Annotated in this window: 60 protein-coding genes, 1 tRNA gene and 2 pseudogenes (2 of these 63 cut by a window edge); 33 read left to right on the forward strand and 30 right to left on the reverse strand. The window is 47.8% G+C overall.

Going from position 1 to position 56,179, the window contains the following annotated elements; all coding sequences use genetic code 11:
* The 6 genes and pseudogenes from tcyL to M977_RS02945 all read right to left on the reverse strand — a co-directional run.
* Positions 1-371, reverse strand: the 5' portion of a protein-coding gene (gene tcyL / locus M977_RS02920; protein WP_064512043.1) for a cystine ABC transporter permease. It extends 298 nt beyond the left edge of the window; the window shows 371 of its 669 coding nt (coding positions 1-371); its start codon is at positions 369-371; its stop codon lies beyond the left edge, outside the window.
* 15 nt (positions 372-386) lie between these two features.
* Complete coding sequence (gene dcyD / locus M977_RS02925) at positions 387-1,373, reverse strand: D-cysteine desulfhydrase (RefSeq protein WP_064512044.1); 987 nt, start codon at positions 1,371-1,373, stop codon at positions 387-389.
* A 123-nt stretch (positions 1,374-1,496) separates the two neighbouring features.
* On the reverse strand, positions 1,497-2,297 hold the full coding sequence (tcyJ, locus tag M977_RS02930) for a cystine ABC transporter substrate-binding protein (RefSeq protein ID WP_064512045.1): 801 nt from the start codon (positions 2,295-2,297) through the stop codon (positions 1,497-1,499).
* Between the two features lie 211 nt (positions 2,298-2,508).
* Positions 2,509-3,057: pseudogene (fliZ, locus tag M977_RS02935) on the reverse strand (flagella biosynthesis regulatory protein FliZ); the annotation flags it as partial.
* A 149-nt stretch (positions 3,058-3,206) separates the two neighbouring features.
* Positions 3,207-3,926 (reverse strand): RNA polymerase sigma factor FliA, encoded by a 720-nt coding sequence (locus M977_RS02940; protein WP_064512046.1) that lies wholly within the window; start codon positions 3,924-3,926, stop codon positions 3,207-3,209.
* Between the two features lie 164 nt (positions 3,927-4,090).
* Entirely contained in the window at positions 4,091-5,677 is a 1,587-nt protein-coding gene (locus M977_RS02945) for a flagellin N-terminal helical domain-containing protein (protein WP_064512047.1), read from the reverse strand.
* Between the two features lie 243 nt (positions 5,678-5,920).
* Between M977_RS02945 and fliD the strand changes: the two genes are divergently transcribed.
* The 4 genes from fliD to amyA all read left to right on the forward strand — a co-directional run bounded on the left by fliD (position 5,921) and on the right by amyA (position 9,696).
* Positions 5,921-7,321 (forward strand): flagellar filament capping protein FliD, encoded by a 1,401-nt coding sequence (gene fliD, locus M977_RS02950; protein ID WP_064512048.1) that lies wholly within the window; start codon positions 5,921-5,923, stop codon positions 7,319-7,321.
* Between the two features lie 15 nt (positions 7,322-7,336).
* On the forward strand, positions 7,337-7,744 hold the full coding sequence (fliS, locus tag M977_RS02955) for a flagellar export chaperone FliS (protein ID WP_064512049.1): 408 nt from the start codon (positions 7,337-7,339) through the stop codon (positions 7,742-7,744).
* Complete coding sequence (gene fliT / locus M977_RS02960; RefSeq protein ID WP_064512050.1) at positions 7,744-8,106, forward strand: flagella biosynthesis regulatory protein FliT; 363 nt, start codon at positions 7,744-7,746, stop codon at positions 8,104-8,106. Before fliS ends, fliT begins: the two co-directional genes overlap by 1 nt.
* 102 nt (positions 8,107-8,208) lie before the next feature.
* A complete protein-coding gene (amyA, locus tag M977_RS02965; protein WP_064512051.1) occupies positions 8,209-9,696 on the forward strand; it encodes an alpha-amylase in 1,488 nt (495 codons plus the stop codon).
* 46 nt (positions 9,697-9,742) lie between these two features.
* On the opposite strand, the gene yedD is transcribed toward amyA, so the two are convergent.
* Positions 9,743-10,156, reverse strand: a complete 414-nt coding sequence (yedD, locus tag M977_RS02970; protein WP_064512139.1) for a lipoprotein YedD — start codon at positions 10,154-10,156, stop codon at positions 9,743-9,745.
* 200 nt (positions 10,157-10,356) lie between these two features.
* Between yedD and M977_RS02975 the strand changes: the two genes are divergently transcribed.
* Entirely contained in the window at positions 10,357-10,869 is a 513-nt protein-coding gene (locus tag M977_RS02975) for an LbetaH domain-containing protein (RefSeq protein WP_064512052.1), read from the forward strand.
* A 509-nt stretch (positions 10,870-11,378) separates the two neighbouring features.
* On the opposite strand, the gene fliE is transcribed toward M977_RS02975, so the two are convergent.
* Entirely contained in the window at positions 11,379-11,690 is a 312-nt protein-coding gene (fliE, locus tag M977_RS02980; RefSeq protein WP_064512053.1) for a flagellar hook-basal body complex protein FliE, read from the reverse strand.
* 217 nt (positions 11,691-11,907) lie between these two features.
* Between fliE and fliF the strand changes: the two genes are divergently transcribed.
* From fliF to fliI, 4 genes are read left to right on the forward strand one after another with little or no spacing between them, the layout of a single operon-like run.
* Positions 11,908-13,593 (forward strand): flagellar basal-body MS-ring/collar protein FliF, encoded by a 1,686-nt coding sequence (gene fliF / locus M977_RS02985; RefSeq protein WP_064512054.1) that lies wholly within the window; start codon positions 11,908-11,910, stop codon positions 13,591-13,593.
* The gene (gene fliG, locus M977_RS02990) at positions 13,590-14,582 is read left to right on the forward strand and encodes a flagellar motor switch protein FliG (protein ID WP_064512055.1); all 993 of its coding nucleotides are present in this window, start codon (positions 13,590-13,592) and stop codon (positions 14,580-14,582) included. Before fliF ends, fliG begins: the two co-directional genes overlap by 4 nt.
* The gene (gene fliH / locus M977_RS02995; protein WP_064512056.1) at positions 14,575-15,276 is read left to right on the forward strand and encodes a flagellar assembly protein FliH; all 702 of its coding nucleotides are present in this window, start codon (positions 14,575-14,577) and stop codon (positions 15,274-15,276) included. Before fliG ends, fliH begins: the two co-directional genes overlap by 8 nt.
* The gene (fliI, locus tag M977_RS03000) at positions 15,276-16,634 is read left to right on the forward strand and encodes a flagellar protein export ATPase FliI (protein WP_064512057.1); all 1,359 of its coding nucleotides are present in this window, start codon (positions 15,276-15,278) and stop codon (positions 16,632-16,634) included. The genes fliH and fliI overlap by 1 nt, the downstream gene beginning before the upstream one ends.
* A 179-nt stretch (positions 16,635-16,813) precedes the next feature.
* Here fliI and M977_RS03005 read toward each other — a convergent pair whose 3' ends face one another.
* Genes M977_RS03005 through M977_RS25470 form a run of 3 tightly spaced genes read right to left on the reverse strand, consistent with a single transcriptional unit; the run spans position 16,814 to position 18,201 of the window.
* Positions 16,814-17,002 carry a DUF2645 family protein gene (locus M977_RS03005; RefSeq protein WP_064512058.1) on the reverse strand — a complete coding sequence of 63 codons (189 nt, stop codon included), beginning with the start codon at positions 17,000-17,002 and terminating at the stop codon, positions 16,814-16,816.
* Between the two features lies 1 nt (position 17,003).
* Positions 17,004-17,720, reverse strand: coding sequence for a hypothetical protein (locus tag M977_RS25465; protein ID WP_064512059.1), 717 nt, complete (start codon positions 17,718-17,720; stop codon positions 17,004-17,006).
* A 1-nt stretch (position 17,721) separates the two neighbouring features.
* A complete protein-coding gene (locus M977_RS25470) occupies positions 17,722-18,201 on the reverse strand; it encodes an Hcp family type VI secretion system effector (RefSeq protein WP_064512060.1) in 480 nt (159 codons plus the stop codon).
* A gap of 246 nt (positions 18,202-18,447) precedes the next feature.
* Here M977_RS25470 and fliJ point away from each other — a divergent pair, with 246 nt between their 5' ends.
* The 10 genes from fliJ (at position 18,448) to rcsA (ending at position 25,393) form a co-directional block, all read left to right on the forward strand.
* The gene (gene fliJ, locus M977_RS03020; RefSeq protein WP_064512061.1) at positions 18,448-18,891 is read left to right on the forward strand and encodes a flagellar export protein FliJ; all 444 of its coding nucleotides are present in this window, start codon (positions 18,448-18,450) and stop codon (positions 18,889-18,891) included.
* Positions 18,888-20,102 (forward strand): flagellar hook-length control protein FliK, encoded by a 1,215-nt coding sequence (locus tag M977_RS03025; RefSeq protein WP_245163477.1) that lies wholly within the window; start codon positions 18,888-18,890, stop codon positions 20,100-20,102. The genes fliJ and M977_RS03025 overlap by 4 nt, the downstream gene beginning before the upstream one ends.
* A gap of 249 nt (positions 20,103-20,351) precedes the next feature.
* Positions 20,352-20,819 carry a flagellar basal body-associated protein FliL gene (gene fliL, locus M977_RS03030; RefSeq protein WP_064512062.1) on the forward strand — a complete coding sequence of 156 codons (468 nt, stop codon included), beginning with the start codon at positions 20,352-20,354 and terminating at the stop codon, positions 20,817-20,819.
* A gap of 4 nt (positions 20,820-20,823) precedes the next feature.
* A complete protein-coding gene (gene fliM / locus M977_RS03035) occupies positions 20,824-21,828 on the forward strand; it encodes a flagellar motor switch protein FliM (RefSeq protein ID WP_034458217.1) in 1,005 nt (334 codons plus the stop codon).
* Positions 21,825-22,238 carry a flagellar motor switch protein FliN gene (fliN, locus tag M977_RS03040; protein WP_064512063.1) on the forward strand — a complete coding sequence of 138 codons (414 nt, stop codon included), beginning with the start codon at positions 21,825-21,827 and terminating at the stop codon, positions 22,236-22,238. Before fliM ends, fliN begins: the two co-directional genes overlap by 4 nt.
* 4 nt (positions 22,239-22,242) lie before the next feature.
* Positions 22,243-22,635 carry a flagellar biosynthetic protein FliO gene (fliO, locus tag M977_RS03045; RefSeq protein ID WP_064512064.1) on the forward strand — a complete coding sequence of 131 codons (393 nt, stop codon included), beginning with the start codon at positions 22,243-22,245 and terminating at the stop codon, positions 22,633-22,635.
* The gene (gene fliP, locus M977_RS03050; RefSeq protein WP_064512065.1) at positions 22,635-23,372 is read left to right on the forward strand and encodes a flagellar type III secretion system pore protein FliP; all 738 of its coding nucleotides are present in this window, start codon (positions 22,635-22,637) and stop codon (positions 23,370-23,372) included. Before fliO ends, fliP begins: the two co-directional genes overlap by 1 nt.
* An 11-nt stretch (positions 23,373-23,383) precedes the next feature.
* Entirely contained in the window at positions 23,384-23,653 is a 270-nt protein-coding gene (gene fliQ / locus M977_RS03055) for a flagellar biosynthesis protein FliQ (protein ID WP_034458225.1), read from the forward strand.
* Positions 23,650-24,435 (forward strand): flagellar biosynthetic protein FliR, encoded by a 786-nt coding sequence (gene fliR, locus M977_RS03060; RefSeq protein ID WP_064512066.1) that lies wholly within the window; start codon positions 23,650-23,652, stop codon positions 24,433-24,435. Before fliQ ends, fliR begins: the two co-directional genes overlap by 4 nt.
* A gap of 334 nt (positions 24,436-24,769) precedes the next feature.
* A complete protein-coding gene (gene rcsA, locus M977_RS03065) occupies positions 24,770-25,393 on the forward strand; it encodes a transcriptional regulator RcsA (protein ID WP_064512067.1) in 624 nt (207 codons plus the stop codon).
* 56 nt (positions 25,394-25,449) lie between these two features.
* On the opposite strand, the gene dsrB is transcribed toward rcsA, so the two are convergent.
* Positions 25,450-25,638: a protein DsrB gene (gene dsrB, locus M977_RS03070; protein WP_064512068.1), complete on the reverse strand. Its 189-nt coding sequence runs from the start codon at positions 25,636-25,638 to the stop codon at positions 25,450-25,452.
* Positions 25,639-25,769: 131 nt separating this feature from the next.
* Between dsrB and yodD the strand changes: the two genes are divergently transcribed.
* Both yodD and M977_RS03080 read left to right on the forward strand, forming a co-directional pair.
* Entirely contained in the window at positions 25,770-25,985 is a 216-nt protein-coding gene (gene yodD, locus M977_RS03075; RefSeq protein ID WP_064512069.1) for a YodD family peroxide/acid resistance protein, read from the forward strand.
* 443 nt (positions 25,986-26,428) lie between these two features.
* Positions 26,429-27,244 carry a mannosyl-3-phosphoglycerate phosphatase-related protein gene (locus tag M977_RS03080; RefSeq protein WP_064512070.1) on the forward strand — a complete coding sequence of 272 codons (816 nt, stop codon included), beginning with the start codon at positions 26,429-26,431 and terminating at the stop codon, positions 27,242-27,244.
* 5 nt (positions 27,245-27,249) lie between these two features.
* Here the strand turns inward: M977_RS03080 and dgcQ are convergent, their stop codons facing one another.
* The 3 genes from dgcQ to M977_RS03095 form a co-directional block, all read right to left on the reverse strand.
* Positions 27,250-28,926 carry a cellulose biosynthesis regulator diguanylate cyclase DgcQ gene (dgcQ, locus tag M977_RS03085; RefSeq protein WP_245163478.1) on the reverse strand — a complete coding sequence of 559 codons (1,677 nt, stop codon included), beginning with the start codon at positions 28,924-28,926 and terminating at the stop codon, positions 27,250-27,252.
* A 212-nt stretch (positions 28,927-29,138) separates the two neighbouring features.
* Positions 29,139-29,318 (reverse strand): YodC family protein, encoded by a 180-nt coding sequence (locus M977_RS03090; RefSeq protein WP_064512072.1) that lies wholly within the window; start codon positions 29,316-29,318, stop codon positions 29,139-29,141.
* Between the two features lie 92 nt (positions 29,319-29,410).
* Positions 29,411-30,325 (reverse strand): DUF808 family protein, encoded by a 915-nt coding sequence (locus tag M977_RS03095; RefSeq protein ID WP_064512073.1) that lies wholly within the window; start codon positions 30,323-30,325, stop codon positions 29,411-29,413.
* A gap of 205 nt (positions 30,326-30,530) precedes the next feature.
* Here M977_RS03095 and yedA point away from each other — a divergent pair, with 205 nt between their 5' ends.
* Complete coding sequence (yedA, locus tag M977_RS03100) at positions 30,531-31,448, forward strand: drug/metabolite exporter YedA (protein ID WP_064512074.1); 918 nt, start codon at positions 30,531-30,533, stop codon at positions 31,446-31,448.
* Between the two features lie 4 nt (positions 31,449-31,452).
* On the opposite strand, the gene M977_RS03105 is transcribed toward yedA, so the two are convergent.
* On the reverse strand, positions 31,453-31,950 hold the full coding sequence (locus M977_RS03105) for a very short patch repair endonuclease (protein ID WP_064512075.1): 498 nt from the start codon (positions 31,948-31,950) through the stop codon (positions 31,453-31,455).
* A 445-nt stretch (positions 31,951-32,395) separates the two neighbouring features.
* Between M977_RS03105 and M977_RS03110 the strand changes: the two genes are divergently transcribed.
* Positions 32,396-32,914: a hypothetical protein gene (locus tag M977_RS03110; protein WP_064512076.1), complete on the forward strand. Its 519-nt coding sequence runs from the start codon at positions 32,396-32,398 to the stop codon at positions 32,912-32,914.
* A 56-nt stretch (positions 32,915-32,970) separates the two neighbouring features.
* Here M977_RS03110 and M977_RS03115 read toward each other — a convergent pair whose 3' ends face one another.
* The 3 genes from M977_RS03115 to drpB all read right to left on the reverse strand — a co-directional run bounded on the left by M977_RS03115 (position 32,971) and on the right by drpB (position 35,535).
* Positions 32,971-34,392 (reverse strand): DNA cytosine methyltransferase, encoded by a 1,422-nt coding sequence (locus tag M977_RS03115; RefSeq protein WP_064512077.1) that lies wholly within the window; start codon positions 34,390-34,392, stop codon positions 32,971-32,973.
* A 97-nt stretch (positions 34,393-34,489) separates the two neighbouring features.
* On the reverse strand, positions 34,490-35,194 hold the full coding sequence (locus M977_RS03120; RefSeq protein ID WP_064512078.1) for a phosphohydrolase: 705 nt from the start codon (positions 35,192-35,194) through the stop codon (positions 34,490-34,492).
* A 104-nt stretch (positions 35,195-35,298) separates the two neighbouring features.
* Positions 35,299-35,535 carry a cell division protein DrpB gene (gene drpB, locus M977_RS03125; RefSeq protein ID WP_064512143.1) on the reverse strand — a complete coding sequence of 79 codons (237 nt, stop codon included), beginning with the start codon at positions 35,533-35,535 and terminating at the stop codon, positions 35,299-35,301.
* 801 nt (positions 35,536-36,336) lie between these two features.
* Here drpB and mtfA point away from each other — a divergent pair.
* From mtfA to M977_RS03140, 3 genes are all read left to right on the forward strand, one after another.
* Positions 36,337-37,134, forward strand: coding sequence for a DgsA anti-repressor MtfA (gene mtfA, locus M977_RS03130; RefSeq protein ID WP_064512079.1), 798 nt, complete (start codon positions 36,337-36,339; stop codon positions 37,132-37,134).
* A gap of 100 nt (positions 37,135-37,234) precedes the next feature.
* Positions 37,235-37,310: transfer RNA gene (locus tag M977_RS03135), tRNA-Asn, on the forward strand.
* A gap of 209 nt (positions 37,311-37,519) precedes the next feature.
* Positions 37,520-38,311: an MBL fold metallo-hydrolase gene (locus tag M977_RS03140; RefSeq protein WP_064512080.1), complete on the forward strand. Its 792-nt coding sequence runs from the start codon at positions 37,520-37,522 to the stop codon at positions 38,309-38,311.
* Between the two features lie 135 nt (positions 38,312-38,446).
* On the opposite strand, the gene M977_RS03145 is transcribed toward M977_RS03140, so the two are convergent.
* A complete protein-coding gene (locus M977_RS03145) occupies positions 38,447-39,430 on the reverse strand; it encodes a Gfo/Idh/MocA family protein (protein ID WP_064512145.1) in 984 nt (327 codons plus the stop codon).
* 179 nt (positions 39,431-39,609) lie between these two features.
* Here M977_RS03145 and M977_RS03150 point away from each other — a divergent pair, with 179 nt between their 5' ends.
* Entirely contained in the window at positions 39,610-40,308 is a 699-nt protein-coding gene (locus tag M977_RS03150) for an RluA family pseudouridine synthase (protein ID WP_064512081.1), read from the forward strand.
* 430 nt (positions 40,309-40,738) lie between these two features.
* Here M977_RS03150 and M977_RS03155 read toward each other — a convergent pair whose 3' ends face one another.
* From M977_RS03155 to M977_RS03160, 3 genes and pseudogenes are all read right to left on the reverse strand, one after another.
* The gene (locus tag M977_RS03155) at positions 40,739-41,629 is read right to left on the reverse strand and encodes a transporter substrate-binding domain-containing protein (protein ID WP_064512082.1); all 891 of its coding nucleotides are present in this window, start codon (positions 41,627-41,629) and stop codon (positions 40,739-40,741) included.
* A 586-nt stretch (positions 41,630-42,215) separates the two neighbouring features.
* Positions 42,216-42,488 (reverse strand): annotated as a pseudogene (locus M977_RS24190) (glycoside hydrolase); the annotation flags it as partial.
* A 141-nt stretch (positions 42,489-42,629) separates the two neighbouring features.
* Positions 42,630-43,817, reverse strand: coding sequence for an OmpP1/FadL family transporter (locus M977_RS03160; protein WP_064512083.1), 1,188 nt, complete (start codon positions 43,815-43,817; stop codon positions 42,630-42,632).
* Positions 43,818-44,304: 487 nt separating this feature from the next.
* Here M977_RS03160 and M977_RS03165 point away from each other — a divergent pair, with 487 nt between their 5' ends.
* The 4 genes from M977_RS03165 to catA all read left to right on the forward strand — a co-directional run bounded on the left by M977_RS03165 (position 44,305) and on the right by catA (position 47,359).
* Complete coding sequence (locus M977_RS03165; protein WP_064512084.1) at positions 44,305-45,027, forward strand: DUF1254 domain-containing protein; 723 nt, start codon at positions 44,305-44,307, stop codon at positions 45,025-45,027.
* A 40-nt stretch (positions 45,028-45,067) separates the two neighbouring features.
* Complete coding sequence (locus M977_RS26000; protein ID WP_280643824.1) at positions 45,068-45,199, forward strand: hypothetical protein; 132 nt, start codon at positions 45,068-45,070, stop codon at positions 45,197-45,199.
* Between the two features lie 37 nt (positions 45,200-45,236).
* The gene (locus tag M977_RS03175) at positions 45,237-46,247 is read left to right on the forward strand and encodes a DUF1214 domain-containing protein (RefSeq protein WP_064512085.1); all 1,011 of its coding nucleotides are present in this window, start codon (positions 45,237-45,239) and stop codon (positions 46,245-46,247) included.
* A 443-nt stretch (positions 46,248-46,690) separates the two neighbouring features.
* A complete protein-coding gene (gene catA, locus M977_RS03180; protein ID WP_064512086.1) occupies positions 46,691-47,359 on the forward strand; it encodes a type A chloramphenicol O-acetyltransferase in 669 nt (222 codons plus the stop codon).
* Positions 47,360-47,465: 106 nt separating this feature from the next.
* Here the strand turns inward: catA and M977_RS03185 are convergent, their stop codons facing one another.
* Together M977_RS03185 and M977_RS03190 are read right to left on the reverse strand one after the other, a co-directional pair.
* Positions 47,466-49,394, reverse strand: a complete 1,929-nt coding sequence (locus M977_RS03185) for a putative bifunctional diguanylate cyclase/phosphodiesterase (protein WP_064512087.1) — start codon at positions 49,392-49,394, stop codon at positions 47,466-47,468.
* A gap of 17 nt (positions 49,395-49,411) precedes the next feature.
* Positions 49,412-49,906: a putative pterin-binding protein gene (locus tag M977_RS03190; protein WP_064512088.1), complete on the reverse strand. Its 495-nt coding sequence runs from the start codon at positions 49,904-49,906 to the stop codon at positions 49,412-49,414.
* Between the two features lie 678 nt (positions 49,907-50,584).
* On the opposite strand from M977_RS03190, the gene cueP reads away from it, so the two are divergent.
* Entirely contained in the window at positions 50,585-51,127 is a 543-nt protein-coding gene (gene cueP / locus M977_RS03195) for a copper-binding periplasmic metallochaperone CueP (protein ID WP_064512089.1), read from the forward strand.
* Positions 51,128-51,188: 61 nt separating this feature from the next.
* Here cueP and M977_RS25150 read toward each other — a convergent pair whose 3' ends face one another.
* From M977_RS25150 to M977_RS03215, 4 genes are read right to left on the reverse strand one after another with little or no spacing between them, the layout of a single operon-like run.
* A complete protein-coding gene (locus M977_RS25150; protein ID WP_064512090.1) occupies positions 51,189-51,689 on the reverse strand; it encodes a nucleoside deaminase in 501 nt (166 codons plus the stop codon).
* 12 nt (positions 51,690-51,701) lie between these two features.
* A complete protein-coding gene (locus tag M977_RS25155; protein ID WP_064512091.1) occupies positions 51,702-52,460 on the reverse strand; it encodes an ABC transporter permease in 759 nt (252 codons plus the stop codon).
* Entirely contained in the window at positions 52,457-53,236 is a 780-nt protein-coding gene (locus tag M977_RS03210) for an ABC transporter ATP-binding protein (RefSeq protein ID WP_064512092.1), read from the reverse strand. The genes M977_RS25155 and M977_RS03210 overlap by 4 nt, the downstream gene beginning before the upstream one ends.
* A 9-nt stretch (positions 53,237-53,245) precedes the next feature.
* Entirely contained in the window at positions 53,246-54,232 is a 987-nt protein-coding gene (locus tag M977_RS03215; protein ID WP_064512093.1) for an ABC transporter substrate-binding protein, read from the reverse strand.
* Positions 54,233-54,491: 259 nt separating this feature from the next.
* On the opposite strand from M977_RS03215, the gene acuI reads away from it, so the two are divergent.
* Positions 54,492-55,466: an acrylyl-CoA reductase (NADPH) gene (gene acuI, locus M977_RS03220; protein WP_064512094.1), complete on the forward strand. Its 975-nt coding sequence runs from the start codon at positions 54,492-54,494 to the stop codon at positions 55,464-55,466.
* Between the two features lie 112 nt (positions 55,467-55,578).
* On the opposite strand, the gene cobT is transcribed toward acuI, so the two are convergent.
* Positions 55,579-56,179, reverse strand: the 3' portion of a protein-coding gene (gene cobT / locus M977_RS03225) for a nicotinate-nucleotide--dimethylbenzimidazole phosphoribosyltransferase (RefSeq protein WP_064512095.1). The gene runs 452 nt beyond the window's last position; 601 of the gene's 1,053 nt are visible here — the last part of the coding sequence; the start codon falls outside the window, past its right edge — the gene reads right to left on this strand; the stop codon is at positions 55,579-55,581.

A 56,179-nucleotide genomic window follows, 5' to 3' on the forward strand; every position in this document is an offset into this window, starting at 1 on the left:
CTTGCCGCCGCTTCCCACTGCCCTTTCTCAATTGATGAAATGGCAGCACGCAGAGTTTCTGATGCATATGCCGCCATATTCAACGACAAACCAATCATTGCAGCCGGAATAGGATCAAGCTCAATACCAAACTGCGGCAGGCCGTAATAGATCATAAACAGCTGCGCGATTAACGGCGTACCACGAAAAATCGACACATAGAAACGTGAGAGCAGTGAAAATGGCCAGAATCGCGACAAGCGCATCAGCGCCAGTAAAAAACCGAGAATCAGCCCAAAGAACATACCGCCGATGCTGAGTTGCAGCGTGAACACCGCACCTTTGAGCAGAAATGGCGCTGAATCCAGCACCAGTTGAATACTTTCTTGCATAGATACCCTGTTTTTCTAAATATGCGGATGGTAAGCAAACAACGCTGGCGCCCCACCGGTATGAATAAAAATAATCGGGCCTTCGTCTTTAAAACGCTTCTGGGCAACGCCGTCTATCAACCCCGCCATCGCTTTGCCAGTGTAAACCGGATCGAGCAGTATCCCTTCCAGGCGGGCGAGAATTTTAATCGCCTCAAGCCCTTCTTCGTTCGGCGTGCCGTAGCCCGGAGCGAAGTAGTCATCCCAAAGTTTAATCGGATTGTTTGCGCTGACACTAAGCGACTGCGCGACTGCCTGCTGCAATGCTTCCACTTTCGGTAATTGCTGAGCAATGGTGCGCGACACGGTAACGCCAATTAAATCAACATCCGGCATAAGCTGTTCAAGCCCTACCGCAAGTCCTGCATGAGTCCCGGCACTTCCGGACGCAACAACAACAGATGATACGCTCACCGCACCTTCGCACTGCTGGGCGATTTCCAGCGCGCTTTCCACATAACCCAGCGCACCCAATGCATTAGAGCCACCGACCGGAATCACGTACGGGCGAAAACCCTGTGCTTCAAGACGAACGGCTATTTCTTCGAGTTGTTGGTCTGGCGAATGCAACGCATCACACATTTCGATTTCGACATCAAACAGGTCGAGCATCAAACGGTTGCCATTGGTGAGATAGTTTTCTGCCTGTGTACCAATCGGGTTTTCCAGCAAAGCGACACATTTCAGGCCGAGCTTTGCAGCAACCGCTGCAGTTTGGCGAACGTGATTCGACTGAATTGCCCCTGCGGTGACCAGCGTGTCAGCCCCTTCACGTAATGCGTCAGCCGCCAGAAACTCAAGTTTACGCAACTTATTCCCGCCCATCGCCATAGGGGTTGTGTCGTCACGCTTGATGTAGATTTCACGGCCGAGATAGTCAGAAAAACGCGGCAAATATTCGAGTGGCGTCGGGGCGCCGATAAATTCCAGACGCGGGAAACGCGTCAGATTGTGCAGTGACATGAGCAACTCCATACACTTATTAAAAATTCATATCTCTTCATTATGCACGAGCCTGGCCGAATGCCCGCAAATGCAAATAAAAAAAGGTGCTGAAATCAGCACCTTTTTTCAGGCTTTCGGAAACTACTTAGTCACGTCAGCACCAAACCACTTCTCGGAAAGCTTCGCTAAAGAACCATCTTTCTGCATTTCAGCGATACCTTTGTTGATTGCTTCAACCAGGTCTTCGTTGCCTTTACGCACGGCAACACCCGCTTCCTGACGAGAGAATGGAGCGCCAGCTACTGCCAGGGTATCTTTAGTTTTCTTCACCAGATCCAGTGCCGCCAAGCGGTCAACCAGAATGGCATCGATACGACCTACGCGCAGATCCTGATACTTAGTTGGGTCATCATCGTAAGTACGGATATCAACGCCCTGCACATTGGCACGCAACCACTCTTCGTAGTTTGTCCCAAGGCCAACACCCACTTTCTTACCTTTCAGCGACTCAGGCCCAGTAATGCTGCCTTCATTACCTTTTTTCACCAGCGCCTGAATACCAGAAACGGTGTATGGCGTGGAGAAATCATATTTTTGCTTACGCACATCGGAAATTGTGACCTGATTAATCACCACATCGATGCGTTTGGAGTCCAGTGACGCCAGCATGCCGTCCCATTTAGTCGGCTTAAGCGCGGCTTTCACGCCCAGGTGCTGTGCCAGTTGTTCTGCAAATTCCACTTCAAAACCGGTCAGTTTGCCATCATCACCCTGGAAGCTAAACGGAGGGTAAGTCCCTTCCAGGCCAACCAGCAATGTGCCGCGTTCTTTAACTTTATTGAGTAAGTTTTCCGCCGCAAACGTCTGCACACTCGCGCCAGCTACCATTGCCACAGCCAGCACGCCCATCAGCGCCTGACGCCCTACCATTGCTAATTTCATAGATACCCCGAATGTCGATAATTTGATGTAGTGTAACGACTTAATATAATCAATCAAAACCACTACGCTACAAGTTATGCCATTTTAATATATACCTTTATCTTTCAAGTTGCAGGTGCGTTGGCTGCTCTATTTCACCCGAATCACTTACTACAGTAAGCTCATCGGGATTCACTCGCTTGCCGCCTTCCTGCAACATGAAATCTTTTGGGTAATGATCAGAAGTTGATTTATTTTCCTGGAAATGGGCAAGGGTATTTTGGTTCAGGGTCTGGAACTGCCCGTACTTGCGCAGTGCAATACGGTAATTGTTGGTGCTGGTTGGCGGTAACCATTCTTCCAGGGAATCGTCGAAGAAGGCCTTAGTTGAAGTGGGAGATGGGATGTTTTGTAGGGCAAAATGATTCCCCAGACGACGCAGGCGCACCACATATTCGCGGATAGTGCCGTGGCTCATCTCAGTTTGCTCGAACAGGTATTCTTTAAAGCCAATGATATCGAAATAGTGTTGCTGCTCTTTGCAATACAAATCACCGCAAAAACGGCACAGTGCTGCCCAGGACTGGCGTTCAGCCTGCCAGCCATTTTCATCTATTAAGGTATCAAGTTGAGCAATGGCAGTTTTGCTGACAATTTCACCCCCACGCGTAAGCGTGATTCTGTCGAGCAATTTTGCGCACTGCGCACAATGCGTTTGTGTGTGTTTAAAATCTTTCAAATAACGGCTTAATGGCCGTTTTTTTAATTGCTGCACCGTCATTATGTAATCCCGATTATCTCGCCAAATACCCAAATAATTCGAGTCGCACCGCTACGGCAAGAGAACAAGTCCCGATAAACTTACATCAGTAAGTGATTCGGGCGGGTGAACGCTGCCTACAAAGATGCAACTTGAAGTATGACGGGCATTTACAACTTACCGAGCTTAGTGCGTAAACGTTTAATCGCCTGGCTGTGCAACTGACTCACGCGCGACTCCCCCACTTCCAGCACAGCGCCAATCTCTTTCAGATTCAGCTCTTCCTGGTAGTAAAGAGTCAACACCATCTTTTCGCGATCGGGTAACGCATCAATTGCGCCCATCACACGTTCACGCAAATTCCCTTCCAACAGTTGTTGAAGCGGGTTTGCCTGCTGATGCTCTTCAGTAATCAGTTCGATACTATCGCCATGCTCTTCACGCCACTCGTCATAAGAGAAGAGTTGGCTGTTATTGGTGTCGAGCAACATCTGACGGTATTCGTTGAGCGGGATATCCAACCGGTCTGCCACTTCTGTTTCGGTAGCATTACGGCCCAGCTCTTGCTCCAGTTGACCAATTGCCTGCGCAACGCCGCGGGCATTACGCCTGACGCTGCGGGGCACCCAGTCACGGCTGCGCAACTCATCAAGCATCGCCCCACGGATGCGCTGCACCGCGTAGGTAGTAAATGCCGTTCCTTGCAGGGCATCATAACGGTCCACTGCGTTTAACAACCCGATGCCGCCCGCCTGTAGCAGGTCGTCAAGCTCCACACTCGCGGGCAGACGTACCTGCAGGCGCAATGCTTCGTGACGCACCAGCGGTACATAACGCTGCCACAGCGAGTGTTTATCCATCACACCTTCAGCGGTATACAGTGAATTCACGATAAACAGCCCTGCGTTAGTTGAGTTATCGGCATGATTATCCGTTTCTGGAGGGTTTTTAATCGCAAGAATAGTGGGTGAAATGAGGGGTTATTTGGGGGTTATGGGTAACAAGCATAAAGAAAAAACCCCGCAAGCGCGGGGTTTGGTCAGGTTTTGGCGAATTAACGCAGCAGAGACAGCACGCCCTGCGGAACCTGGTTAGCCTGTGCCAGCACAGAAGTACCAGCCTGCTGCAGGATCTGCGCGCGGGACATGTTGGAAACTTCAGTAGCATAGTCAGCATCTTCGATACGGCTACGAGCAGAGGTCAGGTTGCCCAGGGTATTACCCAAGTTAGTGATGGTAGAATCGAAACGGTTCTGTACCGCACCGAGGGAGCTACGCAGTGTATCAACCTGTTGCAACGCTTTGTCAATTGAACTCAATGGATCAACAACAGCTTCTTCGCCAGCAGTGACGACACCGCTATCCTTATCTGCATCCGCTTTGTAATAGGAGACTTTACCATCTGTATCAGTATTCTTGATGAGATACTGAGTAGAAGCTTTTCCATCTGCACCTTTGACTTCGCGAGCCATTAGTTCATTGGTACCTTTCAATGATGTATTTACAGATGTCAGGTCAGCTTTGACAGCATCTTTGCCTGTCGTTGTAGAACCAGGGATTTTCAGTACATTGTTTTCAGATACAGCAGTGTAACCCGGCCCACCTGTAGTATTAGGGGTGCTGTCTGCTGCACCTAAAGTTACAGCGCCAGAAGCAAGATCGATTGTCGCAGATGCAGCGCTCCACGATTTAGTACCATCAGTAATAAGGAATGTACCATCGTCATCCTTACGGAATACCTGATAGTCGGCAGCGTCAGCTGTATTTTTCTGAGTTGACGAAGCAATATCATCTAGCTTAACAACCGTGCCATTATTAACAAAAGTGGTACCTGTAGCAGCGGTACCTGCTGCACCAGCAATAACAGTAGAAGAAGTATCGAAGGAAACTGTATTAGTATCCGCATCGTAAATTGCGGCATAGTAATCGGTTCCCACTTTTACAGCCAGAGAACCTTCTTTGGTCGTATCTGTTGCAGAAGTAAGAACTTCCAGAGTACCGCTAGCAGCTTTCGGTGGGAATTGTAGGTTAACATTTACTGCAGGTGTATTTACTGGATCAACCTTAGCTGACAGTTCTGTTACCCCTTTTAGATCTTTGCTGCTGATCTGATTAGATACATCAAGCTTGTCCAGACCAAGAGTCTTGGAAGTTATTTCCTTTAAATCAATGTCAATGGTTTCGCCATCGTTAGCACCAACCTGAATTTTCATAGAGCTGTCAGCAGCCAGAACTTTCACACCGTTGAACTGAGTTTGACCGGAAACGCGGTCAATCTCGCCCAAACGCTGGGTGATTTCAGCCTGAATTGACTCCAGATCTGAACCAGAGTTAGTCCCGTTAGTTGCCTGCACAGACAGTTCACGCACACGCTGCAAGTTGTTGTTGATTTCAGACAACGCGCCTTCAGTAGTCTGCGCGATGGAGATACCGTCGTTGGCGTTACGGGAAGCCTGAGTCAAACCTTTGATGTTTGCAGTGAAGCGGTTAGCAATTGCCTGGCCCGCTGCATCGTCTTTGGCGCTGTTAATACGCAGACCGGAAGACAGACGCTCGATAGCAGTGCCCAGAGAAGATTGAGATTTGTTCAGGTTGTTTTGGGTCAACAGCGACAGGCTGTTAGTGTTGATAACTTGTGCCATGATTTTATCCTTATCAATTCACATTTTGTGGTTGGGCTGTTGCCCACGGTTTCTCGCCGTCTACCCATGTATCGGCACACTATTTTCGAACTTTAGAAATATTTCACTTTTTAACTAGCCGCAGAAATAACCCGCAACGCCTTCATTATTCCCCCCATTAAATAGCTGCAAATATCATTAAACTTTGTGCTCTCGTTGCCGATACCACTGTGAATAATTGTTAGTAATGAAAAGGGAATAATAATGGCTAGCGTTTCTTCATTAGGGGTCGGATCCAACCTGCCGTTGGATACTTTATTGGCTAACCTCAGCACGGCGGAAAAAGGTCGACTGACACCGATTACCGCGCAGCAGTCCAGCTACAGCTCAAAACTAACGGCTTATGGCACGCTTAAAAGCGCAATTGAAAAATTCCAGACCGCGAATACCGCACTGAATGACGCTACCCTTTTCAAAAGCAGCACAGCCGTTAGTAGTACCACTGATTTAGGCGTTAGCACTGGCGCGGGTGCCGCTGCAGGCAAATACACCATTAGCGTAACGCAACTGGCGCAAGCACAATCGCTGGCAACGGGTGGTGCTAAGAGCGCGACAGATAAACAAAGCACCGTTTCATCGACCGACCGCACGCTGGTCATCAACCAGCCGGGTCGTAAAGAACCGCTGGAAATCAAACTTACCGACGATCAGACCTCACTTAATGGTATTCGTGATGCGATTAACGCCGCCGATGGTGGTGTTTCTGCCAGCGTTATTAAGAATAAAAGTGGTGAATTCCAGTTAGTTATTTCATCGACTGAAACCGGTGTAGATAACGCGATGACGATTAGCGTCAATGGTGACAGCGAACTCAACGATCTGCTCGGCTATGATTCAAAAACTAAAACGGGCAATTTAACGCAAACTATTGCACCTCAAAATGCCCTGCTCACTATCAATAATATCGAAGTAGAGAGCGGCAGCAATACCGTTAAAGACACGCCAGAAGGCGTCACTCTGACTCTGAGCAAAGAAGTCACCAACGCCATCGTTACTGTTACCAAAAGCAATGATAAAGCTACCGCGGCAATTAAGACCTGGGTTGATGCCTACAACTCAATGCTGGACACTTTCAGTTCCCTGACGAAATACAGTGCGGTAGATGCGGGTGCCGACCAAAGCGCGGGCAATGGTGTATTGCTGGGCGACAGCGTAGTGCGCACGATTCAGACCGGAATTCGTGGCCAGTTTACGACGGGCGACACCGGTTCAAAATTCAGTACCCTATCGCAAATTGGCATTGCCCAGGACCCAACGACCGGCAAGCTGAAAATTGACGACGATAAGCTGAAAACAGCATTAACCACTAACTCAGTTGATACGCAAAAATTACTGGTCGGCGACGGCAAAACTACCGGCATAACCACCACTACTGCCAGCCTGGTAAAAGACTATCTGGCAGACGACGGTATCATCGACAGCGCCACTGACAGCATCAACGCCACGCTAAAAAGCCTGACGAAACAATACCTGGCAACCAGCTCCAGCATTGACGACACCATTGCCCGATACAAAGCTCAGTTTACGCAACTCGATACCATGATGAGCAAGCTGAACAACACCAGCAATTATCTGACTCAACAATTCTCATCCAGCAGTTCCTGATAACAAGGGGTAATTATGTACAGCGCGCGGGGTATACAAGCATATGCTCAGATTGGTGTGGAAAGCGCCGTCATGAGCGCGAGTCCTCATCAACTGATTGTGATGCTTTTTGATGGAGCATTAAGCGCTTTGGTCAGAGCTCGCTTGTTTATGCAGCAAGGAGAGCTGGCCGCGAAAGGGGAAGCACTGAGTAAAGCTATCAACATTATCGATAACGGCCTGAAAGCGGGTCTGGATAACGAACAAGGTGGCGAAATCGCAGAGAATTTATCGTCGCTGTATGACTATATGATTCGCCGTCTGATGCTGGCCAATCTGCGAAATGATGTAGCCATCATTGAAGAAGTGGAAGGGCTATTAACCAATATTGCGGATGCCTGGAAGCAAATCTCACCTCTGAATGCTGCGCGGGAGCCTGCCTAATGTCGCCGTATGTAGAACTGATCAGCCGCTGGCAGAACGTTGTGCTGTTAAGCCAGTCGTTGCTGGAACTGGCACAACGTGGCGAGTGGGATTTATTGCTGGAACAGGAAGTTGCTTACCTGCAAGGCATTGAGACGCTTAACGCCAACCCTATTCCACCAGGGACGGCGAAAAGCGTGCAGGATATGTTGCAGCAAAAACTAGAGCAAATTCTGGAAAATGAGCAGGCGCTAAAAAACCTGTTACAGCAGCGCCTGGACGAACTGAGTTCGTTAATCGGCCAGTCATCGCGCCAGCAAACCCTGAACCACACGTATGGAAGGTTATCAGGCCAGTTACTGGTACCTGATGCACCACAATAATTTTGCCTCACACTGCAAAGCATTCAATAACTAATCCGCTAATCATCCTAAAATCTTCCATACTCCAGTGGTCAGCTAAATGACTCCTGGAGCGTGGACTCGATGAAAAACCCAACCTTATTGCAATTTTTCCATTGGTATTACCCCGGTGGGGGTCAGTTGTGGGCAGAAGTCGCCGAACGCGCGGCAACGCTCAATGATATCGGCGTCAATATGGTCTGGCTGCCACCGGCTTATAAAGGCAGTTCCGGTGGCTATTCGGTGGGATATGACTGTTACGATCTTTTTGATCTCGGTGAATTCGACCAAAAAGGATCGGTGGCGACCAAATACGGCGATAAAGCGCAATTGCTGGCAGCAATAAAAGCCCTAAAAGAAAACGATATCGCAGTGCTGCTTGATGTGGTGGTTAACCATAAAATGGGCGCTGATGAGAAAGAGCGCATTCAGGTCAATCGCGTCAACCAAGAAAACCGTAATGAAATAGACGACGAAGTTATCGAATGCGAAGCCTGGACGCGTTACACCTTCCCTGCCCGTGCCGGTCAATACTCGAAATTTATCTGGGATTACAAATGCTTTAGTGGCGTTGACCACATCGAAAACCCTAACGAAGACGGTATTTTCAAGATAATCAATGATTACACCGGTGAAGGCTGGAACGACCAGGTTGATGATGAGCTCGGCAATTTCGACTATCTAATGGGCGAGAATATCGATTTTCGCAATCACGCCGTAACAGAAGAGTTGAAGTACTGGGCGCGCTGGGTAATGGAAGAAACGGGTTGTAACGGCTTCCGCCTCGATGCGGTCAAACACATTCCGGCGTGGTTCTACAAAGAGTGGATTGAACATGTTCAGGAAGTGGCTGAACAACCGCTGTTTATTGTTGCTGAATACTGGTCCCATGAAGTCGATAAACTTCAGGAATATATCGCGCAGGTCGATGGCAAAACGATGTTATTTGATGCCCCGTTGCAAATGAAATTCCACGAAGCGTCAAAACAAGGTCGTGATTACGACATGAGCCAGATTTTCACCGGCACGCTGGTTGAAGCCGACCCTTTCCACGCCGTCACTCTCGTTGCCAACCATGACACGCAACCACTGCAATCCCTCGAAGCCCCTGTAGAACCGTGGTTCAAACCCTTAGCTTATGCGCTGATTTTGCTGCGTGAAAACGGTGTGCCAAGCGTGTTTTATCCCGATTTATTTGGGGCAAGTTACGACGATGAGGGTGGCGATGGCGAAACTTACCACATCGACATGCCGATAATTGAGCAGTTGGATGATTTAATTCATGCCCGTGAGCGCTTCGCCCACGGCGTGCAAACGCTATGGTTTGATCACCCTAATTGCATCGCCTTTAGCCGCAGCGGCACCGATGAAAATCCAGGTTGCGTGGTGGTGTTATCAAACGGTGATGAGGGTGAGAAGACTATTACGCTTGGCGATAATTACGGCAGCAAAAACTGGCGGGATTATCTGGGCAACCGTGAAGAAACCGTCACCACCGATGAAAAAGGTAGTGCGACATTTTCCTGCAACGGCGGAAGCGTCAGCGTGTGGGTAATGGAAGAAGTGTTATAGATTGACTGAAACTTCCCTCTCCAGTTAAAGGAGAGGGAATCATCACTTACGGTAATTTGCTATCCAGCGGGTTCTTCTGCAAATAATCAGCACATTCTTGCGTCGGACGATCAACACGTTTCAGGGTCATACCGGCATATTCCAGCGTATCGCCTTCACGCTCAACGCTATAAACATCGCGTTTGTTGGTCACGTTATACCAGTCATCTGAACGCACAGTCAGTTTACCTGGCAGAGCAAGCACGCGCTGCCACTGGCGGCAATCGAGCGTATCCCCTTGCGGTGTGACCACAAGAGTCGCGATCGCTTCCGGGCTCACCATCTCACTTTGTGGGCCTTGTGACTGCCAGTAACCAGCCAGTCCTGCAGGCGCTGGGGTTTTAACCACTTCGCGGTAATTATCAACCTGCACACAGCCGCTTAACGCCAGCAACACTGTCAATAATGCAATCTTCTTCATCATCTATCCCGACTGCGGAGAAAAAATAATTTTCGCATTAAAGCACTTAGCCCGCCAGTGTTTCAGTAGCTTGCAACTAATCGAAGGAAATTAAGACGGGCTGTTCAAGCCCTGGCACAGCAAATCTTTTACCAGACTCAATGGCGAGTTGCAGATTATGAATTAAGATTATTCTTATAAATCTTAAAAGGAATATCGCCATGCGTGATTTCTTTTCCACATTAAAACATGACTTAAAAATCAACACAGCCAAATCTAAGCTCATTATTTTAATTTTTAGAATGGCCACTATTCATGCCAAAACAAAGGCTCTTTACCCGATTTCGCTGATGTTTGTGATACTCAACCGAGTTATTAATGAAGGCCTGTTTGGGGTAGAGCTGTCTTACCATTTGAAAATTGGCAAGGGCTTTAAGATATGGCACGGTAACTCAATGATTATCAATAGGAGTTGTGTGATTGGAGAAGGGTTTACTATCAGGCAATTCTGCACGCTTGGCAGCAATAAAAATGGTGTCGACATCAAATTTAAAGTAGGAAACAACGTCAATATGGGCGCCCATTCCTGCATCATTGGCGATGATATAGAAATTGGCGACAACGTGACAATTGGCGTAGGTACGCTGGTTTTAAAAAGCGTTCCGTCTAATAGCACGGTCATTTCCAGCAATAAAATGGTTATTATCGAAAAGCCCGAAACGTTAGCCATTTAATTAACTAGCGCAATACCCAGCATCGGAAAACATGTTTTAAGAGGCTCATATTCCACAACTTTAGGCGGACTCAAATTCCCCTTCTCGGTCAGTATCTGACCACGGCACGCTCTCTGACAGTAGAAGCGTTTGATGGATAGCAGGCTAAATAGGAAAAGGCCGACGATTGTCAGCCTTTAGAATCATTTTAATAATCTTGCTTACTTCTGAACTTCTATACATTTTCCAGCAGATGGGGCCTGGACAGTACCGTAACTTCTATCAGGAATTCCCTTCATCACCTCTTTTAAGGTGAGTTCGCACACTTCCATGCCAGGCATGGGGGTCACGTTCCATGAAACATTACTCGTATAACCTGACGCCAGAAGCATAAAATAATAAACAGTTGCCACAATACCCCCCTATAAACTGTCGCGGATTATGTAAATGGAACCAGGAAGCAGCAAGCCATTTATTACATTTTAGTAACTTTTGGAATAAATGACAAAAAAATAATATAGATCAAGCAACTAAACTTGCATGTTCATCACTTCCTGGTAGGCCGACACAATCTTGTTACGCACCTGAATCCCCATTTGTAACGAAACTGACGATTTTTGCAGATCGACCATCACATCATTTAGCGCAACACCGGGGGTTCCCAGGGCAAATTTTTCAGCCTGGGTACGCGCAGCGGTTTGTGTTTCGCTGATGCGACCAAGTGCTGCCTGCAACTCACCGGCAAAACTCACTTTAGGTTCGTTATTCTGAACCGGATTCCCCGCCGACAGCGCGGTTGCCTGCAACTGCTGAAGAACGCCTTCAATGCCCTGAATTGCCATTTCCCTGTCCCAATGATTTTTAACGCGGCAAGATTAACACCTTGTCAATAGGACAAAGGCGGTAATTAGCGTCAATAAATAGAGCTAATTCAGCCATCGAAAGTTTTGAGAAAGAAAATAATGACGGTGCCATCTATGTGGAACTTTTGTTGTGGGAGCTCGTTTTGTTCACTCTTTATAGTAAAAATGATGTCTATGTTCAGCTGCGAGGTGCTCAATGACCGCAGCGGACCAGGCACAAACGTCACAAAACAAACCCCAGGAGTGGCTGACCCGCGTTCGCGCGAATCCTAAAATCCCACTGATGGTCGCAGGTGCGGCGGCGATCGCCGTTATTATCGCGCTGGTACTGTGGGCCAAAACACCTGATTACAAAGTGCTATACAGCAATCTGGCCGATCAGGACGGCGGCGCCATCGTCACGCAACTGACCCAAATGAATGTGCCTTACCGCTTCTCCGATAACGGTAGTGTCATTGAAGTTCCAGCCGATAAAGTCTACGACCTGCGTCTGCGCCTCGCCCAACAAGGGTTGCCGAAAGGTGGCGCAGTCGGCTTTGAGCTGCTGGACCAGGAAAAATTTGGTATTAGCCAATTTAGCGAGCAAGTGAACTACCAGCGTGCACTGGAAGGTGAACTGGCGCGAACAATCGAAACACTCGGCCCGGTAAAAAATGCGCGTGTGCATCTCGCCATGCCAAAACCGTCTCTCTTTGTTCGCGAGCAAAAATCCCCTTCTGCTTCCGTAACGCTCAGCCTCGAACCTGGCCGCGCTTTAGATGAAGGGCAAATCAGCGCCGTTGTCCATATGGTTTCCAGCGCTGTTGCAGGGCTGCCACCAGGTAATGTAACGCTTGTTGATCAAGGCGGGCATCTGCTCACGCAGTCCAATACCGCAGGCCGCGATTTAAACGATGCTCAGCTGAAATATGCGATGGATGTTGAAAGCCGCTTCCAGCGTCGTATCGAATCAATCCTTGCACCTATCGTGGGTAGCGGGAATGTCCATGCTCAGGTCACCGCCCAGATAGATTTCGCCAATAAAGAAAAAACTGAAGAGCAGTATCGCCCGAATAGCGATCCTTCTCAGGCCGCCGTGCGTTCACGCCAGCTAAACCAAAGTGAGCAGGTTAATGGCCGTAACCCAGGTGGTGTTCCGGGTGCTCTTTCAAACCAACCGGCTCCGCCGAACAATGCCCCTATTGCCAACGCACCACAAAACAATGCGGCAAATGCACCTCAACAAAATCAAACGACGTCGATGGGTGGGTCTACCCCAACCGGCTCAAGCAATACTCAGCGCGATGAAACAACCAACTACGAAGTTGACCGCACTATTTTGCATACCAAGCTGAACGTCGGTGATATTCAACGCCTGTCTGTCGCAGTCGTCGTGAATTACCGCCAGCTGACCGATGGCAAACCGCTGCCGTTGACCGCCGAGCAGATGAAGCAAATTGAGAACCTGACGCGTGAAGCGATGGGCTATTCCGATACACGTGGCGATACGCTCAATGTTGTGAACTCACCATTTAGTGCAACAGAAGAAACCAGCCTTGAGCTGCCGTTCTGGAAGCAACAAGCCTTCTTCGAAATGTTGATGTCCGCAGGCCGTTGGTTGGTGGTGCTGATTGTTGCCTGGCTGCTTTGGCGCAAACTGGTGCGCCCACTTATTCAACGTAAGGTTGAGGTGCAACAAACGCAGGTGGCAGCACAACGCCAGCGTGCGGAAGAGGAAGATGCAGTTTCAGTTCGTCTGACGAAAGACGAACAGCAGCAGCAACGCAAAGTGAATCAAAAACTGAGCGCTGAAGTGATGAGCCAGCGTATTCGCGAGATGTCTGATAACGATCCGCGCGTCGTTGCGCTGGTGATACGCCAATGGATGAGTAACGAACTATGAGTATTAGCGGAACAGAGAAAAGCGCAATTCTGTTGATGACCATTGGCGAAGACCGTGCGGCAGAGGTGTTCAAGCACCTTAGTCCACGTGAAGTCCAGCATCTTAGTGCGGCCATGGCCAGCATTCGCCAGATTTCCAACAAACAGCTGACCGAGGTGTTGGCTGAATTTGAACAAGAAGCCGAGCAATATGCGGCGCTGTCGATTAACGCCAACGACTACCTGCGCTCTGTGTTGATCAAAGCATTGGGTGAAGAGCGTGCTTCCAGCCTGCTGGAAGATATTCTGGAAACCCGCGAAACCACCTCGGGTATGGAAACGCTCAACTTTATGGAACCACAGAGTGCCGCCGACCTTATTCGCGACGAGCACCCGCAGATCATCGCCACGATTTTGGTTCATCTCAAACGCGCTCAGGCGGCCGATATTCTGGCTCTGTTCGACGAACGTCTACGCCACGATGTGATGCTGCGTATCGCCACCTTCGGCGGCGTGCAGCCTGCGGCCCTGGCAGAGTTGACCGAAGTGCTTAACAACTTGCTCGATGGCCAGAACCTCAAACGCAGCAAAATGGGCGGCGTGAGAACGGCAGCAGAAATTATCAACCTGATGAAAACGCAGCAGGAAGAAGCGGTTATCTCCGCTGTTCGCGACTTCGACGGCGAACTGGCACAGAAAATTATCGACGAAATGTTCCTGTTCGAAAACCTGGTCGAAGTGGACGATCGCAGTATCCAGCGCCTGTTGCAGGAAGTGGAATCCGAATCGCTGCTTATCGCCCTCAAAGGTGCCGAGCAACCGCTGCGCGAGAAATTCCTGCGCAACATGTCGCAGCGTGCAGCAGATATTCTGCGCGATGACCTCTCCAACCGTGGCCCGGTGCGCCTGTCGCAAGTGGAAAACGAACAGAAAGCCATTCTGCTTATTGTTCGTCGCCTGGCAGAAACCGGCGAGATGGTAATTGGCACCAGCGAGGATACTTATGTCTAACTCGCTGCCATGGAAAATCTGGACACCAGACGACCTGGCCCCACCATCACAGACCTTCGAGCCGATGTTCCAGTCGGAATCGGATGGCGATGAGCCTGACCAGGCTCAGGAAAGCGTACCTGATTTACAGCAACAACTTGCTCAAATGCAGATGCAGGCTCATGAGCAAGGCCATCAACTGGGCTATGCCGAAGGGCAAAAAATTGGCGTGGAAGAGGGTCGTAAAACAGGTTTTCAGCAAGGATTTGAACAAGGTCTTGCTGAGGCTAAGCAGCAACAGGCGCCGGTACATGCGCGAATGCAGCAACTGGTGAGCGAGTTCCAGTACACGCTTGACGCACTCGACAGCGTAATCGCTTCACGTTTGATGCAGATGGCGCTGGAAGCGGCTCGCCAGGTTATCGGCGAAACCAAAGGCATTGATAACAATGCGCTGATTAAGCAGATTCAGTCGCTTTTGCAGCAAGAACCATTATTCAGCGGCAAACCACAGTTGCGTGTTCACCCGGATGATTTGCAACGTGTTGAAGAGATGTTGGGCGCAACCCTCAGCCTGCATGGCTGGCGCTTGCGTGGGGACCCAAGTCTGCATCAGGGCGGGTGCAAAGTCTCCGCCGATGAAGGTGACCTCGACGCTAGCGTTGCAACGCGCTGGCAAGAACTCTGCCGCCTTGCAGCGCCAGGAGTGTTGTGATGACTGCGCGTCTGACTCGCTGGCTCAATTCGCTCGATACTTTTGAGGCGAAAATGTCTCAACTGCCGACCGTGCGTCGTTATGGTCGTTTGACTCGCGCAACCGGTCTGGTACTGGAAGCCACTGGTCTGCAATTACCGCTTGGTGCAACCTGCATTATCGAACAACATTCCCGCGATATTGAATGTGAAGTGGTCGGTTTTAACGGACAAAGACTCTTCCTGATGCCGCTTGAGGAAGTCGAAGGCATTTTGCCGGGCGCGCGTGTTTATGCCCGCGCCACCAGCGACGGCGGTTTACACAGCGGCAAACAGTTACCCCTCGGTCCGGCATTACTGGGCCGCGTGCTCGACGGCAGCGGGCGTCCTCTCGACAGCCTTCCCGCGCCAGAAACCACTACCATGGGTGCGCTGGGTGCGGCACCGTTTAACCCGTTGCAACGAACCCCCATCGAACACGTTCTGGATGTCGGCGTACGTCCGATTAACGCCCTGCTGACGGTCGGGCGCGGGCAGCGTATGGGCCTGTTCGCCGGTTCCGGCGTCGGGAAAAGCGTGTTGTTGGGCATGATGGCACGTTATACCCAGGCCGATGTCATCGTGGTGGGTTTGATTGGCGAGCGTGGCCGCGAAGTTAAAGATTTTATCGAGAACATTCTTGGCCCTGAGGGCCGTGCTCGCTCGGTAGTCATTGCCGCGCCAGCGGATGTTTCTCCGTTATTGCGTATGCAGGGTGCCGCTTACGCCACGCGCATCGCCGAAGATTTCCGCGACCGTGGCCAGCATGTGTTGCTGATTATGGACTCCCTAACCCGTTATGCGATGGCGCAACGTGAAATTGCTCTGGCGATTGGCGAGCCGCCTGCAACCAAAGGTTACCCACCGTCGGTGTTTGCCAAGCTGCCTGCGCTGGTTGAACGTGCGGGTAACGGTATTTCTGGCGGCGGTTCGATTACCGCGTTTTATACCGTTTTGACCGAGGGTGACGATCAACAAGATCCGATTGCCGATTCCGCTCGCGCCATTCTTGACGGCCACATTGTGTTATCGCGCCGTCTGGCCGAAGGCGGTCACTACCCGGCAATCGACATTGAAGCGTCAATCAGCCGCGCCATGACGTCATTAATTACCGAGAAGCATTACGCACGCGTACGCCATTTCAAACAGCTGTTATCCAGTTTCCAGCGCAACCGCGATTTAGTCAGCGTCGGGGCTTATGCCAAAGGCAGCGACCCGCAGCTTGATAAAGCGATTGTGCTATGGCCGCAACTGGAAGCGTTTTTGCAGCAAGGGATTTTCGAGCGCAGCGGTTGGGAAGAGGCTTGCCAGTCACTGGAAATTATTTTCCCGGGTGTTTGATGGTAAAGGGTGGTGTAACGGATTCCACCCTTATCATGTTTACTAACACCAATAGTAACGGCCAAAGAATAACCATCAACCATATATCAGCGTCACTGATAGCATCGTTATTGTGAAATACAGCCTGCAATATTCTTGATAATATATATTTTTTATTAACCTTATCACCAGTGGTACGATTAATAAAAAAACGATATTACAGCCTGCATTATTCTTACATCAAAAGCCTGACGTGGAATACCACAAATCCCCTCACCTTCATTCAGCATCCACTCATATTTATTAGCTGAACAAATAGAAAGAACTATGTAAGCTATAAAAAAATACATAATTGAAGTGATGAGTTCGCAAGCAATATATTTTTTCATGCTATATCCCTAATAATTTTCTTATCTGAGGTTTAATCTCCAATAATCGCATGCCATATGAAATTAAATCATATTCATCTGTTTCTCTAGCTACTTTATTAGCAATAATTTTTCTGAATTCATCCAGTTTTCTTTCAGTACCTCTATTGTATCTGACACCTGCCATAATATATTGTTCATCAGTCAAATACAGGCTCGCGCAGCCCGGAAAATCATAAAGTATTAAATTTCTCAAATACGTTGCTGCCAGTCTAAGATTAAAGTCATCTTCCAATAGACAATTAGATAACTCCAACTGATCTCTCGTGGTTAGCATTTCAGGATCAATCCCAAGCATTCGTGCAGCAACATCGATTTGCATCGCTACAGAGCCGAATGAGGTTTTCCCTTGAAATGTGGGATAAATCTTTGAATTCAACATCCTGCGACTCTCATAAACATGTATTTTAATCGACTCAGGTTTACCTCCTGCTTCAATCCATGCGACCCCACCCAGTAATTCTGGAGGAATGCCTATATTGTTCGCATTATTAATGATTTTAGTTTTATTGAAGACTACATAAGCATCTTTGTAAGCATACAAATAATCCCAACCAACTTGTAATTTTGCAATTTTTGTTGATAGATACCACAAAAGAAAATCCACCTCATCCCATTTTTTAAATTTTATCCTTGTAATATCACAAAATTCATTACTGGCTACAACATTCTCTTTCATCTTAATAAGCCCTTTCATCCCAAATACTGTAACCCGAAGTTCCCGCAGAATGATGTTTCCAGGTAATATCTCGATAGAGTACAGAGATCATCTCTTCAGGTTGCCTGTCCGAATGATCAATAGAATGGGGGTAAACAATAGATATTTTACTCAGTGTGGCTCTCCTCGCTTCAACGGTATAGAAAAGCTCTTGTGTGCCAAAACGTGAAGTCCGATACATGTCAAAAATAAGCTCTAATCGTTCATCAGAATCAAGTGCCATCGCTAATAATGGGGAAGATTTATCTATTGGTTTAAAAAAGTTAATTGCATGGTGATTGACTTTTTGCTCTCTGGTTATTAAATGATCAAGTTGTAATACCAGTATCTGGTCCCTATGGTTTGCCTGGTATTTATTCCCTAATGAATCATACGTTCCACATCCGGCAGAGATGTCCCCTTGGGACAAACCGGTAATTTTTACGTATATATTGTTCGCCATTTCATTCACCTAATGAATATCAATAAATTCAATTAGATACGAATAATCATCATACACCAGTTCAATTTTCCTCATAACTCATTGCCGCCGAAAGTTCCGATACTGCACATTCGTCCGCTCCTCATGCCTAATCACTAAAGCGACAATTAGCCCTATAAAACCGACCTATTTCACCCATCGAAAACCCGTCCCGCCCTCACAATAGAGGAGCTAGCGATTACGCATCAGTCGCGCAAGGAGAAAACGATGAACCAAAGCACAGCACTCGATACGCTTCATGATCTCGCCGAAAAAGAGGTCGAAGATGCGGCAGTACGCTTAGGGGAAATGCGCCGCGGCTGCCAGCAGGCAGAAGAACAGCTCAACATGCTGATTAACTATCAGTTTGAGTACAGCTCCAGTCTCAATGACAGCATGAGTCAGGGGATCGCCAGTAACCGTTGGCAGAATTATCAGCAATTTATACAAACGCTTGAGAAAGCTATCGATCAGCATCGCCAACAGTTGATGCAGTGGAACGGAAAGGTCACTCAGGCGCTGAATGTATGGCAAGAGAAGCAGAAGAGATTGCAGGCCTGGAGCACATTACAGCAGCGCAAAGCAGCGCAAGTCCTGTTGGCTGAGAACAAGCTTGATCAAAAACTGATGGATGAATACGCCCAGCGGGCAACACTGAGGAAAGCAGAATGATTATGCAGCCCCTGATGATCACTTCTCCAGATGTCGCCACTTCGACAACGGCTTCTGTCGGCGTTACGGCAGGCGATAAAGGTTTCAGCGAAGATTTCCTGAGTCTGCTCGGCAAAGCCCTGCCTGGCGAACTTTCACTGGCAGACGGTAAAACCGTGTCGCTCGAAGCCGCACTCAATAAAGTCACCGGTAAAGGCGCTCCAGCCGCCGATGAAAAAACCACGCTCGCCTCGCTGTTAGATAACCTCGACACGCCTGAAGCATTATCGACCCTGCTCGCCAATGTTAAGAAAAGCGGCGTGGAAGAAAAAACAGCGCAAGTCGATGCGCAGCGGGAACAAACGCAGTCTTTGAGCACTGCCGATATGCAGGCGTTGAGCGCCCTGTTTGCCATGCTTCCACAGCAAACACCCACCGCGAGCACCCTTAATGTTCAGCCTGAAGTGGATAGTGATGCCTCCGTCAGCCTGAATACGTTACTCGGCGCGGGTGACCTAAAAAAAACCTTAACGAATGATGCCCGCACGCCAGCAACCGTGGCCGATAAAGCGGTGGCGCTGGATAACCCGGTGAGCGCGAAAACCGCGCCGTCTGGCAATGAGCCGCTGGTTGATGCGAAAACATTCACCTTGAATAACGCAGAAAACAGCAGTCGCGACGCCGCAGCGAATAACACCAGCCCGGCCTCGACACTCGCAACGCCTGCGTTTAGCACAGCAACTATAGCCACACCTGCCAGCACACAAATCGCAGTCCCGGTCGCACCACAAATTAGCGCCCAACTCGGTAGCCAGGAGTGGCAGCAGGCGGTGAGTCAGCACATCACATTATTTACCCGTCAGGGCCAGCAAAGTGCCGAACTACGTCTGCATCCTGAAGACTTAGGCCAGATTCAAATCAGCATGAAGCTTGATGACAACCAGGCACAATTGCAGATGGTTTCAGCCCACAGCCACGTTCGCGCAGCACTTGAAGCGACTTTACCAAACCTGCGTATTGCGCTGGCAGAAAGTGGTATTCAGCTTGGGCAGAGCAGTATCAGTAGCGAAAGTTCTGCCGGGCAGCAGCAACAGCAATCAGGCCAACAGCAGCAACAAGCATCACGATCGGGCGGTACTTTCCCATCAATGGGTGATGCTGATTCGCTGGCAGTTCCTGCCAGCGTACAACGTTTAGCGTCGGGTAATAACGCGGTGGATATTTTCGCCTGAGCCACGTTCCCTAAGCTAAACGTCAGAGGTAACAACAAATATCACCTGTTTTCGGGCCTTTGAACGCCCGCCGACACGCGATAATTAACCGATACCCAAGCTACTTCAAGGTGCAGGTAGGCGGCAATCGAATGAATCCCGATGAGCTTACTTGTGTAAGTGATTCGGGTGAATGAGAGCAGCCAACACCCCTGCAACTTGAAGGGCGATGGGTATATATGCAGTACCGATACAGGAAAGATTCATTTTATGACTGACAACGCTTTGCCAAAAAGCCGCAAGCGCTCCATCTGGATGCCATTACTGGTCCTGATTACACTTGCCGCGTGTGCTACCGCTGGTTACAGCTACTGGCGTATGCAGCAGCAACCTGCTGCCGCACAGGCGAAGGCACCAGAGCCACCACCAGCACCGGTATTTTTCGCACTGGACACCTTCACCGTTAACCTCGGTGATGCTGACCGCGTCTTGTATATCGGTGTCACATTGCGCCTGAAAGATGAAGCCACGCGTCAACGTCTGAGTGAATTCCTGCCAGAAGTACGTAGTCGTCTACTGCTGCTGTTTTCCCGCCAGGACAGTGCAGCCCTTGCGACCGATGAAGGTAAACAGAAACTGGTTGAAGCGATAAAGAATACGCTGGCACCGCCTCTGGTCGCCGGACAACCTCAACAGGCAGTCAGCGATGTGCTGTATACCGCCTTTATTTTGCGGTAATCCCATGGGCGACAGCATTCTTTCTCAGGCCGAAATTGACGCACTGTTAAATGGCGACAGTGACAACTCCGACGAACCCAAGACCAGTGTCGTTAATGAAACCGACATTCGTCCTTATGACCCCAATACCCAACGTCGTGTGGTGCGCGAGCGCTTACAGGCTCTGGAAATTATTAACGAGCGTTTTGCTCGTCAATTCCGTATGGGGTTATTTAACCTGTTACGTCGCAGCCCGGACATTACCGTCGGGGCTATCCGCATTCAGCCGTACCACGAGTTTGCCCGTAACTTGCCCGTGCCTACCAACCTCAACTTGATGCATCTGAAACCGCTGCGCGGCACAGGTTTGTTCGTATTCTCCCCAAGCCTTGTGTTTATCGCCGTGGACAACCTGTTTGGTGGTGACGGACGTTTCCCAACTAAAGTTGAAGGCCGGGAGTTTACCCATACCGAGCAGCGCGTGATTAACCGCATGTTGAAACTGGCGCTGGAATCTTATAGCGACGCGTGGAAAGCCATTTATCCACTGGAAGTGGAGTATGTGCGTTCCGAAATGCAGGTGAAATTTACCAACATTACGACGTCGCCAAACGACATCGTGGTGAATACGCCATTCCATGTGGAAATCGGCAACCTGACCGGCGAGTTTAATATCTGCCTGCCGTTTAGCATGATTGAGCCTTTGCGCGAGCTGCTGGTGAATCCGCCGCTGGAAAACTCCCGTCAGGAAGACCAAAGCTGGCGCGATACCCTGGTACGTCAGGTTCAGCATTCTGAGCTTGAGCTAATTGCCAATTTCGCTGACATCCCGCTGCGCCTGTCGCAAATTTTAAAATTGAAACCTGGTGACGTGTTGCCGATTGATAAACCGGACAGGATTCTGGCGCACGTTGATGGTGTTCCGGTGCTGACCAGTCAGTACGGCACGCTTAACGGCCAGTACGCTTTGCGCGTCGAACATTTGATCAACCCGATACTGAATTCGCTGAACGAGGAACAGCCCAAATGAGTGATATTAATCAACCGTCCGACGACAATGCCGGCTCCGTGGACGATCTGTGGGCTGATGCGTTAAACGAACAGAAAGTTACGACCAACAAAAGCACCGCAGACAGCGTATTCCGTGCGCTTGAAGGCAATGACATAGCGGGCGCGATGCAAGACATCGACCTGATTATGGACATCCCCGTCAAACTGACTGTGGAGCTGGGCCGTACCCGTATGACTATCAAAGAGCTGCTGCGTTTGTCGCAAGGTTCAGTGGTAGCGCTGGATGGCTTAGCAGGTGAACCGCTGGATATTTTGATCAACGGTTATCTGATTGCTCAGGGCGAAGTCGTGGTAGTGGCTGACAAATACGGTGTTCGTATCACCGACATTATCACGCCATCTGAGCGTATGCGTCGTTTGAGCCGCTAACACCATGAAAACCCAGGCAACTGTTCAGTCACAACCCACTGCCAGCACCGGCTCTCCGTTGGTGCAAGTGAGCGGCGCGTTAACGGCGATTATCATTTTTATTTTACTCGCGGCCTGGGTGGCAAAACGTTTTGGCTTTACGCCGAAAACTGGCTCCAGCAAAGAGATGAAAGTCAGCGCCAGTTGTAGCGTTGGCCCGCGTGAACGTGTGGTGATTGTCGACGTGCAAGATGCGCGTCTGGTGCTCGGCGTGACTGCCGGGCAAATCACTCATTTGCATACGCTCCCCGCCGCGATAGTGAGCGAAACTGTGTCTCCAGCAGCACCTGCTGATTTCCGCGAATTGATGAAAAACAGTCTGATGAAAAATCTGCTTAAACGTAACGGGAAAGATTGATGAAACGTTGGCTTCCTTTCTCGTTGCTTGGCCTGTTGATAGTCATGCCAGCCGCTTTTGCACAACTACCCGGCCTTATCAGCCAGCCGATGTCCAACGGCGGCCAAAGTTGGTCGTTGCCGGTTCAGACGCTGGTATTTATTACTTCGCTGACATTTTTGCCGGCGATTCTACTAATGATGACAAGCTTCACACGCATCATCATTGTTTTTGGCCTGCTGCGTAGCGCATTGGGCACACCGTCTGCACCACCCAACCAGGTATTGTTGGGACTTGCGCTGTTTCTGACCTTTTTCATTATGGCCCCGGTATTCGACAAAATTTATACCGACGCTTACCAGCCATTTAGTGAAAACAAAATCCAGATGGACGAAGCCCTCGAGCGAGGTTCGAAGCCGCTGCGTGAGTTTATGTTGCGTCAAACCCGTGAAGCGGATCTGGCACTGTTTGCACGCCTGGCAGATACACCGCCGCTGGAAGGGCCTGAAGTGGTTCCGATGCGCATATTGTTGCCGGCATACGTGACCAGCGAGCTGAAAACCGCATTCCAGATTGGCTTTACAGTCTTCATTCCGTTTTTGATTATCGACCTGGTTATCGCAAGCGTACTGATGGCGCTGGGGATGATGATGGTGCCACCGGCAACTATCGCCCTGCCCTTTAAATTAATGCTGTTTGTGTTGGTGGATGGCTGGCAGTTGTTGGTCGGCTCACTTGCGCAAAGTTTCTATAGTTAGAGGGGGGAAAGATGACTCCTGAGTCGGTCATGATGATGGGCACCGAAGCCATGAAAGTGGCTTTGGCGCTCGCAGCCCCGTTATTGATGGTGGCACTGGTGACAGGTCTGGTGATCAGTATGCTTCAGGCCGCGACCCAGATAAACGAAATGACCCTATCGTTTATCCCGAAAATTCTTGCGGTGTTCGTCACTATTATCGTTGCAGGGCCGTGGATGCTTAATCTGCTGCTGGATTATATGCGCACGCTGCTAACGAACATCCCGATGAACATTGGATGATTCACATTGATAGCGGGCAGTGGCTCACGTTATTAAGTATGGGGTTCTGGCCATTTATTCGTATTCTGGCCCTGATTTCAACTGCACCAATACTCAGTGAACGCGCGATTTCAAAGAAGGTAAAAATTGGCCTAGCGTTGATGATTACCTGGATAGTGGCACCGACCCTTCCGGCAACTGAGGTCACTATTTTCTCGGCGGCCGGGTTCTGGCTCGCAGCACAACAAATTCTGATTGGCATTGCGCTTGGCTTCACCATGCAGTTTGCCTTTGCCGCCATTCGTACTGCAGGTGAGATAATCGGCCTGCAGATGGGGCTCTCATTCGCTACCTTCTTCGACCCTGGTAGCCGCCTGAATATGCCAGTCCTTGCCCGTTTTATGGACATGCTGGCCATGTTACTTTTTTTGGTGTTTAACGGCCATTTATGGCTGATATCGATGCTGGTCGACACTTTTCACACCCTGCCAATCGGTGGCAATCCGATTAACAGTAACGCGTTTATGGCGCTGACTCGAGCAGGCGGCATGATCTTCCTCAATGGCTTAATGCTGGCCCTCCCACTCATCACTTTGTTGCTCACGCTAAACATTGCCCTTGGTCTGCTAAACCGTATGTCACCACAACTGTCTGTGTTTGTTATCGGTTTTCCGCTGACACTTGCTGTGGGCATGTTGGTGATGACGGCATTAATTCCCTTAATGGCTCCTTTCGCCGAACACTTATTTAGTGAAGTATTTAATTTACTCTCAGATATTGTGAGTGAAATTCCCGCGAATTAATCCCCAGGTTTTGTGGAGTCTTACTGAGGATATTCCTAAAAGCTTTCTTGAATAACATCCACCAGGATATAACTGGCGCGGCTTATATGCTTTTAGCTATCTCACATAATGTAACATTCACTTTACTTTGAGAGCATTCTTAACAAATTATACATAACTTTACTAGATAGTTGTAACCGAAATAATTCGAGCTGAATCTCGGCTGCAAGAAAATAAGTCCCGATGAGCTTACATCAGTAAGTGATTCTGGCGAGTCAGTGCGGTCAACAAAGATGCAGTTTGAAATATGCAGGTTAGTACGCCTAAAAATACTTAATTACGGGTGGGGGGTGTTATGTCAACGATCATTATGGACTTATGCAGTTATACCCGGTTGGGGTTAACAGGTTATTTAACCAGCCGTGGCATCCGAAAACGACAGATGACCAACGTGGAGACGATTGAGGATTTAGCGTTCGCTTGTGAGTCCCAGACACCCAATGTGGTGTTTATTAATGAGGACTGTTTTATCCATGACGCTCAAAGTAGCGAGCGAATTAAGCAGATCATTAATCAGCATCCCAGTACTTTATTCCTGGTCTTTATGGCAATTGCTAATATTCATTTCGATGAATATCTTTTGGTGCGTAGTAATCTGTTGATCAGTTCTAAATCTATAAAGCCAGAGTCACTGGACGAAATACTTTCAGAATACTTAGCAAAAAATGCGCACTGCATCGGACATATTAATTTACCCACGTTATCATTAAGCCGAACTGAGTCCAGCATGCTTAAAATGTGGATGTCTGGACAAGGCACAATTCAAATATCCGACCAGATGAATATCAAAGCAAAAACGGTTTCGTCGCACAAAGGGAATATAAAACGCAAGATAAAGACACATAATAAACAAGTAATTTATCATGTGGTGCGCCTTACCGATAATGTCACCAACGGTATCTTCGTAAATTTGCGTTAAGCCGACCAGGATGGTTTTAGGGTGGATTAGCGCAAGCGATATCCACCGCAAATATATTACTCAGAGCGTTCAACAAAAACGCCATCCGGGTGCCCCAGTTCGTTAAAGAACCAGATCCCCAACGGATACTCTTCCAGCGATACGAGGTACATCGTCCCCTCGCTAAATTGCTCGACAGCTAATACCACGCCAGGCCGACGCGGGCCGCCATCGGTTTTGACTGTCACGCGATCGTTGATATTCATAACAAAAATCTCCAAGTTTCTTTGTGCCAGTGTAGATCAAAAACGACTCATTCGCATCGCATGATGCGCAAGGTTATGCATTTTGTTAAGCGTCTATACTTAAACACGGGTACAGCCTGGAGGACGACTGCATGAAGACCGCGAAAGAGCTTAATGAAACCACACGTATCGATGTCGATGCGCTATTGGCGGCCATCAATGAGATTAGCGAAAGTGAAGTGACACGTGCGAGTGACGATCCGCATCGAGTCAGTATCGATGGGCGCACATGGCACACCTACTCCGAATTAGCGGAAGCCTTTGAACTGGATATACACGATTTTAGTGTTAATGAAGTGAACCGCTGAATTCCCCGAAATAATTCGAGTTGCAGGACAAAAGGTTTCAGCCTTTTGAACAGCGCTTACAGCGTTCAAATCAGCTTTCAGCAGATCTGTCGGGTGAGTGAAAGTAGCCAACGCATCAGCAGCTTGAAGTATGAAGTGGATAAAAGAATCCCGGCAGGAAAGCCGGGATTAAACTTGCGTTAGCAAGAAGCAATTGAAAAATTCGTTACACCAGGAAATCTGATGTACATCCACCATACATCAGATTTATTTCAAAACAATGAAATGATTCGTTCTATGAATATTCAATTTTTCGCAACGACTTAGCTGAATCGTGCCGCCATTCCTTATTCTTAGCGGTTTCCAGCAATAATACGGATACTCATTAATGATTAGGCTGCGAATTTAATTGAGATTTATCCTACTCAACCAGTCATTTAGCCTTTGGATTCAGGAGAAGTACCATGCTGCATCTGCACGATCCGCTATTAATCATTTCAGATCTCGATGGCACACTGCTGGAACACCATTCCTACCGTTGGGAGGCCGCAAGTCCCTGGATTAACATTTTGCGCCAGAACGAGATCCCACTGATTTTGTGTAGTGCGAAAAGTGCTGCGGAAATCATTGAGTGGCAAAATGAGTTTTCATTAACCGGACAGGCGTTTATTGCTGAAAACGGGGCGGTTATCCAGCTTGATTCACGCTGGAGTGACAGCGACGATTACCCTCGTCTGATGACGGGTATTCGTCATGAAGAGCTGTTTTCTGTTCTGGATAAGTTACGGCAGAAATTTGGTTTTAAATTCACCTGCTTTGCCGACGTCGATGAGAATACCCTCTGTGAATTAACTGGCCTTACACGCAAACAGGCAGTCCTTGCAAAGCTCAGTGAAGCATCTGAAACCTTAATATGGCGCGATAGCGAAGAAATGATGGCCGCATTTAACGAGCAGTTGGCAAGCCTGGGTTTAATGATGCTGCAAGGCGGGCGGTTCTGGCATGTATTAGATATGCAGGCCGGCAAAGATAAGGCGCTACACTGGCTTCAGGAGCAGTTTCAACAACGCGAAGGGAAAACCCACATCACAATAGGTCTGGGGGACAGCCCGAGCGATGCATTACTGCTTGATAGCGTCGATTACGCCGTGGTTGTCAAAGGCTACAGCCGCCAGACAGTGACGCTGCAACGGGACGACCCACAGCGCGTGTATCGCAGCCAGAACTACGGTCCTGAAGGGTGGAAAGAAGGTCTCGATCATTTCATCACCCCTGAGTAACCGGTTTAATCGTGATTACAGACCTGATTACGACCACCCTGCTTCGCTTTATACAGCCGATGGTCAGCGTAAGTTTGCAGGCGTTCGAAATCGTAATCGCTAAATTCAAACGAACTACTCACACCAAATGAGGCACTGATCCTTACCGTATTGCCTTGCTTGATGAGTAATTCCTTAGTGTTAATGCGCACTCGGATGCGTTCAGCCACTTTTGTCGCCTCTTCCAGTGTTGTTTCAGGCAGCACGATACAGAACTCCTCACCGCCGACGCGTCCGGCAATATCGCCCGTACGAAACGCATCACTGAGCATCGCTGCCGCATGGATAAGTACTTTGTCGCCACAGCTATGGCCAAACCTGTCGTTTATGCTTTTAAAGAGATCAAGGTCCATCTGAATCACCGAGAAAGGTAATCCTTGCTGCTCACACTCCTGAGACAATTTACGCGCAATCTCGAAGAAGGCACCGCGATTGTACAAACGAGTTAGCGTGTCGTAGTTAGCCCGCCAGGTCAGGGTTTGTTGCAAGCTGAACATGTTATTGACCAGGCGGCGAATCACCATCCATGAAGCAAACAGCATAAGCGTAAATAGCATCCACAGAATGCTCAGGACAATACTAATACGCCCAAATTCGCCCTGAACCCCTTCTTCCAGGGTATGGACTTTAACCAGCAAACCATCAAAGTTATTCAGCTTCGCCCAGGTGATAAAACGGCTATCCATACGCAATTCACCCTGTTCCCCCTGTTTTGCAGCAGTGACCACGTTGGCAATTCGCGCCAATTGGGGTGCGGTAAACAGCTCATGCTGCGGCAAACTCCTGGCCGAAGTCGCAATAGGATTTAATTCGTTATCGTAGAGCAGCACCGTGCCTTCATGGTCATCATATTTGGCTTCCCGCAAGAAGTTATGGAGTGATTCGATAGGATAATCGAGAGCCAGTACGCCATACCAACGCCCGTTAAAATCAAGCGGGACCGAAGCGGTAACAATCTGCCCTGATGTATCGTTGCCATTAAAAGTATGTGTCCACTTCAAAGACCGCTGTGGGTTATTTTGCAGCGACTGAGAGGAAAAATAGGGTCTGGCGATCAAGCGGTAGTAAAGCGAGACGATATTCGGATCGTTGGCGGGCGGCGTGTTCGTCAAAAAGAAACCGCTGCGCGAGGCATAGAACATGCGCTGTGGCATTTTCCCGGAACTGTCGGATAAGCGCATGATATAGCTTAATTCCAGCGCCGAGCTTAATTCTGAGTGAAGAGTGTGCTCATCTCGGTCGAGCAATGGGCTTTTGTTTACAAATTCATCAGATACGCCACTCATCGGCAAACTGCGGCTTAAATCGAGGCGCAATTGCCAGAAAGGCTGGGTACGCAAGGTATCAAAATCGGCCAGGGATTTGCGGGTTCTATCCGTTGAGATCGGGGATTGCAGCGCATACAGCATCGCATTGCGATAAAACAGCAGATTGTCGATGCTGTGCTGGAGCTGTCGGTCAAGCAAAGTGGCAACGCTATCGAGACTATTACGCTGGTTGGCAACATAAGCCCCTTCTAGTACCACTGCCTCTCGCCATGTCAACACGGTGGAGAACAAAAATACGAAGATAAAACAAAGATTAACGACCTTTTGCGGATTTTTGAAGCGGCCGATCACGCGTTGTAATGCATTGCCTAACACTAACACTCTCCCTGAAACCGCAATCATCTAAAATCTGTCAACACTACCGGTGCCATGACACCCAGGTCATGGGTCGGTTCTAATATGTAGAGAATACATGACCACTCAGGATTATTACTAAGGGTAAATATATTCATGGGAATTATATTACCCTCAAAACGAAAGGTAATCAGGAAATAAAAATGCCCTATCAATGACAGGGCATTTGAGGCTTATCCTTGCGAGCCGCCCCCTGTTGCCAGTGGGGCCAAATCATCCTCTCGGAAGGCCTCGCGCTTTACACCAAAACCATCATACCAACGACACTCCACCATACCGCTGGAAAACCCGGTAACAATCATCCTTGGGCCACCATTCTTAGGTTGGACTTCATCGCTGACCACAAAGACCATAACTGCCTCCTGTATCAGGGGTGAAAACTTCTACAGTTATAGACAATGACCTGGTGTTTTGCCTGGCAAACCAGGCAAATTTACGCAAAAAATTAGTGAACTGTGCGCCCGCGCAGGCGGCTTATGCCATTAACGACTACCAGCACAATGGCGCCAATGACAAAACCGATAACCAGGTTTGCTACGGTTGGCCCAAGTAAATGAACGGCTCCACCCACCTTCTGCGCCCAGTTTTCAATGGCATGATGAAGGACCGGAATACCGTGAACCAGAATGCCGCCGCCGACCAAAAACATAGCCAGAGTTCCGACAACCGAGAGGAATTTCATCAGCCACGGTGCCAGCACTAATAACCCTTTGCCAATCCCGCGCGCGATAACCGAGGTTTTTTCAACCAGCCAAAAACCAAGATCGTCGAGCTTAACGATGATTCCTACCAGGCCATACACCCCGATCGTCACGACCAGCGCTATCCCCGATAGCACCAACACCTGGTTGAGCAAAGGCGCGTCGGCGACAATGCCTAACGTAATCGCCACGATTTCAGCCGAGAGAATAAAGTCGGTACGAATCGCACCTTTCACTTTGTCTTTTTCGTAAACCATCGGGTCTTGCGCGGCAATATCATCTAACCGCTTCTGGCGCTCTTCCGGTGTTTCCTTGTGCTTACGGGACTGAAGCGTGTGAACGACTTTTTCCACGCCTTCATAACACAAGAAAGCGCCGCCAATCATTAATAACGGCGTGATAGCCCACGGTGCAAAAGCGCTAATAATAAGAGCCAGAGGAACGAGGATCAGCTTATTGATGGCCGAACCCTTCGCGACTTGCCACACCACCGGCAATTCACGGTTTGCCCGTACACCTGAAACTTGTTGTGCGTTAAGGGATAAATCGTCTCCCAATACCCCGGCAGTTTTCTTCGCCGCCAGTTTCCCCATCATCGAGATATCGTCCAGCAAAGTGGCGATATCATCCAGCAACGTTAGTAAGCTACTTCCAGCCAAAATGAGCATCCTTTTTTGTTTGTCTACTCAATAGTATGGAACAAAACTTAGCTGGCGAAAATCAAACTCATCTGTCAATAAAAATTAACATTCTACAAACAAGTAAAATCCTCGCCAGAAAGATAGTTTTGACGTTAACTATTAGCTCTATTAGCGTTAGTTACCCTGAATAATTCGAGTTGCAGGAAGGGTAAAGAGAGGAAACATGCGCGTTCGTTCTGGTCAGTTATTGCCGCTGGTTGCTGCATTATTTGCGTTGTACATCATCTGGGGCTCCACCTATTTTGCTATCGCCGTAGGCGTGAAAAGCTGGCCGCCATTTATGATGGCTGGCGTGCGATTTATGGTTGCTGGTGTGTTGTTGATGAGCGTTTTATTACTACGGGGCCATAAGTTACCCGCCATGCGCCCAATGCTTAATGCCGCGTTAATTGGCGTGTTGTTGCTGGCCGTTGGCAATGGTTTTGTGACCGTCGCAGAACATCAGCATGTTCCCTCGGGTATTGCCGCAGTCATGGTCGCAACGGTTCCGCTCTTTACCTTGTGCTTTAGCCGACTGTTTGGCATTCAAACGCGCAAACTAGAATGGCTAGGCATCGCCATTGGCCTTGCCGGCATTGTGTTACTTAATAGCGGTGGAAACCTGAGTGGCAATCCCTGGGGCGCGTTGTTAATTCTGATTGGCTCCTTAAGTTGGGCGTTTGGTTCGGTATACGGGTCGCGTATTGAATTGCCAACCGGCTTGATGGCAGGCGCGGTTGAAATGCTTGCGGCAGGTGTCGTGTTGCTGGTCGCTTCCGCGTTAACCGGTGAACGCCTGACCGCAATGCCTACACCAGCAGGTTTTATAGCGGTGGCTTATCTCTCACTATTTGGTTCTATTATTGCGATTAGCGCTTATATGTACCTGATTCGTAATGTAGCACCTGCGGTGGCAACCAGTTATGCCTACGTCAACCCAGTAGTGGCGGTGCTTTTGGGTACGGGTTTTGCCGGGGAAAGCTTGTCGCCGGTAGAATGGCTGGCGCTGGGGGTGATTATTTTTGCGGTGGTGCTGGTGACGCTGGGGAAATATCTGTTGCCCCCAAAGCCGGTAGTAACGGCGTGTGAAATAGAGAAGTGATCTCTCATTCGGGTGGCGCTTGCCACCCGCTTTCATTTAATGCATGTATTCCCTGCGTATCAATTTTCGCGTGATTGCCACCACTACAGACCCACTCTTCAAGCCGTTCACAAAGCGCGCTATCACTGAGTTTTTCGCGCCCACGCAATGAGCATTCCCAGACTAAAAGCACCCGCCAACCTTCGTTCAATAAAAGCTGTATATCTCGCTTATCGCGCTGCACATTTTTACCTATCTTCTCAAGCCAGAACTCGGTGCGGGTTGCCGGAACCTTGAACAGATAACAGTCATGGTGATGCCAGAAACAGCCATGAGCAAAAATAACGCAGCGATACTCATCAATAACAAAATCGGGACGACCAGCAAGCGAGGCATCCTGCACGCGAAACGCAAAGCCACATTCGCTCAATAAACCAGACAACCGTTTTTCAATAGCAGTGTCACGCGTTGCAATGGCGCGCATGTTTTTGCTGCGAATCGCCTTACTATGCACATCAACCATTAGCGGCTCTCTTACTCGTTATTAATATACTCAGACCAATATTAGCAACAACCACATAACATACGTTATAAAAAAGAAGGGCTCCGTTGCGAATAATTAAAAATGATTTAATAGGGAAATTATTTTCGCTGCCAAAAATGAATATCTCTGAATTTAATTATGTATACTTTTGGACATTCCACGACAGCAACTATTCTCCTAACATCATGTATCAACTAAAAATACACCAATTCCCGCTCATCATTTAGCCACTTTTGAAATAATTTCAACTTTGATCTGTAGAATTAAAATGGCAATCTATATTCCGTAGCACCCATTATGAAGAAGAAAAACTCAAGTTGTTAACATCAGTTGCATTATTTTGTTGGCATGTAAAAGCTCTTCATTATATCAAATATTCTAATTAACTTTTTATGCCCGGACTGGGCTTGTTTAAGACGATAACATGAAGCTATACAAAGCATTATTCATCCCAACTTTGTTGTTGAGTGGCGTATTCAGCACATGGGCAGGGGAAGTGGAAAATAATATTACTCTGGATTATATGGCTCACTGGAATGAAGCCATTGATGGACAGGCCAATCCTATCTCACAGGCCGCAATCCTCGATGCTGATATTGTGAAGAGTTGCAAAACTGTAGCGCCAAAGACTTATCGCAGTGCAATGGTCAATTTGTGGCAACATAAAACCGGCACTAAAATGACAGAGACGGCATTTCTGTCCGAAGATTTACAACTATTTGACCGCCTGGCGACAATATCCTGCATTGAAGGTGCGAGCTATGAGCACAAAGGAAATGGCGAGCTGTTAGTTAAAACGCTAAGTGCACAGCTTCTGGATATGGATGTTAAAGATGGCAACGATGCCTTTGAGCAAATAAAAACGATGGAATTCCAGACTGGCATCGTGACCGCCAGATATGGAGTCAGCATTGAGAAACAGAGACAGAATCGCGCAAATTAATTTTCGGTGCTTAAGAAATTTAGGGTCGTATTATTGCCATATGACCCCAAAGTTAATCACTTATTATAAGTGCGATTTTTAACCGCCAATTTTATTGTGCTCTCAAGCAGTTTAGCGACCGCAGCAAACGCAGGCACCACCACTGAATTACCAAACTGTCGGTAAGCCTGAGTATCCGAAACCGGAATACGGAATGCATTGCCTTGAACCGCTTCAAAACCCATTAAACGCGCACATTCGCGGGGCGTTAAACGACGGGGGCGGTTAACCTGATTATCTGCGTTGTCAAAGTCCGCTTCCCCAAGAGATTTATCCCATCCCCGGTCGATAAGTATTTCAGCGCCATCTTTGTAATACCGGGCTGATAATGTGCGGGCCACACTTGCGGGGTTCTGGGGATCAACTAGTCCATAACCAAATCCATTACCCTTCGCCTGATGTTTTTTGGCGTAATAATAAAGATACTTCCACAGCGTTGGCGTCAGAATATATTTACTATCGACAGAAGGTTCCAGTAATTCACCAAAGGTTGGGCGGCGTTGAGGATATAGCTCACTGAGTTTAGTTAATGTGAAATCTTTATGCAGATTGAGGTCGCGACGAAAACCTACCAGCACAATACGTTCACGGTGTTGTGGCAGGAAGTTTTTACCATCAATAATTTTTGGATCCCCCGCCCCCATTATTGCGGCATCAGCCACCTCATAACCCAGGTTATCGAGGGTTTCCATAATGATACGGAAGGTGTTGCCTTTATCATGGCTTTTGAGGTTTTTAACGTTTTCGAGCACAAAAATTGCCGGACGTTTCGCATCAATAATGCGCGCGACATCGAAGAACAATGTGCCCTGCGTTTCACAAGCAAACCCATGTGCTCGCCCTAATGCATTCTTCTTCGACACCCCAGCCAGAGAGAAAGGTTGGCATGGGAAACCCGCCAGCAAAACATCGTGATCGGGCATCGTTGCCTGAATATGTGCCGCAGCTTCTTCATCACTGACATCGTCACGATGGCTCAAAGTGACATCGCGGATATCCTGATTGAACTGATGATTCTCCGGGCTGCAATACCAGTTGGCTTTATAGGTACGCACCGCGTGCTTGTTCCACTCGCTGGTAAATACACATTCGCCGCCTATTGCTTCGAAGCCGCTACGAATACCGCCAATCCCGGCAAATAAATCGACAAATTTAAATGCGTATTTCCCATGATGCGCTGGCAATGGCGGCAACATGTTTTGTAGCATTTCGCTTTCAGCAGGCGTCAAGGTACGCGGAGACGATTTACGGTTAAACCAGCGGTTTAACGATTCACGAGTCCAGTCACCACTCACCTGACGCAAATGGTGCGCCACTGTCTTCTGGTCATAGATTTCCAGAATGTGGCTCACGAGTGCGTAGTCTTCTTCTAGTTGTTGCTGCTGCTGGCGGAGGGATTGTTGTGAGATTTGCACGGCAATAGTGTCGAAGTCGTTCATCATGAACCATAGCAGGGAAAATAGAGTGTCACTCTATCACTGATTTGACCCAGAGAGAATCAGAACAGCCCGCAACAATGCGGGCATCTATTTAATTTTAAGAGGGAATTTTTTGGGAAGAAAATTGATGCACAACGTCCTGCTCAATACCGCAGTAATCACCTTTCAACTCAGCACAAAGTTTGGCCATGTAATTCACCAAGAAATCTGCATTAAGAAGAGCCAGCGCACGCCCTGCCTCGGTTTGCATGGTATCAGGTAATTTCAGTAACTTTTTCTGGAAGTGATCAAGGGCATAAGTGGCATCATCCAGCTCGCGATGGCATGCCAGTGGATCTTCGCTGTCAAACAGTGGTCGCCCTAACGCACCAGAAGTATAGAAAACCCTCGCAAGTCCTATTGCTCCTAAAGACTCCAGACGATCGGCATCTTGCACAATTTTCGCTTCAAGTGTTTGAGGTGCAATCCCGGCGCTAAAGCTATGAGCGCGCACAGCATGTGCAACGGCATCGTATAACGGATGCGGAAAGTCGGGAAAGTGAGCATCCAGAATACGTAAAGTCTCTTGAGCGGCCTGTGTGGAAGCAAGATGACGTTCAGGATGGTTCTTCGGCAAGTTGACAATATCATGGAAGTAACACGCGGTTAGGACCACCAGCCTATCGGCCTCTGTGGTTTCCATGATCTGCTGCGATGTTTTCCATACACGACGAAAATGAGCCACATCATGGGCTTTATCGTCCTGCAACCAGTTGTGTTGCAAATACTCATCAAAACGTTCTTGCCAGTGGGCTATCGGCATACGTACTCCTCACTTCGCAGCTGGACCCGGTACTTAATATGAGTACAAGATCACAAAATAAGCAAGTAAAGCGCTGACAACAGACCACATTGGCACGGTTTTATTCACCTGGCCCGCGTATACCAGGCCAAACCACCTAATAATGCAGCAACCGATCCCAGAACCAATAACCCCATTAAGGCGCCAAGCAACTTTCCACCGAGCGATCCCATATCGCCACCGGTTACGTCACTGACAACCCAAAAGTAACGTACCACAGCCCAAACCGTGTACAGGCAAAATCCATAAAACAACCACAGCGCCAATTTTCCGCCCGGAGTACGAGTCGGTTTTTCGTCCATAACCTCTGACATATGTCCCTCAATTAATTAGCTGATGTATTGCGATAGGTGGAGCATCTCCATGGGTGTGATTTTTATCACATTTTCATTGTTTTTTAACAGCATGAAGTAGCTGTTTTTAATCAGGATAATTCCTAAAATTGTAATATATCATGTCATTTCTCACCAAATTAACAACCCGCAAACATAAGGTCACTTATTGAACGATTTTATAAATATGTAATTTTAGACATTGTTAACTTAATATCCAGCCAGTTTTAAGCACAAACACCAAAACAACCCCCAAATGATTTAAAGCCCAGTAAAAACAACAACAAAAATCATGAATGCATTCAAAAATATTAGCTCTTAGTTTATCCGGTTAGATTAAATTAGAGATATAAGACAAAAAGACATTTTGGATTATAAAAATGCAGGCAATAAATATCGATAATAATACTAATTAGACTTCGAATACCTGCGGGCTCCCCTGTCAAATGCTCAGACTATAGATGCAGTCTGGCAACTCGCAACCCCCCTATCCCAGGATCTCCCCGGAACGTGCGTTCATATAGCTGATACATATATTTCTACTGCAAACATTGAGGGGTGAAATAATTTTATGGCTTCCCGCCCAAGCTGTGACCCGCGTCGTTGAAAGAAAAAGTGGTAAGTGTTTGAATAATGGCACAGAGATATAGGGTGCAACCCATCTCTCGGCGGTCCTGTTCTGGTCGCTACTATGTGCCCCACTAGTGCGGCATTTTCACAGTCACGGTATAGTAGTTTTCCGTTCAAGAGATGACTTTGCGAGCGAGTAACATGATTAAGTGGCCCTGGAAATCAAATGATTCATCCGCTGTCACGGTACTGCCGTGGGAGCAGGCTTTAGCCATTCCGGTCCTGGGAACGCTCACGACTGCTGAGCAAAAAAAACTGGTCCTTCTGGCTGACCGGTTTTTACAGCAAAAACGGCTGGTGCCTTTGCAGGGGTTTGAGCTTGATGAACTAAAAAGCGCGCGGACTGCGTTACTGTTTTGTTTGCCAGTGCTTGAGCTTGGTATCGAATGGCTGGACGGTTTTCATGAAGTCCTCATCTACCCTGCTCCATTCGTAGTGGATGATGAATGGGAAGATGACATTGGCCTGGTACATAACCAGCGCGTTGTTCAGTCTGGTCAAAGCTGGCAGCAAGGTCCCATCATTCTTAACTGGCTTGATGTGCAGGACTCATTTGACGCTTCTGGCTTTAACCTGGTGTTCCACGAAGTTGCGCATAAACTGGATATGCGTAATGGCGATCGGGCCAGCGGCGTTCCGTTGATAGCGCTGCGCGATGTTGCGGGCTGGGAACACGATCTCAAGGCGGCTATGGGTAACATCCAGGACGAAATTGATATGGTGGGAGAAAACGCCGCCAGTATTGATGCCTATGCGGCATCTGAACCGGCAGAATGTTTTGCCGTGCTCTCAGAGTATTTTTTCAGTGCCCCAGAGCTTTTGGCGCCTCGTTTCCCTTCACTTTATCAGCGTTTTTGCCAGTTTTATGGTCAGGACCCGTTATTACGGTTACGTGAGAGTGAAAACATCGAGTCATCCAATGGAAATACGGTGCATTAATTCAGCAAGCTGGGTTTAATTTAATCACTTGAATCAATGTGTTATTTTTATCATTGACTCTTTTGGAACGTGAAGCTACTATTTGCCTCGTTCAAACGATTCCTCTGTAGTTCAGTCGGTAGAACGGCGGACTGTTAATCCGTATGTCACTGGTTCGAGTCCAGTCAGAGGAGCCAAATTCGAGAGCCCGCTTAAGGAAACTTAAGCGGGCTTTTTTGTTTTTGTGGGTTTTGATAATTATCTGGCAGCACTAACGGGCACATCCTGATGTACCTGTGTGCCAGGCTGATTGTGTTTTAAAAGACACCAGAGCAGTCATGCAGATACTACCCTTTCACACTGCTCCCTTTAAAACTGGCTTAACCAGAATAGAGAGGACGACTCAATGATCACGTTATGCAAAGCTTGCGGCACATCTTACGAGGCCAGCGGTTTCCATCCAGAACATTGCAAAATCTGCAAAGATGAACGCCAGTATCTGCCCGCAACGGGGCAGCAATGGGTCGATTGTGACAGCCTTTTTAGTTCACATACCAATTCGTGGAAACAACATGAAACCCACCTCTTCAGCATTCAAACCGTGCCTGAGTTTGCGATCGGTCAACGCGCTTTTCTTCTGAGAACGCCGGAAGGCAATATTCTGTGGGATTGCATTGCCACACTCGACGACGCAACAAAAATGCTGATTCATTCACTGGGCGGTCTCAAAGCTATCGCCATATCGCATCCTCATTTCTACAGCACCATGCAGGATTGGGCCGCCGAGTTTGAAGCCCCGATTTACCTTCATGCCAGCGATAGCCAGTGGATCATGCGCGACAGTCCATGGATTACACTTTGGGAAGGCGACACCCTCAAACTGGGCACAAACGTCACTGTATTGCGACTCGGTGGGCACTTCGCCGGCAGCAGCGTTCTGCACTGGGCACAAGACGAAGGAATGCTGCTTTGTGGGGACACCGTTCAAGTCACCCCTGGCGCGGATGCGGTCTCCTTCATGTGGAGCTACCCGAATATGCTACCGCTGCCAGCAGTGACGGTCGGCAACATCATCAGCCAGCTGAGCGGCGTGAAATTTTCGAAACTCTATGGCGCGTTTGAAGGAAAGGAGATCGCAAAAAATGCCGATGAGATAGTGCGCCGTTCAGGCGAAAAGTATATTGCCTGCCTCAGTTAACGATGTAGCCAGATTCGAAAGCTGGTTTAAAACTCGTTGTTGGGAAATTCATCGGGTGCTTATCGTTAAACCTGGCGGGCGATGCAGAGTCCGGAAATGAAGACTCACTTCCGGATTTTGTTCCTGTGGGCAAAACTAGATTTCAAATGGGAATTTCATGCCCCATTCTTTACGCATATTATCCATGATTTTTAATACGGCGATTGTGTCTTGCGGTTTCATTACGTCACTTGCCGTTTTTCCCTGACGAATACAATCGTTGGTGTGCCTTAATTGATATTCAAAGCCATCGAAATCAAACGGGAAGTGATACTCTTTTTTATTGTCATTCTGGTAAACCGTAAATCCAGTTGCAGCATGAGGTGTGTCGATAACAATATAGCCATTCTTACATTGAATAACCGCTTGCTGGCGCGACAACGCTTCTACCGATGAGCTTAGCAAAGCAACTTGCCCTCTTTCATACTGCATATAGTAGAAACTTGACAGGTCGACGCCACCTTCTGATAACACGGCATTGGACACTACGCGTTCAGGCTTATACCCCAGCAGCATGCAGGTAATACCGATGACATAAATACCCACATCATAGAGTGCGCCTCCAGCCAATTCAGGGTTTATTTTACGATCATTTCTGCTTCCCGGCGGGTTAATACCAAAATCTGCGGCGATATTCACTACATCGCCCAGTTGACCACTGTTTAAAATTTTATGTATTTCAGCATATGCTGGTAAGAATTTCGTCCAGAACGCTTCCATAATAAACAAGCCATTATCAGATGCTTGTTTAAATAAATGCTCAGCCTGGCTTACATCAATCGTGAAACTTTTTTCACATAACACATGTTTATTATTTTTTAGGCATAGCAAGCTATTTTCATAGTGCGAGTTGTGCGGTGTTGCGATATACACTGCATCTATATCAGCGCTCTGTGCCAGTTCCAGATAACTGCCAAACGCCCTCTTCGCACCATATTGCGTAGCAAAAGCCTCTGCATTTTCAATGGAACGTGATGCCACACCAACAAATTCGCACTCATCTGATAAGTAACCCAGCGTCCCGGCGAATTTTTTAGCAATCGTTCCTGTACCAATGATGCCCCAACGGATTTTTTTCATTTTAATGACCATTAACTGTTTTGATGTTGTAAAAAATAACGCCGAGCCACATCAGTTTCAACGAGTTATTCGAAAATCGGAATCACATAGCCAATCTGCATGACAAGGCGAATAGCCAGATTCGCCTGACGGTTTAAAATTCGTTATCATCCGCTCCCACTCACCCTCCAGGCAGCCTGATGTCTACGATTATCGATACCTTTATTGCCCCTGCGTGCCATGACAAGATAGAGGTTCTCTATCAGGACGAGCATCTGGTGCTGATCAATAAGCCCAGCGGGTTGCTCAGTCTGTCGGGGAAAAACCCGCAAAACCTGGACTCGGTGCACCACCGGTTGGTGCAAATATTCCCTGGCTGCACGCTGGTCCATCGCCTTGATTTCGGCACTTCCGGGCTGATGGTGATTGCCCTTAATAAGGTTATCAATGCAGCCCTTTGCCAGCAATTCAGCCAGCGTGCGGTGACCAAAATGTACAGCGCACTGCTCTGCGGGCATCTGAGCGAAAATCAAGGGGTGATAGATGCGCCGATTGCCAAAGATCCGGCACTCTTCCCGCTGATGTCGATTTGTGCAATCAATGGCAAGCCTGCACGTTCCGGCTATCGCGTCATTGAACGCTTTTATCGCGAACTGGAAGATGGGACGCTACTGCCATTAACACGAGTTGAGCTAACCCCGGAAACAGGGCGTACTCATCAACTGCGCATCCACTGCCAGCAGTTGGGCCACCCGATTTTAGGCTGTGACCTGTATGGCGGACTTTTGCTACCAGGTACTGAACAGACTCCACGGCTGATGCTGCACGCCAGCGAACTGCATTTTGTTCATCCGGTTAGTGGGGAGTGGATTAGAGCGCGGAATGAGAGTTTGTTTTGAGGGTATTAACACTCGTTAAACTAGATTTGCGTCTGCTATGAGCTGTGAGTTCAACCGATGGATGCAACACACTTATTGAACCGCTCTGCGGGTGATTCATAGTCTAGCGTTTTTCTCGGCCTTTCATCTAGCAATCTACAATGGAAAGAAAACTGTCCCACGAATTAGTTTTCATTTCAGAGCATATAATAAACTTAGGCAGTTCCCCGTTGCTTCATGTCAATTAATTTTGTAAATCCCAGAAGCGAGAGCTGTACGGCATTCATCTTCTGGTTTGTCACCCAACAGACACCCACCTTTTTTATATTTTAGATAGTTTATCTGGTGTGTAGATGAGTGAATATCTGGGCCAACTGTTTACAGGTTTCTTACATGGAAACGATGTACTTCGTTGAAGTCGACGTCTTTATCAATTTATTGGGTTGAGGATTCATTTACGTCTGTGGATATGTTGTACTCGCGCAATATCATTTCTCAAATTAGTAGAAAGTGGCACGTTCAATAAAACATTTTCAGGTGGAATGGGAGTTAAGAACCATTTTTTATATATCTTTTCAAACTCGCCACTATCAAATAAATCATGTAATGTCTCATTAGTTTTTTCCTGCAAATATATTGACCCCTTTGCTGAAACTAATGCAAAAGGCTGAACTTCACTCAATCTATCGCTTGAGATTTCATATTCTCCAGCCGTAGAATACTTCGACATTAAGGAGTAAAGCAAAATATCATCCCCAACAAACACAGAATTATCATTATTTTCCATGTTGTGAAATCCTGAAACAGATGACTGTGATAAGTGAATAAAAAATGAGTAATGCAATTCGGCATTCAGAAGAGTTACTTCTGGCATAGCAACGCCACCTGAAGTAACAAAAACTGTATGTCCTGAAAGCAGTTCTTTTTTTTCTAAATGCGCTTTCTTATGATAGATATAAGCTGTTGATGAGTAGAAAAAAGGTTCTGAAAATAACAGTCTTGCCCTTCTAGTTGGAGTATCAGTAAGGTTAGAGCACTCAATGTCAGATTTGTGATTGAGTACCATCTGAAACCTGGCTGCCGGATTGGTTTTAATCCATTGTATATTAAGAGTTTTTATACCTAAATCATTTGCTATATGGCTGGCAACTTTCCTACATAAGTCGATAGCCATTCCAACTGGTTTCTCCATGAGAGTATATGAAAAAGGGTATTGATCATCTATATATGAAATATTGATTGTGTGCGTTTCCCTGATATTTTCTATAATATCTTTTGCCTCAACCCCATGAGAGAAGAACAAAAAAATAGCTACTACCACATGACTACATTTCATCAACATACTTAACAAGCCTTTACTTCACGGGAATCTTCACGGGAATTTGAATTAGTATATCCATTTGCAATGGAAACGCTTAAATGTAACATCTTTCAATAAACGGTAATACATTAAACATTATTAATGTGTCATTGAAAATGTTATCCCTATAGTTAAGCTTTTGCAAAAATGTTAAAATAAACACTCTGAAATTGATGGCATTTAAATCAAAATACATCTATTTGTTATATCAAATCTCAGTTTCCACTCTAATTATAGAGCACTATGTTAACAAAATCGGTGGGAATTTTTATATATGCAATGCTAACTCTTTCCCTTCAAACTGATTTTCTCGTTTTATTTTGATGGCCAACGAGGCGGGTAAACATACAATATCTTAGTTTTCCGGGACATTGATGTTCAGACTGGCTCATGGATCCGTCTGTTAGCGTACACTTCCACTTTCTGTACAAGCGGGATAACAGAAATATCTGTATTGCCTTTAAGTCGGTGTAGGTATTCTGAATAACCTATCCACTGGTGGGTGGTTATCCAAAACGGAAGCAATGAGGGCGGAGTCAATAGGTTTAGTTGTTTAAAAGGGAAGCCCTCAATGTTGTGTCATAGTGAATTTGGCCACCGGAACAGAAGTGACATCATTACTTTGCAGTGTTTCCCCTCTGGAGACAAACTGAATTTGGCCATCTATTAATAGGCGCGAATATTCCGCTCTTGGCACATAGCCGCCAGCAAGACCTCCCTGGGCAGCTAAGCGCGTAGTTTTGACATCGCTGAATTTGAGATGATCACAGGTCCAGTTATGCATGGCGATTACTGCATCATAAAAAATAGCCTGATTCAGAGGGAGTAAATAGCGCGGTTCGAATACAACTGTAGCTTACTGTACGAAACCATAACGTATAACTCATGGCTAATAACGGTGAGAGTGTCACAGCTCAGCACTCGACTTGCCGTATTACCACTAAAGAAGTTTGTATATTCAAGCTTAATGCATCAGCACGTATTAGAACTGATAACTGTAGTTTACGTTGACGAACCAAAAGTAAGGGTCATCATAACTACCTTTGTAAAGTGCAGGAGATTGTACGTGCGAGGACTGCATATGCAGATATGACGCGGCAACCCCAATGTTACTTTGCTGAGTGATTTGGTATTGCGCACCAGTAGCGAAACGCCACTCGTCACCGGTGGGTAACGTGAGTGCGACGTCACTCTGTGAATCGTAAACCGTACTGTCAAACGCAACGCCTGCGTTTAAACGCCACTGCTCCGTCGGGCGAAACTGCGCACCCAGGGCCGTGTGCCAGGAGTCTTTCAGGCGGCTGTTTTTATCGAGATCCCGGCTTGATACAGTTATCTGCGGCGCACCGAACTGGCTCCAGTCCTGCCAGCCAAGATCCCCCATCACAGACCACTGTTTATTTATGTCATGTACCAGACTCAGCATAATTTGCTGTGGAGCCCTCACCTGCGCAGAAATGGGCAGGTCATATTCTGCATTGGGCAAGTTCGGGAGCCGGACTTTACCGTCAATATCAAAATTGTATTTGGTTTGACTGGTCCAGGTGATACCGGCGCGGGTTTGATCGGTCAGCTCCATCAGCAGGCCGAGACGATAACTCATTGCCCAGTCGTGATCTTGCTGTTTTTCATCGTTTCCCCCAACGTTACGCGTTAGCGAAAGGAAACCGTAGTTAGCGTTGACAGATCCGCCCACGGAGAGCCTGTCATTGAGTTTATAGGCTACCGAGGGGCTCAGCGTCATGGCAACCATAGTGCTTTTCTTAATCAGGCGATCCCCCTGCCAGTTACCAAAATCAATGCTTAGCCCATAGTTACCGTAGAGCCCAATCCCCGCGTAGAGATCGTCATTAACCTTTTGCGTATAGAACGCACTGGCGTTAGGAAATAACTGCATGATATTGCCCGGGCTTTTACGGCCAGTCTCATCCTTAAGTGAGTAAGAGACATCACCATTCATTGCCTGTAATCCGCCGGTAAACATATGCTCCGGTAGCCGTGTCATCCCTGCTGGGTTGGTCACTATAGTGGAAGCGTCCTGAGCACGCGCGGCCTGCCCCGCTCCCGCCAGAGCCGTATCTTCGGTACCTATTTCGTAAAAATAGAGCGCGCTCGCATGGATTGTCTGCGAGAAAAACAGACCGAGACAAATCAACATCGGTTTTTTCATTTGCCACCTGATTATTATTGTCATTATTGAAATAGTTAATGCTAATAACAGCGTAGATTACGCCATTCAAATATCCACTGTTACGATGCTCATCCCTGCAATAACGATTTCATAGCTGAAGCGATTAAATAACCACTAGCCCTGTTTCCAGCGCGTTAGCGAAGAGGCATTCATCGCCAGGCAAACCGCATATTTACATCCAGCTTTAACGTGTTATTTCACTCTTTGTGGAAATATCAAATGTAAAATCTCAAATATCAAATATCAAATCTAAACTACTATTTTCAATAACTTTCCCAGCCCCGGAGGTTGCAATTTTATGAAAAAGGTACTTTCCCTGAGTATGCTAGCTTTGTGTGTCAATAATGCATGGGCTGCGGACGCTATCAGTCTTGATAAGGTCTGCTAACTCGAAACGACGCTTGTCGGGAAAAAGGATGTCAGTGTCACCCCTGAAAACTATGCCTTTGCCGAACTCGACGTGGCGATGAACGAAGAAGTGAAACATGGTGCAACGAATAAGTTTTATCACCACCGTATGCCAATGGAGATTGATAAGCAGCCTGCGGTATTAATGAACCGCGATACTCTCTATTCTTTTGCCATTATTGATGCTTCTCACGGTGCTACAGTTCACGTTCCTGAAGGGGATGGTCGGTATATTTCTCTGCACGTCATGGATCATGATCACACTACTGAACATGTGTATTACGGCGCAGGCGATTACAAAATTGACCCTGACAAAGCGACTCATTTCCTGGTTCTGAATATTCGAACTCAGGTGAATCCAAACGATCCGGCTGACATCCAGAAAGCACATGTCATCCAGGATGAATATAAGGTCACCTTCCCGGACGGCTACACGCCAAAAGCGTTCAAGATGATTGACTGGAACACAGATGAGCTGAAAAAACTTCAGGCCCATTATTGCCAGCTCGCAGATAAACGTGGCGTCAGTAAAACGTCCGGCCCACATGGTGATTATCCGCAAGAGGATGTGAATATCGGCGGTTGGGGTGGGCTACCGGCAAAACACGCTTTTGACTGGGTAGTGGCTCCGGCTGATGAAGGCGCGAAGAATGCACAATGTAGCTCGACCACCATACGTCCTCTTCCCGTTCAGTATGACAAAAATGGTTACTGGTCCTTGACGGTTTACAATGCTGAAGGCTGGGTTAAATCTGAGATCTGCACCTATCTGGAACTATAACTTCCAGAATGACAGTTACGGCGTCCCTCTGGGGCTGGGCGTGGGGCAGGTCATAAAACAGGGCAAGACGGTTTATAACTTCTTCATTGAACCACAAGGCTCCGTTGCCGATCGCGGACCCGGGCAACCACGCTGGCAAGTTTTTGCCGGTCTGAACCTTCAGTTCAATTGACACGAAAGCGTATTACTCACTTATACCAGAGGTCATAATGATAAAAGTAAATGCCATACTGATGACGACATTGATAATGGGCTCTTCAGCATACGCTGCTCAAACAGTTACCCCAGAAAACTATGCCCGTGCCGAAGTTGACCTTTCTTATCAAAACGTGGTTAACGACGTTGGCAGCAATAAATTCCGTCATGATCGCACACTGATGCCGCTGGATAAGCAACCTGCAGTGACCATGAACCGCGACACAATTTACTCCTTTGGCGTCTACTATGTTCCGAATGGCACGACGGTAACGTTGCCAAAATCAAAAGATGGCCGCTACCAGTCGGCAATGATCATGCAGAATGATGACTTCACCGATCAGGTCTTTTATGGCCCGGGTACTTTTGAGATAAAATCAAAAACCGAGTTTGCGGCAATCGTGGTGCGCACTCAGGTGAATCCAGGCGATCCGCAGGATATTGACTATGTCCATAAGTTACAGGATGAAATAACCGTTAAATGGCCTGCAGGTACCAAAGTTAAGTCTTATACGCCCGTAGACTGGGATAAAGACAGCCTGATGACGTTGCGTAAACAGTACCAGGCTGAGGCAGCGAAATTACCTAACTTCAATGACACCGCAGGTGCACGGGGTAAAATTGACCCGAAAATGCTGCGTCTTAGCGCCTCTGTCGCGCTCGGTTTGCTTCCCGCAGAAGACGCAGTTTACCTCTATCGTGATTTTGGTCTGAGCGGGGATAAATGCTACAAAGCTACCTACAGCAAACCAGATTTCAATGAAGGTGGTTTCTTCTCCTTCACGATGTATGGTGCGGATAAATACCTGCACGATGAGAATTCTATTCTGAATAACCGCACCATTAAATTCGATACGGATGGCAAATTCACTATTTACTATGGTCCTGAAAAGGTCTGCGGTACGCAGAAAAACTGGCTACCCACTCCTGGAGATAACTGGTATCTGGGAATGCGTATTTATCGCCCTGGGGAGTCTGTCATTAATGGTTCTTATACCGTACCGACACCTGTCGAAGTGAAATAAGATTGTGAACGCGGGCCAGGTAAAACTGGCCTTTGTGTATTCCCGATGTCTTTGCGTCAGGTGTTTCTGTTGGAGTGACTCTTAACACTAAGCGCTCTTTCGGGCGGCTGTGAGCAAGAAGCGGAAGTTAAACATGAAAACAGGTAAACACTTTGCCAGATGTCCGTCCATTTCTCGCAGCTGTTTATATTTTAACTTTTGATACAGCCTGATTTTCTGAAAGTTCTATTTTAAATATCATGAGCGATTTTTATTTTATTGCGCAATGTACTTTTACTATCTGATATATTAAATATTCCACCCCCCCCTTCCCTCCTGCATAAGAATACGCTACTCTCAAAAATGCATTCGCTACCCAAATGGTTTTGGTGCTATATTCTTGCTTAATTCATAAAAATCTTAGACTAACATCTGATATATAACTTACAATCAAAGGTTAAAAAATGGAAAAAACACCCCCAGAATATACACCTGTTGACTTAGCGCGTTGGGCAAGGAAGGAGCATTTTGAGGTATTCCAGTCATTTGCTCAAAGTACAATTAACCAAACTGTCCTGGTAGATATTACCGTACTGCTAAAACATATAAGGGAAGTTGGCTGGAAATTTTACCCCACTATTATTTTTCTCCTCTCAAAAATCGTAAACAGTCATGCGGAGTTCCGTATGGCCATAAAGAACAATGAGCTTGTCATATGGAATGAAATTCATCCAAGCTATACCATTTTCCATAATGAAACGGAGACCTTTTCATCATTGTGGAGTCATTACGATGGCAATATTCATCACTTCCAGGACGTTTATTCAGAAGATGTTGCACAATATGGTGATAACCTTTCTTATTGGCCTAAGGAAGAGTCTCGGGAAAATGTATTTTTCGTATCAGCTATTCCTTGGGTAAGTTTCACCAGTTTTAATATCAATGTTGCTAACATGCAGAACTTTTTTGCCCCCATGTTCACTCTTGGAAAATACTACGAACAAGATGGAAAAGTACTGTTGCCTCTCGCCATTCAGGTACATCATTCCGTGTGTGATGGTTTCCATGTGGCAAGACTGTTCAATGAGTTACAAGAGATGAGTGTTGGCATAGCCACCATCGCAGCAAACTGAAAAACAGGGCTGGCAACAGGAGTTTGCTACTCCTGTCGTTTTTCCATCGCGTTTAACCAGGAGGAGATATTCCGGTGTATGACCATGCAGAAAGAACATTTTCCATTTAACCGTATCTAGTTTTCCCATCTATATAAGGCTGAGGTTTACCAAATAGATAGCCTTGTATGAAATCACAGCCCAGCACCTGAAGGCTTTCCAGTTGCTCCTGTGTTTCAACACCTTCCGCAACGGACTTCATATTGAGGGATTTCGCCATGCCGGTGATGAGCCTGATAATATTAAGAGCGTCTTCATGTGTCGATATCGAATTCACAAAGGACTTGTCTATTTTTATTTTATCGAAGGCAAGCCTGCTCAGGCGCGAAAGAGAAGAATAACCGGTACCAAAATCATCGAGGGAGATTTTCACCCCCAGAGCCCGCAGCCTGTTAAGCGTATTCATCGGCGTATTGCTCTCAGTAAAGAGAGAGGATTCTGTCACTTCCAGTTCAAGACGCTCAGCGGGAAGTCCCGTTTCGTTCAGAATGGACAACACCATACCGGCAAAGGTTTTACTGCTTAGCTGGACAGGAGAGACATTGACTGAAATTTTAGTCGGAATCGCCCAGGAAGCGGCTTCCCGGCAGGCCATTTCAAGCACCGATTTCCCCATCTCGTTAATCATTCCTGTTTTTTCAGCCACAGGAATAAAATTGTCCGGCGACAGGATACCCTTTTGAGGATGTATCCAACGAATAAGGGCTTCATAGCTGTAAATTTCCTGGCTGAAAGAATCGACAATAGGTTGATAGTAAACCACGAATTCTTTATTCACTAACGCCAGTGCCATATCATGCTCAAGGGTTCGGCTTTCTTGCAGCTTATCTAACATCCATTGCCGGAAGACTTTTATCTTACCAACGCCTTCCTTTTTGGCTTCATAAAGGGCCAGATCGGCAAATTTATAGAGATAGTCGGAGCGGCGTTCAGTGTCTGAGATAACAATACCGACACTGGTGGTTATATTGATAATCGTATTATAAATCGTGTAGGGCTGGTTGATCGCATCGCATATATGTTGGGCGCGTGAAATGGCCCCGCTCTCCGTCAGACCACTCGAGAGAAACGCAAACTCATCCCCGCCTAAACGATAAAGCGTATCGGAAGCCAGGCCCATAGAAATCAGACGGTGTGATATCTGGCGTAATAACGTATCACCGACATCATGACCATACGTATCATTGACCTCCTTGAATCGATCTAAATCAAACAACATCACATTCACAGAATTATTGTTTTTTACTGCGTTTTCGATGGTTTCATTTAAATTCCCCCAGAAAAAATGGCGGTTATTCATCTCTGTCAGAGAGTCATGGTAGACGTCATACTCCAACCTTGCATTCTGGACTTGCAGTTTTTCTTTAGATTCCTGCAGTGCTTCAGCAAGACTCTTTACCTGAAGATGTGCCTTCAGAATATTTCTGTTTTGATAAAATATCAGCAGACCAAGTATTGCACTCATTATTATCAGCAATACAGATGTCGCTGAGTAAATATAGTACAGGGTTTTGATTTTGAGGTTGGCGTCATTAATCGTGTTGATATCTTTGTCTAAAGCGCCGGACGACAGACGAGCCAGTTGTGGGTCAAGCGTCTGCATTTTTTTCAGGTATGCCTGGAGTTCTGAGCGGTTCATTTTCTCAAGATTAATATCCAGATACTCAAGTGTCTTTTCAAGCTGTAGAGCCAGTGCATGATGGGCTTTATTGCTTTCTATGTAATTACTCAGATCACCTTCTTTCATTAAATCACTCTGGCTGAGCATAATGTCGAGACGCATGCGTACATCATCCAGCGTCATCGTCTCATCGATAGTGTAAAGACCAAGCAACGATTCGAACCGGTAATACTCTGATACCATCTGTGCAGCAGACCACGAAGCGGCGTAGTGAGTCAGTTTCTGTAACTCTTGTTGCCTTTCATGCACAAGGAAAGAAATATATCCGGTAGATATAAAAAGGAAACAAATGATGCCAGCCAGAATTCTGTTCATGTTGGTCTTCTGACCCCTTACTCAATATTCATTCTGCTGACCTGCCAGGCTGACCTTGAATAATAAATCTGATTATTCAGTTCAGGCAGGCTGTCATAGGGATAAACAACAAACATCGGGCCTTTATCACGGATACGCATATATGTTCCGTTGATTTTTAAAGCAAGGATAACGTTGTATTTCTTAAAATCACTGAGGGGAATTTCGGTGGTGTAGTCATTGAGCGCAGTGACTTTAACAACTGAACCTTTCGCCCCGACATAATCCATGAGCTTTTGCAGTGGAATACCCGTAAAGGTAGTGCGGCCATCATACCAGGGAGAAGTGGTCTGAAAGCTGACCATACCCAATTTCTCAAGGCTGGCGAGATCAAAAACGGCTTTTCCACCTTCATTTGTATTTTCGATATTACCAGACAGCGTTAAAAGGACTTTACCGGCAGGTTTGGGAAATTCGCCCGCCCAGACCTGTGTGGAGAGCACAAAGCTTAACAGCATGACAATTAACCGCATTCTGACCTCGTATTTCAACCGGATGTTAAAGAATTATAATTTAGTTACTGGGCTATTTATATATGCTCCATGGCTATTGTTGATGCAATCAGTTCACCAACACTTTAACCCATTATAATCAATAAGTTAAAAAATATTTTATTTTTTATATTGAATAAAAATGGTCGGCACCGTTATTTGATATACACAAAATAGCGGTGCGCCTGTGCAAAAAAAAACCACTTATTTACTCTTCGCAAATAAACACACAGCAATATAAAGGTTTATTTGTTTGTGAGTCGGCAGAGATTTCACGCAAGCAATTTCCTCTCCTGGCACATAACAGACCTTTTGCGTCTGCCAAATACAAGGCCTACTTAGAGTTACCTAAGTAGACTTTCTTAGCTTTATGGAAATATTTATGTCATTCGCCGCCTGGAATACCTCCAGAAAAGTGCTTCACTTCATTTAATTCACTAAAACTCACCATCACTTCCAGATAATCACCTTAAGCTGTACCAGCTTCCGGTTCGTTATCAAATAAAACTGAAATGGACTTTAATGCCGACTTATAATCTTGCTAAACACGGCCAAAAATACCCATACAATCTGTAAAGTTTTGCATATCCTTTTGACCCTCCCCTTAGGGGAAGGTCTAGAGTCGAGCACAACTCAACTCTCTTTAGAAAGGAATCATAGATGAAAAGAAATATGCTGTTTGCATTACTGGCACTGAGCATCAGTGGCTCTGCAATCGCCGCTCAATCTGATGCAGAGTTTCTCGCAGCACACGGTTTAGCGGGCAAAACTACCGAGCAAATGGTGGAGGCGATCGACGGTTCGACTCAGGCGCGACCGTTGCCATATAACGCAGGTATCACCAGCACCGAATTGAAATTGTCTGATGGAACCCACCAGTTCAGCTATCCGCTGGGTGATAAGTTCTATTTGTCTTTCGCACCTTATCTGACGCAAACCCATCCGTGCTTTAACCACAGTCTTTCTGGCTGCCGTGGCGAGCTTGCAAATACGCCGTTTGATGTGAAAGTAACGGATAAAAGCGGCAAGGTGTTGATGCAGAAAAAGATGGCCAGCCACGCGAATGGCTTTGTGGGTATCTGGTTGCCTCGTGATATCGAAGGCACGATTGAAGTGAGTTATCAGGGGAAAAAGGCCACCGCACCGATTGCGACACATACCAGTAGCCAGACCTGTTTAACCACGCTGCCGCTTCTGGGCTAATAGGAACGTTAACGTCGGATTGAGTTGTCGGATGTCGCTTACGCTAATCCGACAACCAACGTTATCTTCCCGCCCAAAACGCCTGCTGCATCGCCCTTGTCTCTTCGATAATCTCTTCTACTGGGCCAATCAATTCCACCGGTTTCTGGCAATGCTCGAAGACATATTTCGACGATACGCTCATGGTCGGGTTTTCTTGATGGCTGCCGGTCGCTTCCAGTAATTGGCTTTCATACATACCGAAAACCACGCGCCCGATATTCGCCCAGTACGCCGTTCCCGCGCACATGCAGCAAGGTTCGACGGCGGTATACAGCGTGCATTGCCATAAATATTCGGCGGTGTAATTGGTTGCCGCAATGCGCGCAAGTGTTGATTCCGCATGGTTTACCGTGTCGATATTGCACTGTTCAAGCAACACCGTTTCGTTATCTGGCGCGACTAATAGCGCACCAAACGGATGGTGCCCAAGCGCCATCGCCCGTTCTGCCACCGCATTGGAGCGGCGCAGGTGGCGCAAAATTTGCTCTTTACTTGGTGCAGGCCCACGTTTTAATGACATGTTTTTCCTTCCTTATTTTGTATCGAGGCTCCACGGGAACAGCCGTTTTTGCAGCCAGCTCACCAGCCCGTAAAGCGTCAGGCTACACACCACCAGCAAGAACAAACTGGCGAAAGCCAAGGGGATTTTGAACGATGATGTGCTGAATAAAATCAGGTAACCCAGGCCCTGGTCGGCTGCAACAAACTCCGCGACTACTGCCCCGATAATCGACAGCGTAATCGCTACTTTTAATGCGCTGAAAATATACGGCACCGCATAAGGCATGCGGATTTGCCAGTATTCGCGGTTGCGTGGCGCACGTAATGTCTTCGACAGCTCAAGCAATTCGGACGGCACGGAGTTCATCCCTGTCGCCGTAGAAATTACCAGTGGGAAGAAGGAGATAAGTGTAGTGATTACCACTCGTGGCAGCATGCAGGAACCCAGGGTCACGACAATAATTGGCGCAATCGCCACTACCGGTGTGGACTGAATCACAATCAGCCACGGCAGTACCAGGCGGGCGAGCAATTTAGAGCTGACAATCGCAATGGCCAGCGGCAGCGCAATCACAATCGCCAGCAGGAAACCGCTCAGCGCCACGCTTAATGTTGCAAGGATATGTGTCGCCCAGCGTCCGGCATCTAACGTGCTTACTGAAGCAAAAATGGCCGATGGCGAAGGCAGAATAAACACCGGGATGGCTAATAATTTACACGCCCCTTCCCACAGCAAAACCGCCACCACCAACGCCAGCAGCGCGATGTACCTTTCCAGAAACGCTTTCATGCAGGCTCCTTGCGGCGGCTGAAGACTTTGTGGCGGATGTCCGCCGTTAACTCATGGAATAGCGGATGGTTGAGTGTTTCCTCATCTCTTGGGCGTGCCAGCGGCACATCTATAATTTCACTCACGCGGCCCGGGCGAGCGCTCATCACCACGATGCGGTCAGAAAGCAGCAGCGCTTCCTGAATCGAGTGGGTGACGAACAGCACCGTTTTCGGGCGTTCGTTCCAGATACGCATGAGCTCGAAACTCATTTCATCGCGGGTCAGCGAATCGAGGGCGGAAAACGGTTCGTCCATCAGCAAAATATCCGGGTCATGCAGTAACGAACGGGCGATGGAAACGCGCTGCTGCATGCCGCCCGACAGCTCCGCCGGGCGTTTATTGGCAAACTGCGTCAGACCGGTCATTTCCAGCAGTTCATGCCCGCGCGCCATATCTTTAGCATCCACGCGGCCATACTTGTGTTTCATCGGAAACGTGATGTTATCGAGCACGGTGAGCCACGGCAGCAGCGTCGGTTTCTGGAACACAAACCCCATTTCATCGCGTGGTTCGGTCACCGGTTTGCCATACACCGAAATGGTGCCGCTGCTCGGTTTCAAAAGCCCGGCAATCAGGCGCAAAATGGTCGATTTCCCGCAGCCTGACGGGCCAATAAACGAGACAAATTCATGGCGGCGTAGCGTCAGATTGACCTCGTCCAGCGCGGTGACCTGCGTGCCATCTGCGGATATAAATGTCTGATTAACATGACTCAACTCTATTACAGGCTGCATGGCATTCCCTTATTTGGCGAGATAACTACGGTCGACCAGCGTTTCCGGGTTCACTTTATCGAGTGGATATTTCATTGATTTCGCCACCCATTCCCAGGTGTGTTGCAGAAGCGTCGGGTCGAATTGCCCCAGCCCATCGCGCTGGCTGATTTCGTTGTTAATCAGCGGTTTTGTTACGTTAAAGTCCGCTTCCAGCATTGCGACGTCGGCTTCTGGCACCATGGCTTTTTGATCAGCAGCCGCTTTGTCCGGGTGGGCAAGGCTAAACTCGATAGACTTTTTTGAAGCTCGGACGAAACGCGCTACAACATCCGGCTTTTCTTTGATGAGTTTGTCGGAGGCAAAGAACGACAGGCCGTATCCATCGAGACCGTAATCGGTCCACGCCAGTTCGAGCGGTTTTTTACCGACCTGAGTCAGCGTCGCTTCTATACTCGGGCGATTAGTTGACCACACCACCACGCCATCAACACGCCCCTGCGCCAGCATTGGCACCAGCGTGCCAGGATCTGCTTTGATCTGTTTTACGCTATCGGGATCAACGCCATTGTTTTCCAGCATGATGGGCAACAACGCATTAGAAGCAGAGAACGTCGGGATGCCCAACGTTTTGCCTTTCAGGCTTTTCATATCGGTCACGCCGCTGCCCTGCCAGGAGTAAATGGCATCCGGCTGTTTTGAGTAGATGCTCATGATAGCTTTAACTGGAATGCCACCTTCAGCTTGCGCCATCATTAAAGAAGCAATCCCGCCAGTGCCGACATCGGCGGCTCCGGAGGCAATTTTGGTCAGCGTATCGCTGCTGCCACGACCTGGTAAAATGGTGACATCCAGCCCTTCCGCTGCGTAAAACCCTTCCTGCACGCCAACAAAGACAAAGGCTTTGTCACCGCCATTCGGCATCCAGTCGAGTTGCAGTTTTAATTTATCCGCAGCGGCGGCATGCGCACTTATCAGTGCCAGAGCTACAGCAGTTGTCAGTCGAATCACACGCATGCGTTTATCCTCAAAATTGATCGAATTGGCCCGGTGGGCAGATGTGAAACATTTGTCACAACGGTTAGAAACTTTTGTTTCAAACATACGAGTAGCATGGTCAAAAGTTAAAATAGGAAAATCTTATAACCAGCTAAAAAGCAGGCATTTAGCCACCAAATAGAGCTGTCTTCTTTATTCTCAGGCCATAGGGGTATACCGTGTTGAGCATTAGAAACATCTCAACCGAAACACTCGGTTCAAAGAATGAGGATTGATTATGAAAGCGGTAGTACTTGAACAAGTTGAAGGCCAGACGCAAGCCGAAGTGAAGCAATTTTCAGCTCCGGCGGCAGAGTTGGGCAATGTGCTGGTCGATGTTGAGTGGTCAAGCCTGAACTATAAAGATGCGCTGGCGATTACCGGCAAAGGCAAAATTATCCGTAACTTCCCGATGGTGCCTGGCATTGATTTCGCAGGCCGTGTGGCGAGCAGCGATGATGCTGCTTTCAGCGCAGGTCAGGAAGTGGTGTTGACCGGCTGGGGCGTGGGCGAAAACCATTGGGGCGGCCTTGCCGAGCAAGCGCGTGTTAAGTCTGAGTGGCTGGTTGCGCTGCCTGCGGGTTTAACCGCACGCAAAGCGATGATCGTCGGCACCGCAGGCTTTACCGCGATGCTATGCGTGATGGCGCTGGAAGAAGCCGGTGTGACGCCAGAAAGTGGTGAAGTCGTGGTGACCGGTGCCAGCGGCGGTGTGGGCAGTACCGCCATCGCCCTGCTGCATGCGTTGGGCTACCAGGTTGTCGCGGTTTCTGGCCGTGAATCAACGCATGACTACCTGCGCCAGTTGGGTGCCAGCCGCATTCTGCCGCGCAGTGAGTTTGCTGAGACTCGCCCGCTGGAGAAACAAGTGTGGGCCGGTGCGGTAGATACAGTGGGCGGCAACGTGCTCGCCAAACTGCTGGCACAGATGAACTACTCCGGCTGTGTTGCGGCCTGTGGTCTGGCGGGTGGCTTCTCACTGCCAACGACAGTGATGCCATTTATTCTGCGTAATGTGCGCCTGCAAGGTGTGGATTCAGTGAGTGCGCCGATTGAACGCCGAGTTGCCGCGTGGGAGCGTCTGGCCAAATTGCTGCCAGAGAGTTTCTATGAGACGGCGACGACCGAGATTAGTCTGGAGCAGGCACCGAAATTCGCCGAGGACATTATGAATAATGCGGTTCAGGGGCGGACGCTGGTGAAAGTTAGTTAACGTTTTAGGGATCGGGGGTTTCCGTTCACCCTGGTGTGTGGTTCCTATTACGAAACGGTAATTTTCCGTTCACCTGAACGGAAAACCTCGATCCCCTCTTAAGCGATACAAATCACCCAGGCAACACAATATTGCTGTCTGCCAGCGATCCCATATTGTTATGCATCGCACACGCCGCATCGACAATATGCATCGCCAGTGCAGCACCACTGCCCTCGCCTAAACGCATCCCCATCTGCAAATACGGCTCCAGACCTAACTTGTTCATCGCGATCACTGCACCTTTTTCCGCCGATAAATGCGAAGGAATTAAGTAATCACGCACGCCTGGTGCAATCTGGCAGGCAGCTAGTGCTGAGGCATACGACAGGAAACCATCGAGCACAACCGGCAGGCCAGCTGCTGCCGCGCCGAGCATCACGCCCGTCATGCCGACCAGGTCAAAACCACCGACTTTTGCCAGTACGTCGATACCGTCCGCCGCATCTGGCTGATTGGTTTCGATAGCTTTGCGTACCACGGCAATCTTGTGGTGCAGTTTGTCACCAGGGAAGTTAGCCCCCATGCCCACCACATCATCGGGTGAGCTGTCGGTTAATACGCTGACCATCGCCGCTGCTGGGGTGGTATTTGCCATGCCCAGTTCACCCACACCAAACAGCGTGACACCTTCTGCGGCTTTCTGCATGGTGAGTTGCATGCTAGCCAGCAGT

Origin of the sequence: Buttiauxella gaviniae ATCC 51604, assembly GCF_001654835.1 — a bacterium.
In the GTDB taxonomy this organism is placed as follows: domain Bacteria; phylum Pseudomonadota; class Gammaproteobacteria; order Enterobacterales; family Enterobacteriaceae; genus Buttiauxella; species Buttiauxella gaviniae.

What these genes read in the sequence shown, in the direction of transcription:
- yodD (WP_064512069.1), top strand. Translation starts at nt 25,770, where the DNA reads ATGAAGACCGCGAAAGAGCTTAATGAAACCACACGTATCGATGTCGAT.
- M977_RS03185 (WP_064512087.1), bottom strand. Translation starts at nt 49,394, where the DNA reads ATGAACAGAATTCTGGCTGGCATCATTTGTTTCCTTTTTATATCTACC.
- M977_RS03175 (WP_064512085.1), top strand. Translation starts at nt 45,237, where the DNA reads ATGATAAAAGTAAATGCCATACTGATGACGACATTGATAATGGGCTCT.
- M977_RS03105 (WP_064512075.1), bottom strand. Translation starts at nt 31,950, where the DNA reads ATGGTTGATGTGCATAGTAAGGCGATTCGCAGCAAAAACATGCGCGCC.
- fliH (WP_064512056.1), top strand. Translation starts at nt 14,575, where the DNA reads ATGTCTAACTCGCTGCCATGGAAAATCTGGACACCAGACGACCTGGCC.
- M977_RS03210 (WP_064512092.1), bottom strand. Translation starts at nt 53,236, where the DNA reads ATGCAGCCTGTAATAGAGTTGAGTCATGTTAATCAGACATTTATATCC.
- fliR (WP_064512066.1), top strand. Translation starts at nt 23,650, where the DNA reads ATGATTCACATTGATAGCGGGCAGTGGCTCACGTTATTAAGTATGGGG.
- M977_RS03215 (WP_064512093.1), bottom strand. Translation starts at nt 54,232, where the DNA reads ATGCGTGTGATTCGACTGACAACTGCTGTAGCTCTGGCACTGATAAGT.
- M977_RS02975 (WP_064512052.1), top strand. Translation starts at nt 10,357, where the DNA reads ATGCGTGATTTCTTTTCCACATTAAAACATGACTTAAAAATCAACACA.
- tcyJ (WP_064512045.1), bottom strand. Translation starts at nt 2,297, where the DNA reads ATGAAATTAGCAATGGTAGGGCGTCAGGCGCTGATGGGCGTGCTGGCT.
- catA (WP_064512086.1), top strand. Translation starts at nt 46,691, where the DNA reads ATGGAAAAAACACCCCCAGAATATACACCTGTTGACTTAGCGCGTTGG.
- M977_RS02945 (WP_064512047.1), bottom strand. Translation starts at nt 5,677, where the DNA reads ATGGCACAAGTTATCAACACTAACAGCCTGTCGCTGTTGACCCAAAAC.
- fliN (WP_064512063.1), top strand. Translation starts at nt 21,825, where the DNA reads ATGAGTGATATTAATCAACCGTCCGACGACAATGCCGGCTCCGTGGAC.
- M977_RS03115 (WP_064512077.1), bottom strand. Translation starts at nt 34,392, where the DNA reads ATGAACGACTTCGACACTATTGCCGTGCAAATCTCACAACAATCCCTC.
- M977_RS25470 (WP_064512060.1), bottom strand. Translation starts at nt 18,201, where the DNA reads ATGGCGAACAATATATACGTAAAAATTACCGGTTTGTCCCAAGGGGAC.
- mtfA (WP_064512079.1), top strand. Translation starts at nt 36,337, where the DNA reads ATGATTAAGTGGCCCTGGAAATCAAATGATTCATCCGCTGTCACGGTA.
- M977_RS03090 (WP_064512072.1), bottom strand. Translation starts at nt 29,318, where the DNA reads ATGGTCTTTGTGGTCAGCGATGAAGTCCAACCTAAGAATGGTGGCCCA.
- fliJ (WP_064512061.1), top strand. Translation starts at nt 18,448, where the DNA reads ATGAACCAAAGCACAGCACTCGATACGCTTCATGATCTCGCCGAAAAA.
- fliE (WP_064512053.1), bottom strand. Translation starts at nt 11,690, where the DNA reads ATGGCAATTCAGGGCATTGAAGGCGTTCTTCAGCAGTTGCAGGCAACC.
- fliL (WP_064512062.1), top strand. Translation starts at nt 20,352, where the DNA reads ATGACTGACAACGCTTTGCCAAAAAGCCGCAAGCGCTCCATCTGGATG.
- fliO (WP_064512064.1), top strand. Translation starts at nt 22,243, where the DNA reads ATGAAAACCCAGGCAACTGTTCAGTCACAACCCACTGCCAGCACCGGC.
- fliF (WP_064512054.1), top strand. Translation starts at nt 11,908, where the DNA reads ATGACCGCAGCGGACCAGGCACAAACGTCACAAAACAAACCCCAGGAG.
- M977_RS03155 (WP_064512082.1), bottom strand. Translation starts at nt 41,629, where the DNA reads ATGTTGATGAAATGTAGTCATGTGGTAGTAGCTATTTTTTTGTTCTTC.
- yedA (WP_064512074.1), top strand. Translation starts at nt 30,531, where the DNA reads ATGCGCGTTCGTTCTGGTCAGTTATTGCCGCTGGTTGCTGCATTATTT.
- M977_RS03005 (WP_064512058.1), bottom strand. Translation starts at nt 17,002, where the DNA reads ATGAAAAAATATATTGCTTGCGAACTCATCACTTCAATTATGTATTTT.
- M977_RS03120 (WP_064512078.1), bottom strand. Translation starts at nt 35,194, where the DNA reads ATGCCGATAGCCCACTGGCAAGAACGTTTTGATGAGTATTTGCAACAC.
- amyA (WP_064512051.1), top strand. Translation starts at nt 8,209, where the DNA reads ATGAAAAACCCAACCTTATTGCAATTTTTCCATTGGTATTACCCCGGT.
- fliP (WP_064512065.1), top strand. Translation starts at nt 22,635, where the DNA reads ATGAAACGTTGGCTTCCTTTCTCGTTGCTTGGCCTGTTGATAGTCATG.
- fliI (WP_064512057.1), top strand. Translation starts at nt 15,276, where the DNA reads ATGACTGCGCGTCTGACTCGCTGGCTCAATTCGCTCGATACTTTTGAG.
- fliQ (WP_034458225.1), top strand. Translation starts at nt 23,384, where the DNA reads ATGACTCCTGAGTCGGTCATGATGATGGGCACCGAAGCCATGAAAGTG.
- dsrB (WP_064512068.1), bottom strand. Translation starts at nt 25,638, where the DNA reads ATGAATATCAACGATCGCGTGACAGTCAAAACCGATGGCGGCCCGCGT.
- M977_RS03160 (WP_064512083.1), bottom strand. Translation starts at nt 43,817, where the DNA reads ATGAAAAAACCGATGTTGATTTGTCTCGGTCTGTTTTTCTCGCAGACA.
- fliM (WP_034458217.1), top strand. Translation starts at nt 20,824, where the DNA reads ATGGGCGACAGCATTCTTTCTCAGGCCGAAATTGACGCACTGTTAAAT.
- fliG (WP_064512055.1), top strand. Translation starts at nt 13,590, where the DNA reads ATGAGTATTAGCGGAACAGAGAAAAGCGCAATTCTGTTGATGACCATT.
- M977_RS03190 (WP_064512088.1), bottom strand. Translation starts at nt 49,906, where the DNA reads ATGCGGTTAATTGTCATGCTGTTAAGCTTTGTGCTCTCCACACAGGTC.
- M977_RS03140 (WP_064512080.1), top strand. Translation starts at nt 37,520, where the DNA reads ATGATCACGTTATGCAAAGCTTGCGGCACATCTTACGAGGCCAGCGGT.
- M977_RS25150 (WP_064512090.1), bottom strand. Translation starts at nt 51,689, where the DNA reads ATGTCATTAAAACGTGGGCCTGCACCAAGTAAAGAGCAAATTTTGCGC.
- M977_RS03025 (WP_245163477.1), top strand. Translation starts at nt 18,888, where the DNA reads ATGATTATGCAGCCCCTGATGATCACTTCTCCAGATGTCGCCACTTCG.
- M977_RS03080 (WP_064512070.1), top strand. Translation starts at nt 26,429, where the DNA reads ATGCTGCATCTGCACGATCCGCTATTAATCATTTCAGATCTCGATGGC.
- fliD (WP_064512048.1), top strand. Translation starts at nt 5,921, where the DNA reads ATGGCTAGCGTTTCTTCATTAGGGGTCGGATCCAACCTGCCGTTGGAT.
- M977_RS03145 (WP_064512145.1), bottom strand. Translation starts at nt 39,430, where the DNA reads ATGAAAAAAATCCGTTGGGGCATCATTGGTACAGGAACGATTGCTAAA.
- drpB (WP_064512143.1), bottom strand. Translation starts at nt 35,535, where the DNA reads ATGGACGAAAAACCGACTCGTACTCCGGGCGGAAAATTGGCGCTGTGG.
- M977_RS03150 (WP_064512081.1), top strand. Translation starts at nt 39,610, where the DNA reads ATGTCTACGATTATCGATACCTTTATTGCCCCTGCGTGCCATGACAAG.
- cueP (WP_064512089.1), top strand. Translation starts at nt 50,585, where the DNA reads ATGAAAAGAAATATGCTGTTTGCATTACTGGCACTGAGCATCAGTGGC.
- fliS (WP_064512049.1), top strand. Translation starts at nt 7,337, where the DNA reads ATGTACAGCGCGCGGGGTATACAAGCATATGCTCAGATTGGTGTGGAA.
- rcsA (WP_064512067.1), top strand. Translation starts at nt 24,770, where the DNA reads ATGTCAACGATCATTATGGACTTATGCAGTTATACCCGGTTGGGGTTA.
- M977_RS03110 (WP_064512076.1), top strand. Translation starts at nt 32,396, where the DNA reads ATGAAGCTATACAAAGCATTATTCATCCCAACTTTGTTGTTGAGTGGC.
- M977_RS03165 (WP_064512084.1), top strand. Translation starts at nt 44,305, where the DNA reads ATGAACGAAGAAGTGAAACATGGTGCAACGAATAAGTTTTATCACCAC.
- dcyD (WP_064512044.1), bottom strand. Translation starts at nt 1,373, where the DNA reads ATGTCACTGCACAATCTGACGCGTTTCCCGCGTCTGGAATTTATCGGC.
- M977_RS25465 (WP_064512059.1), bottom strand. Translation starts at nt 17,720, where the DNA reads ATGAAAGAGAATGTTGTAGCCAGTAATGAATTTTGTGATATTACAAGG.
- fliT (WP_064512050.1), top strand. Translation starts at nt 7,744, where the DNA reads ATGTCGCCGTATGTAGAACTGATCAGCCGCTGGCAGAACGTTGTGCTG.
- acuI (WP_064512094.1), top strand. Translation starts at nt 54,492, where the DNA reads ATGAAAGCGGTAGTACTTGAACAAGTTGAAGGCCAGACGCAAGCCGAA.
- yedD (WP_064512139.1), bottom strand. Translation starts at nt 10,156, where the DNA reads ATGAAGAAGATTGCATTATTGACAGTGTTGCTGGCGTTAAGCGGCTGT.
- M977_RS25155 (WP_064512091.1), bottom strand. Translation starts at nt 52,460, where the DNA reads ATGAAAGCGTTTCTGGAAAGGTACATCGCGCTGCTGGCGTTGGTGGTG.